Source organism: Chloroflexota bacterium (assembly GCA_016197225.1).
Classification (GTDB): Bacteria; Chloroflexota; Anaerolineae; order Anaerolineales; family VGOW01; genus VGOW01.
This window is the reverse complement of the sequence record JACPWC010000056.1, coordinates 57,672-115,342: the sequence shown is the minus strand read 5'-3', so window position 1 is coordinate 115,342 and position 57,671 is coordinate 57,672. Positions and strand designations below refer to the sequence as shown.

Below are 57,671 nucleotides of genomic sequence, written 5' to 3'. Positions count from 1 at the left end.
AGGGTGCAAAGGCCGTCAGTGTTGATTTTGTCGAGAGGGCTGTTGACGACGATGGTAGTGGCGCCGCTGGCCCTGGAAGTCATATAGACGGAAAACTGAAGCGACAGGACGGCGACCAGAAGGGCCGTTGCGCCCGCCAGACGCATGGCTAGCTTTGTAAAGTTTTTCATGTCTCTCTCCTCAATCCTATTTTCGAACTGCTCACCCCCCGCAGGATGAGACCCCGGTGTTCGCTTCTTAGGAAGAAGCGATACTGAATTGAACTGGCATATACTCAAAAAAGGGTAAAGGAAACATCAAGGGAAACTGATAGTAGATAAACTTTATCGGAAATTGGCTCCCGGCCCGCGTCCTCGCGGGCGGCCCAACCACGAGGACGCGGTTGGAGCGCGCAAAAGGTTATTTCCAATAACGTCTATAGTTTCTCCCTGATTGCGGCCTCAACTGCTTCACATCCGTTCTATACCGTTCAAACCCGGTTCAGGATATGGGCGGTTGGACAGGAGATTAGGGTGATACGCCCTTACTCTGGCAGTTTCACAATATCATGTTTGAGCTTCGCCGTCTGTATTTCAGGACACAGTTTGCGCCCCGGTTGAGGAAGGTTGAGGGTGGGGAATGAGAAACCGGCGTTGGGATGCGCCGGTTTCTCTGAACGTGGCTAGTTTTGCAGGGCGTATTGAACTGCCTCTGGCAGGGTCAAGGCCCGGCCTTTGTCTATGAGGCTGTTCCAGGCTGTTTCATCGAGCGCCTGCCGGGCGTTGGCGAGCAGGGCTTCGAGCTTGTTCTTTTCGGCGGGGGAGAGGGGGGAGCCAATGGCTTCCCGTAAGCCGGCGGCGGCGCCCACCAGCCGAAAGGCGCGTTCGGGCTGGCCTTCGAGCGAAGCCAGGCCGCCCATGTCTTCCAACAAGTAGGCTGTTGCCCAGCGGTCGCCCAGTTGGTTGTTGATGGTCAAACTTTCCTGATACATCGAGCGCGCCGCCGCATAATCGCCTTGAGCGCGGGCGACATTGCCGAGGTTGTTGAGAGAATTCGCCTCGGCCCAGCGGTCGCCGATCTGGCGGCGAAGAGTCGCCGCCTCTTCGTGGCGGGCGCGGGCCTCGGCGTAGTTGCCCTGATCCAGGGCCACGTTGGCCAGGTTGTTCAGCGAGTGAGCGATGGCCGAGCGGTCTCCGACTTCGCGCCGGATGGCCAGGCCTTCTTCGTGGTAGGCGCGAGCCTGTTCGTAATTGCCTCCCAGGCGGGCGATGATGCCCAGGTTGCTGAGCAGGCCGCCGATGCGCGTTTTATCATCCAACTCCTGCCGGAGGACAAGGCTGGCTTCGTAGCGGGCCTGAGCCAGGTTGTAATTGCCCTGTTGCGCGGCCAGCGACCCGGCGTAGTGAAGCACCTGGGCTACCCCGGCCCGGTCGCCCAGGTCTTCAAAGATGGCTTGCGCTTTCGCCAGCCAGTCCGAGGCTTCGGTGTACTGGCTTCGTTTGCGAGTGAATTCGCCGATCACAGTCTGGCACTGGGCCTGGGCGCGCCGGTCGCCCAACTGCTCGGTGAGGGCCAGCGCTTTTAGATACGAGTCGCCCGTCTCTGCCCAGCGGCCAACCAATTCCAGCACGCCGCCCAGTTTGAGCATGACAGGCACCTGTTCTTCGGCGGTCAACAGAGGCAGAACCTGTTGGTAGTAATCAATCGCCCACTTGTTGTCGTAGTTAGCCTGGGCGGCCTCGACGGCCTTCAGCCAATACTCGCGCTTCTTGGCCGTGTTCTCGCTTCGCCCATAATGAAAGGCCAGGGGGGCTACCCACTGCTCCAGCACTTTGCTGAAAGTCCGCTCGATGTATTGGGCGATCTGATCGTGCAGAGTGGCTCGCAAGGCATAGGGCAGACTCTCGTAGGCGACTTCGTGAGTAATGATATGTTTAAAGAGATATTCAAGCTCAGGGTCGGGTGTGTCGAGCGGCGTTAAATCCAGGCGGCCCAGGGCTTCAAGGTTGGCTCGCACTTGTGGCTCGTCGCCCACCAACTGGGAATAAGCGCCCCAGAGCATGGCCGCCTTAAACTGCCGCCCGATGATACTGGCCACTTTGATCGTGCTCTTCTGATCTTCGGTAAGCTGGTCCATGCGGCTAAGGATCAGGCTGTGGAGGTTGGCCGGGAAATCGAGTTGTTCCAACGCCTGACTGTTGCGCGGGTCAATCTTTCGATCTTGGAGGTAGTTGAGCAGTTCTTCAATATAAAACGGGTTGCCTTGCGCCTTGTCAGTGATTTTGCCGATGAAATCCTGCGGGATCGCCGTCTGTGCGCCGAAGAACTGTTCCAGCTTCAAGCTGATCAGCCGTTCAGCTTCCTGAGGCGTGAAGTCGTTGAGTTTGGTTTCGCTGAAATGAGGCAGTTGGCTCACCCGCAGAGTCTGGCCGCTCTGCGAGTCCATCGGGCGATAACTCATCACCAGCAAGATAGGCAAATCGGCGATGGCCCGTCCGATCACTTCCAGTAGATCGTTCGACAGAGGATCGATCCAGTGGCAATCTTCCAGAACCAGGAAGAGAGGGCCGAACCTGGCCCGCCCCCGCAAACAATCGGCCAGCAGAGCCTCGCGTGAGGTCTTGCGTAATTTGGCGTCGAAGTCGCGAGTGAAATCGTCGTCAGGGATGGGCAGATTGAGGGCCGCGTCGAGCAGGGGCAGGCGGGGCGTGAGAGCCGGGTCAATCATTTGCAACTGCCGCCTCAAGGCTTTCACTTGTTGCGCCAGGTCCCACTCCGGGTCAACGCCAAAGAAGCTTCGCCAGATCGAGTGCCAGACCAGGTAACTGGTGTTGGTTCCATACGACAGACATTCGCCGCCGTAGCCGGTAAGCTGATATTCATTGGCCAGGCGAATAACCTCAGCCATCAGCCGCGACTTGCCCATGCCGGCCTCAGCGGTGATGCCGGCAATCTGACCGTGCCCACGCATGACCTGCGCCATCTTCTGCTCGATGGCGGCCAGTTCTTCGGCGCGGCCCACCATAGGAATGGTGTAGTTGATTTCCTGAAGCCGGACGGCCTGGCGCGCCCTCTGGCCGCGCAAATTGTAAACGTCCACCGGCTCGGTCTTGCCCTTGACTTTGATGGCCGCCAGACCCTCCCAGTTGAAATCATGGCTCGCGCTTTGTTGCGCCCCCCGGCTGGCCAGAATTTGCCCCGGCGCCGCCGCCTGCATTAATCGGGCGGCCAGGTTCACGTCATCGCCCAGCACACCGTAAGTGCGGCATTCGCCACTGCCATAAGCGCCGGTACGCATTCGGCCCTGGCTGATTCCAATTTGCACCGCGCGAATGTAATTCAATGACGGGAGTCGCAGTTCCAGCGCCGCCGAAGCCGCGCGGGCGGCGTCATCCTCGTGGGCCAGCGGCGCGCCAAATGCGGCGTAGAGCGCACTGCCTTTGTCGCCGATGTTCACATTCATCAGCGCGCCCTCGTAGCGGGCAAAGACGCTCTGCACTTGCCGGATGTAAGCATTGAGCTTGTCTCCGGCTTCGTCGTCGGCATCGTAATCAATGCCGCTAAAACGCAAAAAAAGGGCCACCGCCGGGCGCAGTTCGGCCAGGAACTCGCCTTGCCCGCCCATCAAGCGGGTGTAGACGGGAGGCAACAGCCACGGGCGGATCTGAGATTCATTGAGGGCGTCGGTGGAAAGCGCCGGCCACGGGGAAGCCGCCACGTCGTTGGTGAGGCCGGACACGACTGCCGGGCGCTGGCCCGGCGACTCGTCATAGCTCCGGGAGGCAATGCGAACCAGGTTTCCCAACGCCTCGGCGGCGGAAGAGTGAAGCACCACTTCACCCTTCCCGGCCTGCTTCTCGGTGGCAGACAGGTTGTCGAGCGTCGTCCCGGCCAGCACGTCCATCACCTGGATAACGGGGTCGCCCACGACAAAGCGCCGGGCCGGGCCGGTGGCCACGGCCACCTTCACCGCCAGCGACACTGTTCGCCCGGACGGGATCGTCACTTCGACGAACGCGCCCATGGCTTTCTGCATGGCCAGCCCGCAGGCTACGGCTCGCTGGGTCGCCAATTGAGTCGTCGTTTCAGCGCCATCGAACCAGCAGGTGATGGCGTCGCCGGTGAAGCTGATGGCGCTTCCACCGTAGCGATGCAGTTCGGCGATCAGGGCGTCGTACACCAGATTGAGGTGGCGGCTCAACTCCTCAGCCCCGCGTTGCGGGCCAAGCTCGTTGGCCAAGGCTTCGGTCAGGGCGGTGAAACCGGAGACATCGGCGAAGAGGGCGGCGCCATACGCGCGATCAGGCAGGGCAACGCCTTTGGCTAAGGCTTGCCGTCGGTCCATCGGAATATAGACGCTCAACGTGTCAATCATGGCCTGATTTTGATTGTCAATTGTATCTCAAATGGCAAAGAGTGCTACTGTGAAATTAGTGGGTTGTCGTCTCACAAAAAACAGAGCGAAGAGTGTTGCGCAGGCTCTCCGCTCTGTTCACTAAAGTTGCTGAGGGGCGGCCGGCTACGGAATGTTGCCGCCGCCGAAGTCGTCGAAGACGGCGTCGCCGGCTTTGATGAACCACAGACCGGTGCGCCCACCCTTGTTGTTGAAAAAGGTCTGGTCGGCAGTGTTGAGCGTCACCGTGCCCACAAGCATGCCGTTCTTGAAGATTTTCACCTGGCCGTTGCTCAAGGCTTGCGCGCCGAACTGATCGCCGTCGTTCAGGGTAAGCGGGATATTGGCGTAGATCGTCCAGTGCTTGTTGCCTGGCCTGAAAGTCTCCACGCGTACTGCGTTGTGCCGGGCGTCGTAGAGCACCTCAATCGCGCCCTTGCGCCAGTCGGGCGAGTTGCCCTGCACCTTGAGCAGAAGGTCTTGCTCGATGCCGTCGCCGTCTACCTTCTTGAAGGTGATGTAGGCTTCCTGGTTCGCGCCGAACTTCGGGTTGTTTCGCCAGTAGATCGGCCCGCCGCCAACCACGTCCACCTGTTTGTTGATGATCTGGTAGCCGCCCAGGCCCTCGGAGCCATGCCAGGGTTTGTGCGGCGCGCGCAGGCGGCCATTGCGGCGGTTGAAGTTGTCGAGCACGCCGTTGGCCGGGAAGGGCGAGAGGTGGGTGAGCGCGCCGGTTGCCGACGACGAGTTGTAGCGCGGGTCGTCGAGGGTGATCGGGTTGCCCGGCACCGGAATCGTGCCGCCAAAGAAGGCGCGAACGGTGTAACTGCCGGGAGGCAGTGGCACAGAGCCGAGAGGCGCTCGCCCGGCGAAGTCGGTGATGACCGAGGTGGCGTAATTACCGCCGAGGCCGGTGACGACAAAGAAGATGGTCTTCTGGCCGAGCGGCAGGCCGGCGGCGTCTTTCAACGTCGCTACAATACCGCTGTTGTTGCCGGCCACGACCGTGACTGATGGCGGGTCGAGCGTGATGGCTGTGTTCTGCTTGACGACGGCGAACGCAACCATGTCGGACGATGGCGCGTGAACATCCGAGCCTCGGAATGCCGCCCGCAACTCGTAGTTGCCCGGCAGGCCGAGGAGCAGAAGCTCAAGGGCGGCCCGACCGTTGGCGTCGGTCGTGGCGCGGCGAGTCTGGCCGCCGAGGGCGAAGACGATGGTTTCGCTTGCCAGCGGCGAGCCGCCACTGGTGAGCGTGGCCGTGAACATGGCGGTGGTGCTGTATGCGCCAGTCGCGCTTGACGCCTGAAGGTCGAGAACAGTCGGGGTCAGGTCGGGCGAGGGCGCGCCGGGATCAACGTCGGGCTGGTAGTAAGCGCCGAGGTTGGTGCTGGCGGCAACCAGGCCCACGCCGTTCACAGCTTGCGCCAGGTAACGAATGTCTTGCGGAGCGGTTCCGTTGAGCGGGAGCGAGCCTTTCCACAGCCGCGAGTCATTTGTGTCTTGCGCCAGGTCGAGCGATTGCCATTGCCCGGCGTACGGCCCGCTGAGGGCGGTGTAAGTCACCCACACTTCCTGGACGCCCGCCGAAGGATCGCCGACGACGGTGACTTCAAAGTTGATGTCGGTGGCGGTAGAGGCCGCCAGCACTTTGGCGATGTAAGGGGCCGCCGCCAGGGCCGGGGTGTTGCCGCCGTAAGTTTGGGTGTTGTTGCTGTAGAAGAGCCGGAAGTCCATGTCGTTGAACTGCCGGAGTGTGCCGGTGAACGAACTGCCGTTGGCCGACTGATACTGGGCCGGCATCACCGCCAGGCGGGTGACGCCATTGCCTCGGCTGAGGGCCTCGAAGTAGTTCACGTGCCAGGGCTTGATCGGATAGAACACTTCGGAGAAGAACGGCGGGTGGACGCCGCGAAGCTCGGTGGTGGCCGCGCCGGTGAGCGGCAGGATGCCCGGTGTGTCGGTGTAGCCGCCACCCCGGAAGCCCACGCCGCGCAAAACTGTTCCGTTGGCTGTCACGTTTTCTATTTCCAGCGGCAGGACAGGTTCTGCCGGGGCCGTCACTTGCCCGTCACTGCCCGAAAGATAAGTGGCGTCGAAGGTCTGGGCAAAGTTGGTGGGGTTGTGGAGGGTGACGGTGTGGGTGGTCAGAGTCGGCGTCACCGTGATGTCGGTGAATTGCAAGCCGAGCGTGTTTCCAGGATCAGCAACATAGCCGTTCAGTGCGCCAACAATCGAAGAGTCGCTTACCGGAGTCAGGCGTTCGCCCGGCATGTTGACGCTGATCATCGGCAGGCCGTAGATTGTGGCTTCGAGCAGAGCCTTCTCGTGGATGCCTTTGAGTTGAGGCGTGTCGGCCAGGTAGGCGAGTTTGGCCGCCACCAGCGCATTCCCGACTGACACCGGGCCGGTGCCGGTTCGCAGTTGGCGGGTGAACTCAAGATAGATGCTCTCGCTGTATTCGATGAAATCGGTGTCGCCATATTGATAGCCGGTTCCGGCGATAAGGGTCGCCTGTTTCTGGGCAAAGGCGCGCGCCCAATCCGGTTCCTGCGTGACATTGGCGATGCCGTGATCGTTAACGATGTTGTAGCCGGAGTGGCACCCGGCGCTGTAGACGATGCTGTTCACCAGATTCACCGATGAGGCCGTCAGTTCGTTGGCCAGCATGCGGGTGGTGTAGTCGGCGGCCAGGGCGCTGGAGGCGCTGAAGTGCCCGGCCAGGTAGATCAGGTCGTGGCGGTTGGTCAGCAGTGCGGCTCGCAGTTGATCCGCCGTCCAGGCTTGCGGGTCAAGCGGTGAGGCGTCGCGCGGGGCGATGAGAGTGTCGGTGGCAGTGGCGGTTGAACCGAGGCCGGCCACCAGTTCGGTTTGAACGGCGTTGGCGGCGTCTTCGAGGAAGTCGTAGCCGGTGACCAACGACGAGGCCGGGGTGTCCACCACGCCGTCGCCTGTGGTCAGGAAGGCGTTGATCATGCCAATCACTTCGGTCGGCGTTTCCACCAAACGGCCAACTGGCAGATCGGGGATCGGGAAGACATTGACTTTGTACGAGATGCTGATGCTTGAGCCGTAGGCGTCCTGGCCGAGCACGTAGCCGAACTTGAGGCTGGCCTGCGAGGCGGTGTTGTCGCGCACTGGCGGCACGTAATTCTGCTCGTTCGCCAGCAAGGCGTTATCGGGGTGGCGGAAGAACGGGATGACGTTGTCGTTGCCGACGATGACCACGTACTGGATCGGGTTCACGTCTCGATAGGCGTCCACGATGCTCTTGATGGAAGCGGCGACGAGGTTCTTGGCGAACGGACATTCAAAGTTGGTGTCGGCCTGGGTGTTGGCGGCGGCCACCCGGGCGTCCGCGCCCACGTTCACGACCACACCGTTGACCGCTGTGGCTAGTGTGTTGAGTTGCGCCAGCAGAGCGGCCTTGTCGCCTGCCGTGCCTTCCATGCGGGCCAGGTCGGCGAGGATGACAGTGTTGAAACCACCGGCGGTGGCAGTTGTGTTGCTGGCCGGGAGGGCCAAGCTCACATCACCGCACGTTCCGGTGAGCATGGTGATTTCGAGATGGAAAGCGCCGGCCAGGCTGAACGCGCCGTTGCGCCCGCGCACGCGAATATAGAAGTCGCCGGCGTTGTCCCAGGTGTTGAGCAGGATGCCTTCGCTGGCCGTGCCGTCGAAGGCCGAGATGCCGATCAGGCTCCGGGTCTGGGCGCTGGCGTAGGCTTCGGGGATTTCGCTAAAGCTGTCGGGGCTGAAGCTGTCGGGACTAAAGCTGTCGGGACTAAAGCTGTCGGGACTAAAGCTGTCCGGGCTAAAGCTATCGGGGCTGAAGCTGTCGGGGCTAAAACTATCCGGGCTAAAGCTATCCGGGCTGAAACTGTCCGGGCTGAAGCTGTCAGGACTGAAGCTGTCGGGGCTGAAGCTATCCGGGCTGAAACTGTCGGGACTAAAGCTGTCGGGACTGAAGCTGTCCGGGCTGAAGCTGTCGGGCGCGAACTCGGCGCTCAACTTCACCAGGTCTTGCGGGCTGGTCAGATCGTTGAAGGCTTGGGCGATGTCCTTGTAAACCGTCAGGTCATAGTTGGCTGGCAGGTTCGTCAGCGTGACGATGAGCTTGCTTCCCGGCTGGACGGTGAACTTGTACCAGCGCGACTGACCCGCTTCGGTGAGGAATTGATCCGATGACCCTTCCAGAATCGAGGGGTCGCCGCCGCTGACCAGGGGCGTCTGGAGCGCCTGCGGCCAGGAGACGTTGTTCGGGTCAGCCGGGGCGCACGGCGAGAACTCAGACGTGTTGCCGGAACTGTCAGTCGCAGTGGCGGTGATGAAGTCGCTTGACGTGACCGGTTGGGCGGTGATCAGGTCGGCGGTGAAGGAGGCAAACCCGCCCTCATCTGTGCCAACACTTGTGGCGCCGAGATGCCGCTGGCCCTCGCCAAAGTTCGAAAGATCACACGAGGCGCTGGCGTAGAAATCAAGGGTGAATGACCCGCCACTGCTGCTGAGTTCGCCGCTAATGGTGATGCCGCCACTCGTTGGGATGGCCAGGCCGAGCACCGGGAAGTTTTGCAGGTTGTTCGGGCCAGTATCGTCGTCAAACTCATCGTTGGCCGTCACCCCGTCGCCCAGCAGGTCAATGCCCAAACCGTCATTGTCAAAGATGCTATTGGCGCGCACAACGTTGCCGGTCGTGCTCGCGCCGCTGATTTCGACGCCGGAACCGGCATTCTGAATAATGGTATTGCCCTCAATTGTGCTTGCGCCGTCAAGAATTTCGATTCCATCCGAGACGTTGCCGGCGATCAGATTGCCTGCGCCAGCGATTGACCCGCCGATGGTATGGCCTGTGCTGAAGTTCCCGATGAAGATTCCCCAACCCTCCCCGGCCCCGCCTGGGACGCTGGCCACGAAGTTTGGCAGGAAGGTGACGGCATCAGCGCCGACGCCAATCAGATTGCCTTGCGCGCTATTGCCGGAGCTAAACTGGAAGGCGATGCCGGTCGAGCCGTTAGAAGAGATGACGTTACGCGCCGCCGAGGTTGGGCCGCCGATGAGGTTGTCGTTGGTGAATACGTTGACGCCGACAAAGCCGTTGCTGGCCGGAAGCAGGCCGGTGACATCCGTGCCGATGAAGTTGCCTTCAATCGTGTTGCCTCCACCGCCTTCACCCTGAATGGCAATTCCTTCGCGCGGGAAGCGATTAATAACCAGGCCGCGCACGACACTGCTGGAAGTTTGCAGGTCAAGGCCGACCTCGTCGCCCTCAAGCAAACTGCCGGACAACTCGATATGGAGCACGGCATTGGAAGCAAAACCCTCAATGTTAGTGTTGGGGCTTGCGCCAGGTTGAGTGTAGCCGTCAATGATTACCGGGTCGAAAATGGAAGGCAGGGCCGAACTTGGGGCGATGGTTTGCACGCTCCCTTCGCTGATAATGTTGAACCGAATCTCGTCCGGCGTAGCGCCATTGGCGTGAGCGTTGGCCGCATTGATCGCCTCACGCAAAGTGCAGTCGTCCACGCTGCACAAACCGTCGTGGTCATCGGATGTGTTGACGGTGAACACCGGGCCGGTTTGAACCGAAGACTCTAATTCAAACGCGCCAATATCGCAGTTCGCCGGCGGGTCATTGTCTCCATCCTGAGGCCGGGAAACGCCGCGCTGGTCGGTCTCCAGAGTCGCGCCGAACCGATCCTTACAGCCTGCCGGGTCGCCGGCGTCAATTGCCGGACTGCCAGTCAGCAGGGCGTGAGTGAAGGTGGGGCCGCCGTTGTCCGCCAGCGGCCCTAAGTTGGCGCTGAGGTCTGTGATGTTGCCAGTCGTATCGCCAAAAATCACGCAACCGGCGGTATTTGCAATCAGGTTATATCCTTGCGAAGTCAGAATGCCCGAACAGTCTGGAGTGATAGAAGGCTCTATGCCAGCCGAGAGATCAAGATTGGCGGCGATGATTGTGTTGTTTGCATTAATAGTGCCGCCGTCGTTGAATACGCCGCCGCCGCCGCCATTGTCATCTGCATCAGAGTCGGCAGTGTTCCCGGTGATGGTCACATTATTCAAATGGGTAGTGAAACCACCGACGAAGGCAAATTCGTAAATGCCGCCGCCATTGACAGAGGCGGTGTTGCCGCTGACAGTGCTGTTGACGATGGTCAGAGTGCCGGCATCATTGTAAAAACCGCCGCCGTCTGAAGTTGAGGTATTGTTGTTGATCAAACTGCGGGTGACGGTCGTCACGCCGTTGTTGTTGCGAACACCGCCGCCGCTGCTGCCACTGTTGCCGGTGATGGCGCTGTCTTCGATGACGACATTCTCCACGCCGCCGCCGCCAAAATTGAAGATGCCGCCGCCCGACCCGGTCGCCATGTTGCCGACGAGCGCGCTATTGCGAACTGTGAGCAGGGCTGTGGAAGCGAGATCGATGTTGTCCGCGAAGTTGAGAAGCGCGCCGCCTGCGCCGCCGGCTGTATTCCCGCTCAAGGTCGAGTCAATAATCGTCGCCGTGGCCGTGCCGCCGCCGAAAGCGGCGTTGTCGAGCGCGCCGCCATTGTTGGCGGCGCTGTTGCCGTCGAACGAACTCTGGCTGATCGTCACGGTGGCAAAGTTGGCAATCGCGCCGCCTTGATTAACAGCCGCCGTGTTGCCGGTGAACGTTGAGGTGTTGATGGTCAGAATGCCACTGTTGCTGATGGCGCCGCCGATGCCGGCCAGGTTACTTGTAAAATGACTGCCGTTGATAATCGTAGTTCCGGCATTGCTGAGCGCGCCGCCGAAGGTGGTGGTGAGAGTGCTGGGTAAATTCCCGTTGCTCACCGTTACGTCATTCAGCGTCAGGTGACCATCCGGGTCAACATAGAAAAAGCGGAAGTCGGGAACCTCTGCGCCTCGAGTAATCGTCGCATTGGGGCCGCTGATAATAATGTCGGTAGTGATGGCCGGCAGGCCGGTGGGGAGCCCGTCAGCGGTATTGTCAACCGCCGTCAACGTGTAGGCGCAATCGGCGGCCAGGTTGATAGTGTCGGCCTCCCCGTTGGCATTGGCAGTGGTGATCGCCGCAATCAGTCCGGCAACATCACCCACGCCGCCGGAACAACCGATATCAAAGGTCGCCGCCTGAGCGAGGTTCCTCGGCGCAAGGATGCCTGCCAGCAAGATAAGCATCGTTACGAAGGAGGCGACCGCAGAAAAACGGAGCGAAGATGTGAAGAGAGACCAGAAACGTGCGCGAGACGTAATCAGGTTTGGCATAAATTGACTCCTCTAAGACATTACCCGGAAATCTCCACTTGGGAGATTCATCGCTACAGATGGTTGACCGAGAAGGTGCGGCCTGCTTTTCGAGAATCTTTTGGAGTTTTGCTTTACAGCAGGCGGATATTCTTTTTTGCTGACAACAGAAATAGGATGAGAAGGCCTTGACCCCATTGCATACGCTTCCTAAGTTGGCCTTGCTTACGAAACGATGCTTCATTGTAACTGCTTGAGTGTCAAGAAACGGTCAAGGGAATCGAAAAAACAGCTTACAACGTGCTTTCGGTTGTTGTTCTATTAGCGCGTGATGTGCAAGAGAGTTTGACTTGCCCGGCAGCGGATCGCACTCTCCAATTGCCGAGATGGCGCCAGAGATGATTTCTCGCCGACTTTGGATATAATGGCGGTACATCCAATTTGTAATCTGCTTCACGATTGAGTTGCTTACCAAAACAGGAGCTTTCATTTCATGGTGACTAAAGTCCTGATTGCCAATCGCGGCGAAATCGCCGTCCGCATCATCCGCGCCTGCAGGGAGCTGGGCATCCAAACGGTGGCCGTCTATTCGGAAGCCGACCGCAACGCTCTCCACGTCCGCTACGCCGACGAGGCCTATTTGATCGGCCCGGCCCCCTCTCGCGAGTCGTACTTGCGTATGGACAAGATTCTGGACGTGGCCCGGCGCGCCGAGGCTGACGCCATTCATCCAGGCTACGGTTTCCTGGCCGAGCGGGAGGATTTCGCGGAAGCGTGCGCCGAAGCCGAGATTACGTTCATTGGCCCCAAGCCCTCTTCAATTGCGGCGATGGGCGACAAGGCGGTGGCCCGGGCCACAGTGACCAGGGCCGGCGTCCCTGTGGTTCCGGGAACTGAGGCTGAGGGCAGCCTGCGCGACGAAGAGATCGTCGCCGTCGCGCCGCAGATCGGTTTCCCGCTTTTGATTAAGGCCACGGCAGGCGGCGGCGGCAAGGGTATGCGCGAAGTTCATTCCGCAGACGAAATGCTCCATGCACTGGCCTCGGCCCGGCGCGAAGCCGAGTCGGCGTTTGGCGATGGCAACGTTTATCTTGAAAAGCTGGTGACCGGGGCGCGGCACATTGAGATTCAGATCATGGCCGACACGCAGGGCAACGTGATTCATCTGGGCGAGCGCGAGTGTTCGATCCAGCGTCGCCACCAGAAAGTGCTGGAAGAGTCGCCCTCGCCGTTTGTGAACGAGGATGAGTCGCTGAGGCAGAAGATGGGCGAGGTGGCCTGCCGGGCGGCGGCGGCAGTGGGCTACATCAACGCCGGGACGATTGAGTTTTTGGTGGACAAAGAAAAGAACTTTTATTTTCTGGAGATGAACACCCGCCTGCAAGTGGAGCACCCGGTGACGGAACTGGTGACCGGCCTCGACATCGTCAAGGAACAGATCCGGGTGGCCCGTGGGCGCAAGCTCAGCCGCGAACAGCACGAGATCAAATTGAACGGCTGGGCCATCGAGTGCCGCATCAACGCCGAAGACCCCTACAACAACTTCATGCCCTCCACCGGCACTATCTCGGCCTCTATTTTGCCCACCGGCCCCGGCGTGCGCGTGGACACCTGCGCTTACTCCGGCTATGTTATCCCGCGCTTTTACGACTCGCTGATTTCAAAATTGATCTGCTGGGGTGAGACTCGCGGCGAGGCTTTGTTGAGAATGCGCCGCGCCCTCGAAGAGTACAAGATCGTCGGCGTCAAGACCAACATCCCTTTGCATCAGAATTTGCTCGACTCGTACCGCTTCATGACCGGGCAGTTCGATACCCGTTTTCTGGAAGAACGTTTCCAAATGGAAGAGGAAGGCGCGCCGCATCCTGAGATCGCGGCCATTGTGGCCACGCTGGTGGCGCACCGGCGCGGCCAGCACGCGGCCCAGATCGTCCAGCGCGGCGAGCGCGACACCAGCAACTGGAAGTGGGTGGGCCGTTACGAGAGGATGCACCGATGAAATACGCCACGACCATCAACGACAAGACGTACATCATCGAGATCAACGATGATCATCAGGTGATAGTGGATGGCAAGACTTATACCATTGACCTGGCCGAGGGAAGCAGCCAGGCCCTGTATTCGTTGTTGATTGACAATCATTCCTTTGAGGCTTTTGTGGATAATGACGCCGAAGACAGCCTGCGGGTGTTGATGCGCGGCAATCTCTACGACGTCAACGTGGTGGACGAACGGGCGGCGCGGCTGGCCAAGTCGGCCGGGGGAGGCGTCGCCGAGACGGGCGACTTTCACCTCAAGGCTCCGATGCCGGGCCTGGTGGTGTCGGTTCCGGTGGCCGAAGGCCAGGCGGTGAACAAGGGCGATATTCTGGTAATTCTCGAATCGATGAAGATGCAAAACGAACTCAAGTCGCCGCGCGCCGGGACGGTGATGCGAGTGAAAACAAAAGGCGGCGACAGCGTGGAACAGAATCAGGTTTTGCTGACGGTGAGCGGATGACGGGCCTGCCTTATTTTGGCCTGATTGTTTTGGTAGCGGCGGCGGGGCTGGTGTTGATGTTCGCCTCCCTGCGCAAGATCCCGCTGGAACATCGGGGCGTTTTGTTCCGGTTTGGCCGCCTGGTGAAAGAGTTGCCGCCGGGCAACGCCTGGGTTCTGCCATTTTTGGATCAGGTGATGCTGGTGGATTTGCGCGAGCGAACTTTTGCCCTGCCGCCCGACCTTGTGTTAGACGCCGACAAGCACTATGCCGTGAAAGGCCAGTTCACTTGCAAGGTGGTGGCCGCCATTCCAGCGGTCATGGCCGCCCGTCAGGCGCAGGAGGATATTGTGGTCGTGGTCGCCGACAAGTTGCTGGCCGAGATCAAAAACATGGGCGTGGCCGCCGTGCGGGATCGCCCGGCCCAGGCCCAGCAGTGGGCGCTCGAAGCCCTCAACGAGCAAATGTCGCGGGCGTGGCAGTTGAAGTTTACGAAGATTGAGTTTACGTTGACGCCACAATAATAGGACGCGGATGAACGCGGATACACACGGATAAAACAAAAACTCCGTGTTTGTCTGTGCGCTTCGCGTCCGTGCCACCAAAATCATGACAACAGAACGCGAACGCTGGGAACGAGAAACGCTAAACCCCACTCTCAAAAAGAACCCCGAACGCAAGCCGCAATTTGAAACGTCATCGGGAATTCCGCTGGCGCGAGTCTACGGCCCGACCGGCGATCAAACTGTCCCGGCAAACGTCGGCTGGCCCGGCGACTATCCGTTCACGCGCGGCGTCCAGCCGACGATGTATCGTGGCCGCTTGTGGACAATGCGTCAATATGCCGGTTTCGCCACCGCCGAAGAATCGAATCGCCGCTATAAGTTTTTGCTGGGGCAGGGGCAGACCGGACTCTCGGTGGCGTTTGATCTGCCAACACAGATCGGCTACGACCCCGACGACGTGATGGCGCTCGGTGAGGTAGGCAAAGTGGGCGTGTCCATTCCTACGCTCGACGACATGGCGCGATTGTTTGAAGGCATCCCACTCGACAAAGCGAGCACCAGCATGACCATCAACGCGCCCGCCTCAATTTTGCTGGCGATGTACATCGCCGTCGGCAAGCGGCAGGGCGTTGAGCCGAAGCAACTGCGCGGCACGATTCAGAACGACATCCTCAAAGAGTACATCGCGCGCGGCACCTATATCTTCCCGCCCGCGCCTTCGATGCGCCTCATCACCGACATCTTTCGTTACTGCCAGACTGAAGCGCCGAACTGGAATACGATCAGCATTTCAGGTTATCACGTTCGTGAGGCCGGTTCGACCGCCGTGCAGGAAGTGGCCTTCACTCTGGCAAACGGCATTGCTTATGTGCAAGCCGCCATCAACGCCGGGTTGAACGTAGACGACTTCGCGCCGCAGTTGGCGTTCTTCTTCAACGCTCACAATCAATTTCTGGAAGAAGTCGCCAAGTTCCGCGCCGCCCGCCGTTTGTGGGCCAGAATTATGCGCGAACGATTCGGGGCCAAGAATCCGAAATCGTGGATGTTGCGCTTTCATACTCAGACCGGCGGTAGCACCCTCACCGCCCAACAACCGGAAGTGAACGTGGCCCGCGTCACCATCCAAGCCCTGGCGGCGGTGCTGGGCGGCACACAAAGTTTGCACACCAATGGCATGGATGAAGCCTTGCAATTGCCGACTGAAAACGCCGCCCGCGTGGCTCTGCGAACCCAGCAAGTCATCGCCCACGAATCAGGTATGGCCGACACCGTTGACCCGCTGGCCGGAAGTTACGCCGTCGAGTCGCTCACCGACGAGATCGAGAAACGGGCCGAGGCTTACCTCAAACAGATTGACGAGATGGGCGGGGCGCTGGCGGCGATTGAACGCGGTTTCATCCAGAACGAAATACAAGAGGCGGCTTATCGCTATCAACAGGCAGTCGAGTCCAAAGAGCAAATTGTCGTCGGCGTTAACGAGTTTGCCGTCGAAGAACAGATCAACCTCGAACGGCTGAAGATTGACCCGGCGATTGAGCAGATGCAACGCGACCAGGTGGCCGCCGTCCGCGCCCGGCGTGACGCTGGGCGAGTGACTGAATTGCGGTCGCGGCTGGAGTCGGCGGCGCGGGGCAGTGACAACCTGATGCCGTTGCTCATCGCCTGCGTGGAAAATGACCTGACGCTGGGCGAGATTTGCAGTACACTTCGCGGGGTGTGGGGTGAATATCGGCCAACACAGTAATTGAACCGCGAAGGCACGAAGGACGTGAAGAAATTGGGAGCTGAAGAAACTGCCGTATCAATTGAACCGCGAAGGCGCAAAGGACGCGAAGAAGATGATGGATATTGAAGAGGTTGCTACTCAAATTGTGGACGCGGCGATCAAGGTTCATCGGGCGCTTGGCCCGGGATTGCTGGAGTCGGCTTATCAGCAATGCCATGTTTACGAGTTGCGAAAACGCGGTGTGAAGGTGGAGACTGAAGTGGTCTTGCCGATTGTGTATGACGGCCAGACAATAGATGCCGGCTACCGACTTGATGAATTTGTCGAAGACAGTATCGTTGTTGAGAACAAGTCGGTTGATCAGCTACTCCCTGTTCATGAAGCCCAATTGCTTACTTATTTGAAAATGCGAAAATGCAAGATTGGCTTCCTGCTGAATTGGAACGTTACATTGATGAAACACGGCATCAAGCGAATGGTCAATAACCTATAAAATCTTCGCGCTCTTTGCGTCTTCGCGGTGAATCTTTTGACTCGGACAGACATAATCTATGATCAAGAAGATCAACCACATCGCCATCATCGTTCCTGATCTCGATACCTCACTTACATTCTGGCGCGACACGCTGGGCCTGCCGCTGACGCATGTGGAAGAGGTGGCTTCACAGGAATCCATTGTGGCTTTTTTGCCGACGGGCGACAGCGAAGTGGAATTAGTGAAACCGACGACTGAGGCCAGCGGCGCGGCCAGGTTCCTGGCCAAGCGCGGCCCCGGCTTGCATCATATTGCCCTTGAGGTGGATAATCTTGAAGAGATGTTGGGACGATTGAAGGAGAAAGGCGTGCGGTTGATCAACGAAACGCCGATCACGGCGGCAGGCGGCAACCGGGCCGCCTTTATTCATCCCGAAAGCGCGAACGGTGTATTGGTGGAGTTATATGAAGTGAGGGAAACGTGAACCGACAAATTACGATGAGCAACGGAATGGAAGTGGCAAAGCAGGCGGCGGCTGAAATTGAATCGTGGCTGAAGAAATACCGGGGCACGATCGGGGTGGCCAATGTCGAGAGAGACCCCGACTTTCAAAAGGCGGACATTGACTTGATCTGGGTCTCGAAACGTGGGACGGACACGATTGAGATCAAGGCCGACCGCTGGCATGAGACCGGCAACTTTTTCTTTGAGACCGACAGCAACAAGGAGAAGGGTACGCCGGGCTGTTTTTTGTACACCGAAGCCAATTACGTTTTCTATTATTTTGTTGGCTCGCGCTTGCTGTATATTTTGCCAATGCCGCAAACGCGCGAGTGGTTCCTGGCGAACAAGGAACGTTTTGAAGAGCGCGAAACCACCACCCCGGCTGGAGACGGGCATTACACCACGGCCGGGCGGCTGGTTCCGATTGAAACGGTGGTGAGTGAAGTGCAGGAAGTGAAGCAGAAAAAACTGTAAAACAATGTCCCGAAGGTTTACGCCTCCGGGACATTTGAGTCATCATCTTCTTCGTCCGGTTGCTCTTGTTCCATCGCCGCCAGAAGTTCTTTCGCTTCGGCGGCGTCTTCTTCTCTCACCAAAATCCGGGCTTCGCCCATGAGGCCAACCGTTAAGCCGAAGGCCGCGCCTGCGCCCTCCTGAGTGCTCATTGCCGGAATCCCGGCGGCCTCCAGCACGCTCTTGATGAGGTTGGCCTCGGCTTGTCCGGCGGCAGTGTAAATGACGACCAGATTCTCAGGCATTGTTTACTCTTCAAAGAGGTTGACAACCGGCGCACTGAATCCTGGAAGAACATCTTCACAGGTAAGCACATCGGCTTCGGCGAACTCTTGAATGTCAGTGAGCGAGCGGTAAGCGTACACCGTTTTTGTGGTCGGTTCAGCCACCCAGACCAGCTTGACCCCAATTCCAAAATACTCACGTAGTTTTTGCGTGACCTCTTGCCAGCGGTCGTCGGGTGACATCACTTCAACCACTAGTTCAGGCGCAACTTCCAGAAATCCTTTTTGCCGTTTCTGTTGAGCCAGGCGCTCGTGGGAAATAAAGGCGACATCTGCGGCGCGAATTGTGTCCGGGTCGCGTTGAGTATAAATGCCAACTTCGCCGACGGCGACTTTACCCAACTTCTTTTGTTTGACGAACCTTCTCAAATGTTCACCAAAGGTAAGTTCATAATTTCCATGAGCAAAGCCAGTAGGACTCATCAGGATTATTCTCCCTTCCACGAGTTCGCTGGGGCCGATGTCGCCCATCGCCAGCAATTCGTCGCCGGTCACGAGCGTTTCAGTTTCAAGTTGAGCAGGCGCAAGTTGGACTGACATAGCAACACACCTCTTTGCCGGATACTATAGCACAAAGTCAAACGTCAAACGACATTTTTAACTTTGACGTTTGTCGTTTCACGTTTCTCCTGGCCAGCGCAATTGACCCTGTCACCAAAACCGTTGCGAACGAGAACCACTGAACCGCATAACTCAAGTGCGGGCCGTCGTTCAATTCAACTTCCCAGCCGGGGGCGGGCAGGGTGGTCGGGTCTGGCCCGGCGTCCTGCTCGATGAAGAATGGCAAAAGCGGATAAGGCACTTGCTGTTGAATACGCGGGATGTCAATCCAGAACCAGGCGTCGAGCCGGGGCAGGTCGGGGCCGAGGGGTGGGTCGTAGGGGGCCAGCGTCGAGGGGCGGCTCTGGCTGAGGCGGACGACACCGGTGAGGGCGACGAGGCCGGTCGGCCCGGCGTAGGCGGTTCGGGTTTGTGGATCAGAGGCCGTGTAAGCAATCCAGCCGCGATCTACTAACACGGCTTTGTCACTGCCTTCGATCTTGAGCGGCGTGAGGAGATGAACGCCGGTGATTTCGCTCTTGGAACGATTGCGAAGCAAAATCTCTTGCGGGAAGTCGAACGCGCCGGTGACGGTGGCCCGGCGATATTCAAGCGCGGAAGTGTCCAGTGCTTCGCCGGTGATCGTGAGCGGCGGCTGGTCTAGGTGGCTTTTGATCTCGGCGTTGAGGGCGCGTCGTTCGCCGAGGCGGCTCAATTGCCAGAAGCCCAGCGCGATCATCACCGCCGCGCCGACGATGACGAAGAGAGTCCAGAAGATGGGGAGAAGTTTTTTCATAAACGATAGACGACCGACGAAAGATGAAGGAATGTCGTCCGTCGTCTTTTGTCCTTCGTCGTTAACTATATCACTTCGTTTGCGATTAACTGCTCGTAAGTCTGCCGGCGGCGGATGAGGTGATGGGTGTTGCCTTCAACCAGCACTTCGGCAGGGAGCGGGTGCGAGTTGTAATTGGAGGCCATGGCAAAGCCATACGCGCCCACGTCGAGCAGGGCGAGAAGGTCGCCAGAGTTGAGCGGCGGCAGAGGACAATTGCGAGCCAAGAAGTCGGCGGACTCGCAGATGGGGCCGGCCACGTCGGCAGGGGTGTAGGGCGAACCCACACCTGCGGTGGGGCAGGTGTTGTCAATTCGCTCTACAGGCAGAACGCGATGATAGGCGTCGTACAGGGCCGGGCGGAGCAAAGTATTCATCCCGGCGTCCACGATGACGATGCGATGTGCTGGCGCAGAATCGTTTTTCTCGTATTGAACGGTGACGATCAGGGCGGCAGAGTCGGCCACCAGATAACGGCCTGGTTCCAGGGTGAGGCCGCCTTTCCAGTGGGCGAGTTGGTTCAAAATGGGAGCGGCGAAGGATTCGATGTCGGGCATTTCGTCGTCGCCGCGATACGACACGGGGAAGCCGCCGCCGATGTCGAGCGTGTCAATGGTTGCGCCGAGCGCGTTTGCCTTCGCCACAAATTCCAACACAGCCTCGATCGCCTGCAACGTGGCTTGAGGGTTGGCGAGTTGCGAGCCGATGTGAATGTGCGCGCCGCGAACGTGGAGGTTAGGGAGTTGGGCGCGGACGAGTTCGAGCGCCTGAGTGACCGGCACGCCGAACTTGCTGGCCGCCGAGCCGGTGCTGATGTGACGATGGGTGTCGGCGTCCACGTCGGGGCGGAGACGGATGGCGACGTTGGGATGGCGGCCCAACCGTCCGGCCAGGTCATTCACCCGGCGCAGTTCACCGTCAGACTCGACGTTGATCCAGCCGACGTTCGCCCGGAGCGCCATTTCAATTTCGGCCTCGGTCTTGCCGACTCCGGCAAACACAACGTGCGCCATGTTGGCGCCGAGTTGTTGGACTCGAAAGAGTTCGCCGCCGGAGACGATGTCGAAACTTGCGCCTTCATCCCTGAGCAAGCGCAGAATAGAAAGGTTAGAGTTGGCTTTGACCGAGTAGCAGATCGTGGGATGGAGCGGGGCGAAAGCGGCGGCCAGGCGGCGGTAGTTTTCGCGCAGGCGGTCGGCCGAGTAAACGTAAAGCGGCGTGCCGAATTTAGCGGCAAGAGTAGAGAGTGGAACTAAGTCGCAGTGAAGCAAGCCGTTGAGGTAATTGAAGGCCGACACGAGGGATGGTCAGTTCACCATTTCCTTGCCGGAGCCATGACAGTGCTTGAACTTTTTGCCGGAGCCGCACGGGCAAGGGTCGTTGCGGCCCACGTTTTTGAAGCGCGGGTCAACTGGCGGGAGCGGGTTGAAAGCAGGAAGCGCCGGGCGCGAGGCGCGGGCGGCTGACAGAGGCGGCTCCGGTTCGACGTGTTGCCATTGTCCAAAGGCGCCCTTCTCCATCAGCGAGCCGCATTCGCGACAGAAAGCCTGCCCGTATTTGTCAAAACGCACCAGATGGCTATCGTATCGCTGGCGGGCTTTGGCTTCGAGGCGTTTGAGTTCTTCGGGGTTGTGGCTGGGGTCGAGCGTTTCGATGGCGGCGACAGTCTCGTTGATGCCCATCGGAGTAATCTCGCGGTCGTTGAGAGCTTTCTGGAGGATGGGCAGGCCGCGAGGATCGCCCAGCACTCCCAGGTCGGCGACAGCCATCACCCGGTCATCATCCCAGGTGGTTTCGTGGTAATAAGCTTCGAGGGCGCGGAAGGCGCGCTCGTCGCCTTGGCCAATATTGCTTAATACGCCGGCCACTAAAAGTTTGAAGTCGAGGTCGTTGCTGTATTGCATCGTGTCCAGCACTGCCGGCAGGGCCAGCGGGCCGAGCGCTTCGAGGGCGAAGCAGGCCTCAGAGTTTAGGATGTCGTCAGGATCGCTCTTATACAAAGCGAAGAGCAGAGCGTCCACAGCTTCGGGCGAACCGGACTTGCCGAGCAGTTTGGCGGCGTGGATGGGCGCGTAGCCTTTGCCTTCCGAATCTTCGTAAGCGTATTCTTCGCTCTGCACTATCAGCTTGAGGCGGCTGATGATTTCGGGTGTGAAGGAAACTTCGGCAATCTGCTTGTCGCTGAGTTTCTCTTTGCCGCAGAGCAAAATCTTCATCAAGTGTTGCTCGTCGGGGGAGAGTTTTTCCTCAAACTCTTCGAACAGCTCTTCCGGCCCGGTCTCGTCAGGTGCGGTCTCATCCTTTTCTTGATACTTTGGCCGTTGTTCGGCAAGGGGCGCCAGCGGATACTGCTCGTTGATCTTGACAAAGGTGAGCAGGCCAAACAGCCCGCGTATCCAACCGTGCGCCGGGGGCGTATCCACTTCGTGGTGCCACAGCGGCCAGTATTTTGCGCCGCTTATGATGGCCGCGCCCGCCTGCCCGAAAAGCTGGCGGGCCTTGTGATGGTTGGAAGAAATACGCAACAAGGCTTGTTGGATGAGGGCGTTGGCGTCAGTCTCAGGCGAGGCCTGGCCGGCGGCGTAGGCTTCAAAAATTGCCAGCAAGCCATCGGCTTCGTCGCGCAGGATTTCAAGCTCGTCCACCCAATACTCGTCTTCCTCTTCGTCATCTTCGGTTGGCAATGTTGATGCATCCCGGTCTTCAATGACGGTTTGCCAGAGGCGCTCCAGGCCGCCAGCGATGGACGAGAGGTTGGCGTCGGGCAAGGTCATTGCTTCGTGATACATGCCGGCCGTGAGCAATAAAAGCGGTGAGGTGTGGTAGAACGGGGCCAGGCCGCCCTCGTCAAAACCTTCGCCGACGGTCTCGGCAAACTTCTGATACGCATCTGGGCTGCACAATTTGATCAACTCGTCTATTAACGTGTTCCAGTCTGATTGTTCCATGATGATCTCCTTAGTCGGCGATTGCCAGTTTGGCAATCGTTACGCCCTCGCCGCCTTCGCCATCCTGGCCGGGTTCCTGCGAGATGACGAGGTCGCTGGCACGCAGGGCGTCGCGCACGGCCTGGCGCAGTTTGCCGGTGCCTTTGCCGTGAATGATTCGCACCCAGGGCAGGCTGGCGAGATAGGCCGAGTCGAGGTAGCGCTCAAGCATAAGCAGGCCTTCTTCAACCGTCTGGCCGCGAATGTCAATTTCCATGCCAGTGGTTGGGTGGTCGGATGGTCGGGTAGTCGAGTGGTCGTCGGAGGGTTGGGGTTTTGGCGCTTGGGATTTGGGATTTGTTTTATCGGCCATCGCTTGCAGTTCGTCGAGTTTGGCCCGGACGCGCAGGCGGCCAATTTGCACTTCGGCTTCTGAAGAAGTGAGTGAGAGGATGGCGCCTTCAGTTTTGAGGTTCTTGACCCAGACTGAGTCGCCGAGGCGGAGGGGGCGTTTGGGGTCAACGGATTGAACGGATTTACCGGATGAGGGAAAGATAGGGATGTCCGTCTCATCGGCCAATTTTTCAGTGGCGGCGGCCACTTCCTTGATCACGGTGAGAGGCAGGGCGGCGTTTTGCAGTTTGCGGCGCAGTCCCATCAGTTCCTCTTGTAGCTTTTCAATCTCGGCTTTGGCCTCGGCCCGGGCGTCCTCCAGAATCTTTTGCCGCTCTTCTTCGATTCGGTCGAGGCGGCGGCTGAGGGTCGTTTCGAGCTTGAGGGCGTCGGCGCGCACGGCTTCGGCCAGGGTGCGCTCGCGGCGGGCGAGGTCGCGCTGGCGGTGAATTTCGTCCAGCAGTTTTTCGGCTTCGAGGTCGGTGTTGGGCATCATGTCTTTGGCTTCGGCGATGATGGTTCCGTCGAGGCCGAGGCGCTGGGCGATGGCGAAGGCGTTGGAGCGGCCCGGCAGGCCGATGGTGAGATGATAAGTCGGCGCGAGCGTTTCGAGATCGAACTCGACGCTGGCGTTGGCGACGCCGGGCGTGGTGTGGGCGTAGATTTTGAGTTCGGGATAGTGAGTGGTAGCGAGGGCGGTCACGCCCAGGTCGAGCAGGTAGGAGAGGATGGCGCGGGCGATGGCCGAGCCTTCGGTGGGATCGGTGCCGGCGCCAAGCTCGTCGAGGATCACCAGCGACCGGGTGTTGATGTGCTTGAGGATGCCGACGATGTTGGTGACGTGCGACGAAAAGGTGGACAGGCTTTGCTCGATGGATTGCTCGTCGCCGATGTCGGCGTAGATGCCTTCAAAGATCGAGAGCGCCGAGCCAGATTGGGCCGGGATGTGCAAGCCGCACTGAGCCATGAGGGCCAGCAGGCCGACGGTTTTGAGGCTGACGGTTTTGCCGCCGGTGTTGGGGCCGGTGATGACGACGACGTAGGTTTGATCGTCCAACACAAAATCTACCGGTACAACCGTCGTTTGATCGAGGAGCGGGTGGCGCGCTTCACGCAGTTGGATGACGGAGCCGGGGTGGGCGCGGGTGGTTCGCGCCAGCGGGTTGGGTGGTTGGGTGTTTGGGCGAAAATCCGTAAGGGCAGGTTCGCTGGCGCGGAGGGCGTCGGCGTATTTGGCTTTGGCGAAAGCAAGGTCAAGTTCGGCCAGGGCCTCGACGGTGTGTTTGATGCCTTCGGCCTGCCCGCCGATGACGGCGCACAGTTCGGCCAGGATGCGGCGAATCTCCTCTTGCTCTTGCAGTTGCAGTCCCCGCCAGGTGTTATTGAGTTCCACCGTCGCCAGCGGCTCGACGAATAGTGTTGCGCCGGAGGCCGATTGATCGTGGACGATGCCGCGCAACTTGCCCTTGTGCTCCGACTTGAGCGGAACGACGTAACGGCCTTCGCGTTGCGTGATCAAATTCTCTTGCAGGTAAGTGGAATAGCGCGCACTGCTGAGGATGGATTGCAGTTTTTGCAGGAGGCGGTCGTAGGCGATCTTGAGTTCGCGGCGGATGCTGGCAAGTTTTTCAGAGGCGGAATCCAGAACCTCGCCGCGTTCGTCAATCGTCCGGCCAATGGCTTCCACCAGACCGGGGCACTCGTTAATCGTGGAAGCGATGAAGGCCAGGCGGGGGAACTGGTCGCCCAGCCGGCTCAAGGCGCGTTTGAGAGTCCGCCCGGCGATGAGGGTGTTCTTGATGTCGAGAATTTCAATCGGCCACAGCACTGCGCCGATGGCGGCGTTGGCGGCGAACTGCCGCACGTCGCGCGCGCCGCCGATGGAGGCGTCGGTTTTGACCGAGAGCAGTTTGCGAGCTTCGGAGGTTTCCTGCAACCAGCGTTTGGCTTCGGCGAGATCGGTCGTGGGCGCAAGGCGATGCGCAAGATCAACGCCGCCAGAGAATGAGCAGTAGGTGGCGAGGCGGTCGAGTATTTTGGGGAGCTCGAGGGTGTGGAGAGATTTGGAGTCCATGTGTCGGGCTTACATGGACGATTCTACACGATTAGTGAGCAAGCATACAGGGAGAGAGTGAAAACCCTTAACGCAAAGCCGCCAGGAATAAACTGGTTTTTCTTTGCGCTCTGGCAACTTTGCGGCTTTGCGTTAAAAAATTCCGTCTCACGCCCTCCGCACCACAACAAACACTACCGTAAACAATGGGCCGAGATGTCTGGCCTGTCGAGAGAGGTTATAATCGCCACTGTTTATGAAGCTGTTTGTGAAATGCCTTTGCCTTGTTGCTACTTGCGGGGCCGCCGCTTGTAACGGGCAACCAACGACGTTCCCCACCGCCGGAGTCACCGTGCAAGCCTTTCCGCATGTGGAAGTTATTTTACCGTCGGACACGCCGTTGCCCACCGATACGGCTCTGCCGATTCCGACTGACACGGCTACTCTTCTGCCTGCCGACACGCCGCCACCAACGGCGACCGAGACGGCCATCATTCGCCTCATCCTGCCCACCACTGTTCCCGCCCCTGTTTTCACCAACACCCCGCGCCCGCCGGCCAGGACGGCGACCCCGACCTCGCCTCCCAGCGCCGGGCCGATTGCGTTTCGCGGCGTGCAGTTAGCCGCCGTGGCGCGCGACCCGGCGCGCCCGCCGGATGGCTCGCTGGTGACGCTCTCGGTAGAGTTCGCCGGGAGCAGGCCGCCGTTTTCGGTGAAGCACGACGGCCAAACGATGATCGTCAATGCCAACGGCGACGGCAAGTTTGAGAACGCCGGAGTGAATTACACCTTCATCTTTTTCACCATCGCCAAGACCTGCGGCGGCGTCATCACCGGCACGGTGAGCGTGACCGGCGGCGACGGGCAAACCTTCACCCACGACTACTATGTCCCTGATGCGCCTTGTAACTGACAACAGACGACGGACGATAGACGACAGTTTTGTCCGTCGTCTGTCGTCCATCGTCCATCGTCGCTCATGCAAATAGATCGCCGCCTCAACAGCCGCCCCGGCCCGGTGCGCCCGCGCCGACGGTTCAAACTCAGCCTCAGCAGTTTTCGCTTCTGGCTCACGCTTTCGGCCATCGGTATTCTCGGCTCGCTGGTGATTCTGCTGATTCAGATTTTGCTCTTCGCCCGAAGCCTGGATCGGATTCCGGCGGGGCAGGTGGTGGCCGGAGTTCCGGTGGGAGGCCTCACCCGGCCCGAGGCCGAGAGCCGGCTGAACAAAGTTTATGGCTCGCCGCTCACGCTCGATTATCGTGTCAGTTCCTTTCAACTTGATCCGACGACAATCAACTTCAAACTCGACACGGAAGCGATGCTGGGGCAGGTGTCGGCGGCGCAAAGCTCCGGCTCAGTGTGGGCCGACTTCTGGGCGTACTTGTGGAGCGAGCCGCCGCCGCCGCCCCCGCCCGTGCCTCTGCAAGCCAGTTTTGATCAGAATGCGTTGAATAAATTTTTGACTGAGGTGGCGGCTCATTACGATGACAACGGCACACCCGCGAAGGCCGACCCGGCTACGCTGGGCTTCACCCCCGGTTCAGCCGGCTACGCGTTGGACATGAACACTGCCTTCGCCCTGATCAACACTGCGTTGCGCTCGCCCACCGACCGAGCCGTGACTCTGCCCGTCAACGACTTCTCGGCCTCGCCGCCCACGTTCGACACCCTGGCCGATTTGCTCTACACCGACGTTCGCTTGCACCAGTTCAGCGGCACCGTGAGCATTTATCTGGCCGACCTCGACACGGGCCAGACGCTCGACATGGCGATGAATGATCAAAAGCCGTTTCCGGTTGGCGATGGCATTGCGTATTCGGGCATGAGCACGATCAAGGTTCCGGTAGCGATGACGTTCTTCCGCTACAAAGACGGGCCGCCGACTCCCGATGAGCAACTTTTGCTCGACGGCATCTTCAGCGACTCGGCCAACGAATACACCGACATCATTCTCGGTATTCTCGGCGACGGCGGCGGACTGATTGGAGCAAACAGAGTGAGCGATACGATGGAGACGCTTGGCTTGCGTAACACTTACCTGGCCGGACTGCTCAACACGCTCGGCGCGATCACCACGCCACGAGACACGCCGGCTAACATCCGCACCGACATTGATCTCTCGCCCGACCGTTACAACCAGACGACGGCTTCGGACATGGGGCGGTTGATGGTGATGATCTATCAATGTTCAAAAGGCGGCGGCCCGCTCATGGAAACGTTCCCCGGCCAGTTCACCGCCGAAGAGTGCCAGCGCATCATTGACCTGCTGGCCGAGAATAAACTGATCCCCCGCTTTATTGCCGGCGGCTCGCCCGGCGCGACGGTCGTTCACAAGCACGGCTGGGATAGCTCGCCGTTGAACAACGTGGGCGACGCCGCACTTGTCTTTTCGCCCGGCGGCAATTACGCGATGACGGTTTACGTCCACCGCGACGAGCCGGTTCCGTTCGACACGGCTGACCGGTTGGTGATCTCGCTGGCGACGGCGGTGTTTAATTACTACAATCGGCGGTGAGCTTGTTGTTTGATGATACAATCCAATTCATGAAGACGCTCCCTGAAGGCTTGCTTGGTGAGATTACTCGACGGCTGGTTATTGAATTACAGCCAGAACAAGTTGTTCTGTTTGGCTCACATGCCTGGGGTTCGCCAAATGAAGATAGCGATCTGGATCTGCTGATCATTGTGTCGCACAGTGGTCTTAAACCAACCGAGCGGGCAACCCAAGCTTATCGTGCTTTGCGCGGCTTATTTGTGCCGATTGACATTTTGGTGAAGACCCGGGCTGAAGTTGAACGCTTCCGCCGCGTCCCTGCGTCACTAGAATGTGAGATTCTTGAAAAGGGGAAAGTGCTGTATGGAAGAAGCGAAACAGCAATTAGTGCAGAATTGGTTGATCAAAGCACAACATGACTTGGCAACCGCGCGAAAATTGTCTGTCGGCCCTGACCCTTATTTGGATACGGCTATCTACCACTGCCAACAGGCGGCTGAAAAGGCAGTCAAAGCCTTCCTTGTTTTCCGCGATCAACGATTTGAAAAAGTCCATGATGTTCGCTTGCTTATCGAGATAGCGGCAATGCTTGAATCGTCGTTGTTGCCCTGGTTGGATACTGGCGAACGTTTGACGCCCTACGCAACTGCTTTTCGTTACCCTGGCGAAATTCTGGACCGGATCAGGATGAGTTTGATGAGGCGCTTACAGACGCGGAAAAGCTCTACATATTCATTCTTTCGTTACTGCCTGCTGAAGTTCACCCCTGATTACTTTTATAAAAAAACTTCCCGAAGGTTCTCAAACCTTCGGGAAGTTTTTTGTTACGCCTCGGTGAATTCTCCTTCAACTACATCGCCCTCTTCACGGCGGCCAGGGCCTGGGCCGGTTGAGCCGCCGTTTGTGCCGGTCTGACCGGCGTACATCTGCTGGCTCAAGGCATAGGTGGCCTGCTGCAACTGCTCACTCAAACTGTGAATGCGATTCACGTCATCGCCCTTGAGCGCCTCGCGCAGGTCGGCGATTTGCTTCTCGATCTTCTGCCTGTCACTGCCCGGCACTTTGTCGCCCAGGTCATGCAGAGCCTTCTCGGCCTGGTAGGCCAGTGAGTCGCCGTTGTTGCGGGCCTCCACCAGTTCTTTGCGCTTGCGGTCTTCAGACTCGTTGCGCTTGGCTTCGTTTACCATCCGCTCGATGTCGCTCTTGTTCAGGTTGGTGCTGGCGGTGATCGCAATCTTCTGCTCGCGGCCAGTGGCTTTGTCTTTGGCGCTCACTTTCAGGATGCCGTTGGCGTCAATGTCGTAAGTGACTTCGATCTGCGGCAGGCCGCGCGGCGCGGGCGGGAGGCCGTCCAGCCGGAACTGGCCGAGGGTCATGTTGTCGGTTGCCATCGGGCGCTCGCCCTGCATGATGTGAACGTCTACGGCGGTTTGGCCGTCTTCGGCGGTGGAGAAGACCTGGCTCTTCTTCACCGGGATCGTCGTGTTGCGTTCGATGATGGGCGTCGCCACGCCGCCCATCGTTTCGATGCTCAGGGTGAGCGGAGTCACGTCAAGCAGGAGCAAATCTTTCACGTCGCCCGACAACACCCCGGCCTGAATGGCCGCGCCCACAGCCACCACTTCGTCGGGGTTCACGCCCTTGTGCGGCTCTTTGCCATTCGTCAAACTTCTCACTAAATCTTGCGCCATCGGCATGCGAGTCGAGCCGCCCACCAGAACCACGTTGTTTAATTGGGCGGCGGTTACCCCGGCGTCCTTCAACGCCTGCTCAAAAGGCCGGCGGCAACGGTCGAGCAAGTCTTTCGTCAACTGCTCAAACTTGGATCGAGTCAGCCGGATCACCAAATGCCTGGGGCCGCTGGCATCGGCGGTGACGAAGGGCAGGTTGATCTCGGTTTCCATCACCGACGAGAGTTCGATCTTGGCCTTCTCGCCGGCCTCGCGCAATCGTTGTAGCGCCTGCCGATCCTTGCGCAGGTCAATACCCTCTTGCTTCTGAAATTCTTCGGCCAGCCAGTTGACGACTTTCTGATCCCAGTCGTCGCCGCCGAGGTGGGTGTCGCCGTTGGTGGCCTTCACTTCCACAACGCCGTCGCCCACTTCCAGCACGCTCACGTCAAACGTGCCGCCGCCGAGGTCGAAGACCAGGATCGTCTCGTTCTTCTTCTTGTCGAGGCCGTAAGCCAGCGCCGCTGCCGTCGGTTCGTTGATGATGCGCAGGACTTCGAGGCCGGCGATCTTGCCCGCGTCTTTGGTGGCCTGACGCTGTGAGTCGTTGAAGTAAGCAGGCACAGTGATGACGGCCTGCGTAACTTGTTCGCCAAGATACGCTTCGGCTTCCTGCTTGAGCTTGCCCAGGATCATGGCCGAGATTTCCTGCGGGGTGTAGGCCTTGCCGTTTTGCGGAATGCGAACGCGGGCGTCGCCGGCCGGGCCTTTGGTGACGTCGTAGCTCACCATCTTGCGCTCGCCTTCCACTTCGTCGAAGTGGCGGCCCATGAATCGCTTGATGGAGTAAACGGTGTTCTCCGAATTGACGACGGCCTGGCGCTTGGCGGTGAAGCCGGTGAGGCGCTCGCCGTTTTTGTTGAAGGCCACGACCGAGGGCAGAATCCGTTGCCCTTCGCTGGTGGCGATCACGGTTGGATCGCCGCCTTCCATCACGGCCACGATGGAGTTCGTCGTGCCGAGGTCAATGCCAATAATTTTGCTCATATTGTTCTCCTAACTGCTTCGCCTCTACGCCGGGTAACCGGCTTGCATTTGTACTGAATGCCTTCGTGACAATGTACTGATTTTTGGCCTTATACTTGCCATCGAGGGCCAATCTGTGATAAGAATATGCGGGGCGCGTCGGAGGAACGTAAGCAGAAAATCAGAGGAACATAAGCACAAGTGTCACTTTCGGCCCGCTCCGGTTTCTGGTTAGAATGGCTCTGCAACGCTGGGAGGGGAACCCATGTTTGACTTTATCGCTAAATCCGTTCGTTTTGCTCTTGCCGCCAGCCTGCTGGCCGGGCTGACTTTTACCGTTGCACCTGCGCAGCGAGTTTTAGCGGAGTCAATCTGGGTTCTTCATTGGAGCGATGAGTTCAATGGGTCTGGCGGTGTTAGTAATGCCGACTGGATATACGACACAGGCACAAGTTATCCTGGTGGGCCAGCGAACTGGGGTACTGGCGAGATCGAGGTGATGAGTAGTAGTACAGCTAACGTTTTCCAGAGTGGCGGTTTCCTCAACATCCGGGCGCTTCATACAGGTTCAGATCCTCTAACAGGGTGGACTTCAGGCCGCATTGAGACGAAGCGTAAGGACTTCCAACCGCCCACTGGTCAAAAAATGGCTATCGAGGCATCGATCCAATTGCCAAACGTTACAGGATCTGCTGCTCAGGGCTACTGGCCAGCATTCTGGATGCTTGGCGCGCCGTATCGCGGCAACTACTGGAACTGGCCGAGTGTCGGCGAGATCGACATTATGGAGAACATCAATGGCACCAACACGTGGGTCGGCACGTTTCATTGTGGCGTGAACCCGGGCGGTCCATGTAACGAGACAACGGGGATTTCTGCGAGCGACTCTGGCTTCTCGCCGCCCCTCCAAGCTGGTTTCCACACGTATCGGTTCGAGTGGGACAAGAGCATCTCACCCAACCAGTTCCGCTGGTACGTTGATGGTGTCCAGCGTCATACGGTGAATGCCAACCAAGTAGACGCGACGACGTGGAACAACGCGGCGAACCACGGATTCTTCGTAATCCTGAACGTTGCGATGGGTGGCGGCTGGCCAGGTAACCCGACGGCCTCCACCGCTTCCGGTGGGACCATGCTCGTTGACTACGTCCGGATTTATTATTCCTCGCTTGCGCCGCCTGTGCTGAACTTCCCCGTCGGCGGCGATACGCCTCCTACCACTCGCCCACTGTTCGATTGGGCCAGCGTGGCAACCGCCACTTCCTACACCCTCCAAATCTCCACCAACCAGAACTTCACTTCATTCGTCCTGAACGTCCCTCTCACGCCATCGGCCTATGTGCCGACGGCGGACTTGCCCCGCAACACCCTGCTCTTCTGGCGGGTGCGGGCGAACGGGCCTGGCGGCCCCAGCGCCTGGTCGCGGGTGCGGCACTTCTTCAGCGCTAACCCGCCGGGCGTGCCTGCTCTGCTTGCGCCTCCCAACGGCGCCAATGTAAGCAACCAGCCATTGCTGGACTGGAACGACGTGACCCCGGCGGCGACTTACTACGAAGTACAGATTTCGACCGACCAGAATTTCACGACGGTGCTTGGGCGAGGGCAGGGCGGGAAGGTGAACCTGTCGCAGTACACGCCGGAAGCGGCTTTGGGTTCAGGGACGTTTTACTGGCAGGTGCGGGCGGTGAGCGGCGGCGCGGACGGGGGGATGCAGTTCAGCCAGTGGTCGGCGGTTAGACGTTTCAATGTGACGCCGTGATAGATTAGCGTAACTCATACTGTGGAGCCAAACATGTCTGTATCAAATGCCAAAGCCATTCGAATTATTACGAGTGTTGCCCTGTTAGTCGGGCTTACCTTTACCGCGCCAACACCGCGAGCCTACGCGGCGGCCATCAACGTAACCACGACCAACCCAAACGTGAATATTGGCGACGGACAGTGCTCGCTGATTGAGGCCATCAACGAAGCGAACACGACCGGCGGGAGTGGCGGCGACTGCACTGCCGGGAGCGCGGGGGCAGATACGATTGAGTTGGGGGCAGGGGCGACTTATACGCTGACAGGAGTAGACAACTCCTATGCTGATAAAGGCGACAATGGTCTGCCTGTGATTGTCAGCACCATTACTATCAATGGTCATGGGGCGACTATCAATCGGCCTCTATCCGGCGCTCCTGCTTTCCGGTTTTTCTTCGTGGAAGTTAGCGCGGCTCTGGCGTTGAATCAATTGACGCTTGTTCGAGGCGTTGATAGCGGCGCAAATAACAACTTTTTTGGCGGGGGTGGCATTCATAATCTTGGGACGTTGTCGCTCAACGATAGCTCTGTAACTGGAAGCTACTCGTATTATGGAGGCGGCATTTGGAGCAGCGGCGTAGTAACTGTTACGAATAGCTTTTTTTCAAACTCAGCCTACAGTGAAGTCAGTAGCTGTGGCGGCTCCATCTTGAATGAGGCCGGTACTTTGACAATTTCGGGAAGCACCTTCTCTAATAACCTTGCTGGCTCTGCCGGCGGCGGCATCTGTAATAGAGCAGGAGGTATCGTAACCATCGCTAATAGCACATTCTCTGATAATGGCACCCCTTACAGAGTGCTTAACGGCGCCGCGATCAGTAATGCTGGCACTCTTATAATCACTAACAGCACTATTTCTGGCAACAATGCGTACACTGGCGGCGGTATCTTTAACGGTGACGGTAGCATCCTGACAATTACAAATAGCAACATATCCGATAACACTGCTTTAGGCGATGGCGGCGGCATTTACAACTTCGGTATCAATGAAGCCAGTACGTTGTCTGTGAGTGACAGCACATTCTCGAATAATGTAGCTGGAGTTTCGAACGGTAGCGGCGGCGGAATTTACAACATGAGTATGGGGCCCCTCACAATCACTCGCACTAATTTCTCTGGCAATAGTGCTGAACTAGGCGCGGGTATTTACCAGCGCGGCGTGAGCAACGTTCCCACCCACATCACCGCCAGCACTTTCTCCAATAATGACCGTGGAGGCCTCTACAACTTTTTTGGCCCCCTCGTTGTTGATAGTAGCACCTTCTCTAACAATATGGGTGTCGCTGCTATCGAGAGCAGACATTTTGCTTTCCCTCCGACTGTCATGAACGGCCTGACCATCACGAATAGCACTTTCTCTAACAACCCCGAAGGCGGGGTCGAAAGCTTGAATCCTGGAGTTGGCTTATCAGCGATTGAGGTAAAGAATAGTACGTTCTTCAATAATGGCGATTCTGGCATCTCCAATATTGCTTATAGTGGGGGCTCAGCTACTACAACGCTTTACAACACCATTATTGCTAATAATATTTCTGCTAGAAATTGCTCTGCCACGATCATTGATGGCGGCAACAATCTACAATTTGGTGGCGACCCTTTTTGGGGTGATTCAACTTGTGGTGCAACAATCCCGGTCGCCGACCCTCTCCTCGGCTCCCTGCAAAACAACGGCGGCCTCACCAAAACCCATGCCCTTTTGCCTGGCAGCCCCGCGATTGATGCTGGCAATGACTCTGTCTGCGCCGCCGACCCGGTTAATAGCCTTGACCAGCGCGGTGTTGCCCGACCTCAAGGCGCGGCCTGTGACATCGGCGCCTATGAATTCATCCAGCCCGCTCTGAATTTTCCGCAAAGCGGGAACGCTCCTTCTACCACCCGCCCGCTGTTCGATTGGGACAACGTCGGCATCGCGACTTCCTACACCCTCCAAACCTCCACCAACCAGAACTTCACTTCGCTCGTCCTCAATACCAACCTCACGCCTTCAGCCTACGTGATGCCCACCGACTTGCCGCGCAACACCCTGCTCTTCTGGCGGGTGCGGGCCAACGGCCCCGGCGGCCCCAGCGCCTGGTCGCGCGTTCGTCACTTCTACAGCGCCAACCCGCCGGGCGTGCCGAGCCTGCTCGCGCCTGCCAACGGAGCAACGGTGGCAAACGGCCAGCCCACGTTGGATTGGAGCGATGTGACTCCGGTGACGAGTTACTACGAAGTGCAGATTTCGACTGACCCGAACTTTGCCACGATACTTGGCCGGGGGCAGGGCGGGCGAGTCAATGTCTCGACCTACACGCCGGAAGTTGCGTTGAGTTCGGGGACGCCATATTTCTGGCGGGTGCGGGCGGTGAGCGGCGGCGCGGATGGTGGGATGCAGTTCAGCCAGTGGTCGGCGGTGAGGAGTTTCAACACGCCGCCGTAAATTCGGCCTGTTTGCAATGTTTCTCAGAGCGCCAAGACCAACTCTCGGCGCTCTTTAATTTGATAAACCAGACCGCCATGATAAAATCACATTACGCCGACTACTTGACTATTCGACCACCAGACCGCCATGACTCTTTTCGACACCCTCAACCGCCCCCTGCGCGACCTCCGCATCTCCGTCACCGACCGGTGCAACTTTCGGTGCGTCTACTGCATGCCGAAGGAAATCTTCGGACCTGACTATCAATTCCTCAACCGCGCTGAAGTCTTGACCTTCGAGGAGATCACCCGGTTGGCCCGTCTCTTCGTGGGGCACGGCGTGCAAAAAATCCGCCTCACCGGCGGCGAGCCGCTGGTGCGCCGCGACCTGCACAAGCTCGTCGCCATGCTGGCCGAGATTCCGGGCCTCGATCTCACGTTGACTACCAACGGCGCACTTTTAGCCAAACAAGCGCAAGCCCTCAAAGACGCCGGACTCAAGCGTGTCACGGTTAGCCTGGACTCGCTCGACGACGACGTGTTCAAGGCGATGAACGACGTGGACTTTCCGGTGGAAGCGGTGCTGGAAGGAATGGATGCCGCCGCCGCCGCCGGCCTGTTGCCCCTCAAAGTCAACATGGTCGTCAAGCGCGGCCTGAACGAAACCAGCATCCTGCCCATGGCCCGCTTCTTCAAGCACAAGGGCTACATCCTGCGCTTCATCGAGTACATGGACGTAGGTAGCACCAACGGCTGGCGGATGGACGACGTCATCCCGGCGGCAGAGATTATCAAAATGATCTCTGCCGAGATGCCGCTGGAGCCGGCTGATCCGAATTACGTTGGCGAAGTGGCCGAGCGCTGGCGCTACAAAGACGGGAGCGGTGAGGTCGGGGTAGTGGCCTCTGTGACCCAGGCCTTTTGCCGCGATTGCAACCGCGCCCGCCTCTCTGCCGAAGGCAAGCTCTACACCTGCCTCTTCGCCGCCTCGGGCTTCGACTTCCGCCAATTAATCAGAGGCGGCGCAACCGACGAAGAGCTGTCGCAAGCCATCGTTAAAGTCTGGCGCGTCCGTGACGATCGCTATTCAGAACTCCGATCCGAGAACATTATCCCACTGGCCAAGGTGGAGATGAGTCACATCGGTGGCTAATGATGAGCGCCTGACCCAATCGTGTGCTCGTAAGCCAGCATCAGCCAGTAACGCCAGTCAGTTGAGCCGACGACTTGAGCCGGAGAAACCTGGCGGCGGTTTGAACCCGTCTCGTCTTGCAAAGTTTCCTTCAAGAAGACCAGAACCTCATCCCAGGCTTGCCCCTGCGGGCCGCCCTGCTGAATCTCCTCAATGCTTTTGACGAAGGCGTGTGGCTGATTCTCGTAAATCGTGATCTGGTTCGGCACACCCGCTTCGTTCAACCCGGCCTCGAAGGCGTTCACCTGAGAGACGGAAATGGATTGATCGGCCCCGCCGAAGATGCCCAATACCGGCCCCGGCAGGGATTTGAGTTGCGAAGCGTCCGTGATCGGCGAGCCATAAAGAAGCACCGTGCCTGCCAGCCCGTTGTTCGTCAAACTGTAACGAAGAGACGCCCCTCCGCCAAAACAAAACCCCATCACGGCGATCCGGTCAGCCTTCACGTCGGCCTGCGACTCCAGCCAGGCAAACACCGCGTCCAGGTCGCCGATGATCTGTTCCTGAGGCGTCGAAACGACTTGATAGATCGCGCGCGGCACCCAGCCGGTCGTGCTTCCGCGAAACAAGTCAGGCGCGACGACGATGTAGCCCTCCTGGGCCAGCGCCTCGGCCTTGCCCACAATGTCCGGCCTCAGCCCCCAGAACTCGTGGATCATGATGACCGCCGGATGCGGGCCGGGCGTGGCTGGCCGGGCCACGTAGGCGCGAATATCCGGGCCGTTCGCGTTGGAAATATCAGTGTTTGTCAGGGCGTCCAGCCGCCCGCCGCCGAGCAGAGCGTCCAGGACCACCGAGCCGACGAGAAACACGACCAGGGCCACAACGACAATGACGATGCCTAATCCGATTCGTTTGATGATCTTCATTTTGGTTGTCTCCTCCAAAGCCAATTCTAAACCACCCTCTGCGGCCTGAGTCAAGTTACAATTAGCCCCGATGAAAAACGGAAACTCTCTTCACGCGATCCTCTTCGACCTCGACGGCACGCTCCGTCATAATCACCCCAACGGCTTCGACACCTTCGTCGGCTACCTGGCCGAACTCGGTCACCCGCTCAGCCAAAGCCAGCAACACCACGCCGAGCGCTGGACTCACTACTACTGGGCCGAATCGCCGGAGCAGACCATTGACCGCAAGGAGTTTAGCGGCGAGACCGGCGACTTCTGGGTGCGTTACACAACCCGGCTCCTGCAGGCCTTCGGGATTGACGGCGATTTGCCGGCGCTGGGTCAACAGGTCAACAAACGGTTTGACGAAGACTACAAGCCGGTCCACCATGTTCCCGACGACGTGATCCCGACCTTGACTCAACTTCGCGCCGACGGCTACACCCTGGGCTTGGTCTCCAACCGCCCTGAACCGCTGGACGGGCTGGCCGCCGATTTGGGCCTCAGCGGCTTCTTCCACTTCACCCTCTCCGCCGGGCAAGCGCAGAGTTGGAAACCCGCGCCCGGAATCTTTTTGCAAGCGGCAACGCTGGCCGGTTGCGCTCCCGAACAGGCCGCCTACGTTGGCGATAATTTCTACGCCGACATCGTCGGCGCTCGCCGCGCCGGCCTGACCCCCGTCCTCATTGACCCCAAAGGTCTCTTCCCCGACGCTGATTGCCGTGTCATACGGGAAATTGGGGAACTCAAAAAACTGAGGTAATATTTCACCACTGAACCACAGAGAAAAACCTCAGTAATGAAAATCTCCAATCTCCAATCTCTAATCCTCTAACCTATGACTACTGAAAACCCTCAAACTATCGAATTCCGCGCCGAAGTGCGCCAACTGCTCAACATCCTGGCCCACTCGCTCTACACCGACCGCGAAATCTTTCTCCGCGAACTGGTCTCCAACGCCTCCGACGCCCTCAACCGTTTGCAGTTCGAGACGCTCACCAACCGCGACGTGCTCGACTCGGACGCTGAACTTAAGATCACGGTCACAGGGTCAGAAGACGGCAAAACCTTGACCATTGCCGACACCGGCATCGGCATGAATCACGACGAGTTGATCGCCAATCTGGGCACAATTGCTCACTCCGGCGCGGCGGCGTTTCTCGAGTCGCTCAAAGAGGGCGCTAAAGCCAGCGACATCATTGGCCGCTTCGGCGTGGGCTTCTACTCGGCCCTGATGGTGGCCGACGAGATCACCGTCACTTCGCGTTCGTACCGCCCCGGCGACACGGCCTGGGCGTGGACGACTCAGGGCGGCGACTCTTACACTATCACCCCGGCGGATAAAACTGACCGGGGCACGGCCATCACCCTTAAACTCAAAGAAGACGCGAGCGACTTCGCCAAAGACTGGCGGCTGGAGCAAGCCATCCACAAGCACTCCGACTTTGTCGCCTTCCCGATCTATCTCAAGGATAAAGCGATCAACCGGCAGACGGCCATCTGGCGGCAAACAGCCGCCTCGGTGACCGACGAGCAGGCCAACGATTTTTATCGCCAGTTGACTCTGGAGTTTGAGCCGCCACTGCTTCGGGCGCACCTCAACACCGACGCCCCGGTGCAAATCTACGCCATGCTCTTCATCCCGGCCAAGTCCGAGCGCGGCATCCTTGCGGCGCGAAAAGAGGAAGGGCTGAAACTATATTCGCGCAAAGTATTGATTCAGGACTACTGCAAAGACCTTTTGCCAAATCACTTCCGTTTTGTGCAGGGCGTTGCCGACTCGGAAGACCTGCCGCTCAACGTCTCGCGCGAAACGGTGCAATCGAACAAAGTGATGGAGCGCATCAAGACGGCGCTGACCCACAAGCTGATTGACGAACTGAAAAAGCTGGCCGCCGACGACAAAGACAAGTACGCCGCGTTCTGGAACGAGTTCGGCGTTTACGTCAAAGAAGGTCTGGCCACCGACTACGCTGGACGAGAAAAGCTCTTGCCGCTCCTGCGTTTTCATTCCTCGAAAGCCGATGAGCTGGTTTCACTCTCAGACTATGTGGGACGCGCCCAGCCGTCGCAGAAATCCATTTACTACCTGTTGGCCGACAGCGCCGGTTCAGCCGCCATTAGCCCTCACCTGGATTATTTCCGCCGCCACAGCCTTGAAGCCCTCTACCTGACCGATCCGATTGACAACTTCATGCTGGCCGGCCTGCAAGAGTATGAAGGCTTCAAAGTTCAAAGCGTGGACGACCCGACGCTCGACCTTCCTCAAGACCAATCGAAGCCTGAAGAGGCCGAAACACCGACGGGCGAGTTTGAAGGGCTGGTCGCCAAATTCAAAGAACGGTTGGGCGATAAGGTTGTGGACGTGCGGGCCTCGGAGCGGCTGGTGGACAGCCCGGCCCGGCTGGTTGCGCCGGGCGCGAACGCGGCGCAGGAGATGGTTCGTATCCAGCGCCTGCTCAACAAAGACTTCGAGATGCCAAAGCGGGTGCTGGAGATCAACCGCCGCCACGGCCTCATCCGCCGACTGGCCGAGATGGCGGCTCAACCGGAGTCCGAGCCGCTGTTGACGGCCTGCATTGACCAGTTGTTCGAAAGTTCCCTGCTCATCGAGGGCCTGCATCCCAACCCGGCAGAGATGTTGCCGCGAATTCAGCAACTCATGGAAGCGGCGGTGAGAAATAGAGATTAGAGATTGGAGATTAGAAAAAGAGCCTGCGGCACAAAACCGTCAGGCTCTTTTGGTTCTTGGGATTTTGGGCGTTGGGGTTTTCTACGCTTCCATCCTCTCCAACTCGTCAATCATCCGGCCAATCGCGTCAAAGCCGCCCTGCCAGAACTTGGCCGAGGCGATGTTGATGCCCGCTTCTTTGAGAATCCTGGCTGGCGCTTCGGATCCGCCATAGGTCAGAATCTTGAGATACTTGGGCTTGAAGGCTTCGCCTTCGCGCTTGTACATTTCATAAAGCGCCAGCACCAGCAGTTGGCCGAACGAGTAGGCGTACACGTAAAACGGCACAGAATAGAAGTGTGGAATGGACACCCACTCCCACTTGAACTCGTCGCTGACTTCGACCGCGTCGCCGAATTGCTCCTTGAGCGTTTCGAGGTAGCGCTCGGCCATCTCGTCAGCAGTCTTGCCGTTTTTCACCAGCTCATGCGCTTCCTTCTCCCACATGGCAAAGAAGCCCTGTCGCCCGACGGTGGCGTAAGCGTCGTCAATTGATTTAGCCAGCAGGTCGCGCTTCACCGCCGGGTCGGTTCCCTGGGCTAACAGTTTTTCGGTGAGCAGAATTTCGGAGAACACTGAAGCAGTCTCGGCCATCGGCAGGGCCGAGTGGAAGGTGAGGGGGGAGTGGTCGGCGGCCAGCAGGGCGTGAATGGCGTGGCCCATTTCGTGAGCGGTGGTCGCCACGTCTTGCGCCTTATTGTTGTAGTTGAGCAGAACCCAGGGCGACATGCCTGGAAGCACACCGGCGCAGAATGCGCCGCCGCGTTTGCCGGGCCGCACTTCCGAGTCCACGTGGCCGTCGTCAAACACCTTCTTCGCCAACTGGCCCACCCGCGGCGAGAACTCGCTAAAGGTGTCCAGAACCATGTTCACGCCCAAATCGTAGGGATACTCTTTCTCCGAGCCCGCAAGCGGGGCATAAATGTCGTAGCGGCGCAGTTTTCCCGAAGGGGCCCCGATCCACTTGGCTTTGAGTTTGAAGTAGCGTTGAAAGACTCCGGCGTTATCTTTGATGACCTTCAGCAGGGTTTCCACGACACTGTCCGGCATGTCGTTCGCCAGGTTACGCGGGGCAATCGGGCTTTTGAATTTGCGCAGGCTCACATTCTCACTGCGCCAATCGCGCATCAAATTGGCGTAAATCTGCGAGAGCAAAAGGCCCTGTTCACCGTAGACTCGATACAACTCTTTGTAGGCCGCCTCGCGCAGACCGGCGTCTGCGCCCCGGGCATAGACCATCAGCGAGTCACGGGTGAGTGTCTTCTTTTCACCATTGACTTCGATGGTAAAAGTGAATTTGTTGGTGATCATTTCATACAACGTCTGAATGGCGTTCGGGCCGTTGACGTTTTTGATGTTGACCACTTTCTCTTCAGCTTCGGAAAGAGTGTGCGGCTTGAAGTGCCGCATCTCTTCCAGCCAGTAGCGCAAATCGCCCGAAGCCTTCATCAGCCGGGCCGCGTTCTTGTCGTCCAGAGCCTTCCACCACAACGAAAAGAACAGCAGGCGGTTCTGCGCCTCAGCCGTCAACTGCTCCACCCGGCCCAGCACGGCCAGGGCGGCCTGATTCTGGGTGTCGGCAGAGAACTGCAAGCCGGCAAAGGCGTTGAGCCGCAACCCGGACTCTTGCATGGCTTCATAATCCTTGAGCAGGGACAGGAACTCTTTGACAGATATAGATGCCTTGAGCTTTTTGCGCCAGCCTTCGTTCTTCTTTACATGTTTGTCGAATGCCTTGATGGCTTTCTCAATTTCCGGCCCCTCCGCCGAAGACGGAATCAGGGCCTCGAGTTTCCAACGGGATTGGGTGTAAGTCATGAGGAATTCCTTTCAGTGGTCAGTGGACAGTGGTCAGTGAACACTGTCCACTGATTACTTTTTCGCTGGTGGGCTAAATCGGATATTCAAAATATCGCCGTCTTTCACAATATATTCTTTGCCTTCGAGCCGGAATTTGCCTTTGGCCTTCACTTCGGCCAGGCCGCCGGCGCTCATCAAGTCACCGTAGCTGAACGTCTCGGCGCGGATGAAGCCCTCGCGCAAGTCGGAGTGAATCTCGCCGGCCGCCTCCGGGGCGGTCGCTCCGCGCTTCACCGTCCAGGCTCGCACTTCATCTTCGCCTACGGTGAAGAACGATTGCAGGCCCAGCAGATCGTACGACAACCTGATCATTCTGCGAAGGCTTGGCTCGGCAATGTTGTACTCGGCCAGAAACGTCGCCGCATCTTCGGGGGAAAGCTGGGCGATGTCCATCTCCAGCCGCCCCCGTAAGGCGAGTTGGAAACTCGCCCCACCTGACTCCGGTTCTTTGTCGTCATCTCCGATATTGATGACGGTGAGCAAAGGCTTGCGAGTGAGGAATGCATGCGACGACAAAACCTTTTCGTCTTCTGCCATCAATTCAAGTTCGCGCAGAGGCTTCTCGGCAGACAGAGCTTCGTGCAGATGGGTAAACAACGTCTGCTCGCGCTGGATCAACGTCTTATCCTTCACACCGCCCTTGCGCAAATCGTCGGCCAGCCGCTCCAGCTTGCGCTCCACGGCCACCAGGTCGTTCAACAGCAAGTCGGCTTCCACGTTGGTCTTGTCGCGGGCCGGGTTCACACTACCGCTAGGGTGGGGCAGGGACGGATTCTCAAAGGCCCGAACCACGTGGATCAGGCCATCCATCGTCGCCAGTTGATTTAACAGCGGGCCGCTAAACCCGGCCTTGCCGGCGCCTTCTTCGAGTCCGGCAATATCCGCATAAGCCACCTGGGCGTGGATCGTCTTCTTCGGCTTGAACATCGCCGAGAGTTTGTCTACGCGCTCGTCGGGCACAGATACGACGGCTTGAGTGACTTCAAACCGCCCGCCGCCTGCAAGCTGGCCTACCGGTTTGTGGCCGCCAGTGAGAGCGTTGAAAATTGTCGTTTTGCCTGATTGGGGGAGACCGATGATGCCTAGTTTCATGAAGATTGATGGCGCGAGGGATGACACTCTTCCGGTAGCTGTGTCAGCACAAAACTCCAGATCGCCGTCGTGGCGGCCAGAGCTTCATCTGATTCTTCAGCTGAGGGCATGACAGCGTCACCGGGATAGCGCACCTCGACGGCGAATGGGTTTAGAAATTCTGCTTGTTCTTGCACAGAGGTGAAATTTGTGTCCTGTATCAAGCACATGCCAAGCAAATAGCTCATGCTATGTGTTTTCTCAAAAACGACGCCCTTGAAGACTAAATAGGCCTTGAGCGATTTTTCTGCCACTTGTTGGCAGTGAAAACAAGCAGTATCCAAAATCGGAGGCTGATTAGCCACTAATACCCGCGCCGACAGTAAATCGCTCCAGGCTTTTCGAGCCATGCCCGAGCGTTATCAGCGTTTTCGCTCATACACCACCTTGCCCTTGAGCGATGCCGCTTTTTCTACGGAGACAACCCACTTCAAGCGCCGCTGAAACTCTTCTTGAGTCACAACCTTTATTTCGATTGGGATTAATAAGCCACGTAGAGCCTTGTAAATTGGCAATGTTCGCTTGTAATATGATGCGTCGCTATCCTTGACCAGCACCAACAAATCCACATCGCTGTTTTCATGCGGCGTGCCATAAGCATGAGACCCATAGAGGTAAATTTTTTCCGGGGCCACAGCTTCGGAAATGCGCCGGACCACTTCGGCTAGCAAATTCGGCTCCAACGTCTTCACGGCGTTCCTAATCCTTGACCGATCTGTCGCATTCGCCTATACTTTGCCACGTTGGCCGAAGTGGCGGAACTGGCAGACGCGCACGACTCAAAATCGTGTACCTTCGGGTATGTGGGTTCGACTCCCACCTTCGGCACACTGCAAACACGATTATAACATGTGGCATCAGGAGAGCGCGGGGCGGCGGCGGTGAATACCGCGAACGCCCCGTTTGCGTTAATGACTCGGACTGCATTTTTCAATTTGCTTGGCGGCCTCCTCCTCGGATTTGCGGCGGGCGTGCTTTACACCTGGGTTCTCAATCCGGTGAAATACGTGGATGTCTCGCCCGACACGCTCCGCGCCGACCACAAAGCCGATTTTGTGCTGATGATTGCCCAGGCCTACGCCCTCGACTCCAACCTTGATCTCGCCCGCGCCCGCCTCGCCACCCTCAACCTTGCCAACCCCGGCCAGTTTGTGGCCGACACTGCCGCTCAACAGGCCGCCGGCGCTTCCCTCGACGACCTGCGCGCCCTTAACGCGCTGGCAACTGCCCTCGGCGCTGTTCCGCCGCCACTCCCAGTTAAGTCGCCGTGATCCGACCTTCGCTGATTCTTCTGGGCCTCATCATTGGCGTTGCTCTGGGCGTGTTTTATGGCGGGGTGATCAGCCCGGTGAGCTATACCGACACTGCCCCTGCGGCCCTCCGCGGCGATTATAAAGATCAATACCTGCTTCTGATCGCAACATCATATACCGCTGACGGTGATCTGGATCGCGCCCGCCAGCGAATGGCTCAACTCGGTGTAGCCGACCCTGCCGGGGCAGTGACCGCTTTGGCCCAACGCCTGGCCGCCGAAGGCAAAGATACGTCTGCGCCCTCGGCCCTGGCCGCCGCGCTTGGCGTGGGCGTGGCTCCGGTGACGCTGGTTCCCACCGCCACGACGGCCGCCACTGAGATTCCAACTCTGCCGCCAACTGTCACCTCGTTTCCATCCTCCACAACATTTCCTACGCTCACGCCCACAGCCACGCCGATCTACGATTACGTTTTGGTTTCGCAAGAGGCCTATTGCAACGAGGCCGAGCGCCTGCCGCTCATCATCGTTGATGTGATTGACGCCGACGGCCGGCCCTTGCCAGGCGTGAGGGTGTCAGTGACGTGGGCGGATGGCGAAGATGGTTTCGTCACCGGTCTCAAGCCGGAGATCAGCGCCAGCTATGGCGACTTTTTGATGCAGGCCGGTATTGTTTATGGCATTCAGGTCGGCAGTCGCACGCCGCCCGTCACCGGGTTGACGGCCTCGCTTTGCCAAACCGCAGAAGGCGATTCGTATCGAGGCGCAGTGCGATTGGTGGGTAAGGGCGATTCATGGGTAAGGGCGATTCATGGGTAAGGGCGATTCATGGGTAAGGGCGATTCATGGGTAAGGGCGATTCATGAGTAGGGGCGATTCATGGGTAAGGGCGATTCATGGGTAAGGGCGATTCATGGGTAAGGGCGATTCATGAATCGCCCCTACTTGACAGGCGCCTGGCAATCGGTGACAATCGCGCCGTTCAAAAATCAACCACGAAGCCACAAGGGCGCAAAGCCACAAAGAAAAATTTGGTGACTTGGCGCCTTCGTGTCTTGGTGGTCAATCTTTTTAGGAGCCTCATGAGTCGGGTTATCAACACAGATGGGTCGGGGAAGCAGAGAACGCAGTTGAGCAAGGCGGTGCTGATTGCGATTCGAGAGCTGGCGGCGAAGAAGCAGATTGACGACGAGGCCCGCGACATGGCCGCGTTCTTGTCGCTGGCCCTCAGCCAGATTGACGCGACGGTGGACACGTCGGTGAAAGCCTGGGAGAAACGCGATTACTGGCTCAAGGCCGATCAGTTTCGGATGCAGTGGGCGTGGGCGCAGGTGAGCGCCAAAAAGGTGCGCGAGGCCGTGTTGCTGAACGATTGGGGCGAGTTGGCCGTGTTGATGCCGGAGATTGCCGCCAGGCTCAACACGATCAAACTGCCCAAGAGCAATACGGTTGGCAAGCCGTGGACGGGGGCGCTGGCGGAGTTGAAGCGGCGGGGCGCTGGTGACAAGATGACAAGGTGAAGCCGCACTTTGGATCACCTTGTCACCCCTTCATCTTGTCATCCTGTCAGGCTCTCGCCAGCCGTTCCTTCAACACCTCAATCGGCCCAATTGGCGTCGGGTCGGTCTCGTAAGCCATTGCCAGGTAATAGCTGACGTAGTCGCCGTAGTGCAAAGCCGTGAGGAGTTGGGCCAGCGGCGTCGGGCCAAGGCCGCGAATCACGTCGGTGTTGTAGCCGGCGGTCATGAACAGAGTCCGCGTGGTCTCGGAGCGAAGCTTGTTGCGCGGGTGGTCGAAGTCACTTTCGAGAAACAGCGCCATGTATTTAGTAATTAGTAATTGGGGATTGGTTATTCCGACCACGCTATTGTGATTCATCTCCGGCAGTTCCTCAAACTGCCCCCAGGCTTTGGCGTTCTCCGAAATTTGCCCCTTCCAGCGGCGGGCGACCGGGGCCATGAGGCCTGACCCAAAAATCAGCGCAAACCGATCCATCAATTGCCCTGCCATGCGTTTGGCCGGGTTATTCACCACCGGCGACTCGGCACGCAGGCTTTTTTGCTGTTCACGCATGGCGGCCACCGCCCCGGCCACGTCCGCTGATTTGTCGGCGATGAGGCCTGAGCGCGAGAAGAAGGCCAGAGGCAACATCAACGAGTAACCGACGGCGGCGCGGGGCTGGCTCTTGTAATCGAACTTCCAGATCGTGCCGCCCGCCTCGCGGCACATTTCCGCAATCTTTCCTCCACCCGTAATCGCCATCAACTTTGTTTTGCGCTCAATTGCCTGCTTGAAGCAGGAGAGCGTCTCTTCGGTGTTGCCGGAGTGTGATGAGCCGATGACAAGCGTGTGCGGGCCGGTCGCCCAGGCGGGGAGATCGTAATCTCGGCAAACGACGAACGACGAACGACATTCGTTGGCGACGAGGGCGGCAACAAGCGAGCCGCCGATGGCCGAGCCGCCCATGCCGCACAGCACGATTTGGGTCACGCCGGAGAGGTCGGGCAGGGGCAGGGTTTGGGCGTGCGCCCAGGCGGCCTCGAGCTGGTCGGGCAGGCCTTCGATGTGGGCGAGCATGCCGCCTGGATCAAGTTGTTTGAAGTGATGAAGGTTATCGAGGTTCATAGAAGCATTTTACCAGCCTCAGGGTCTTCTTGTTTTGGCTGTGGTGTCAACAGATGATTCGCAAAACGGATTGCAGGCCTGAAATCCGTTCATCCGCTGGCTATCCGTTGACGCCGAGTTTCTCTCATCAAGAGCCGCCAAAATAAACGATGAAGCTGCCTGAGTATTGGCAACCATAACCGGCGGTGTCACCGCCGGAATATGTGCCAATGAGGACGTCCTCTGGGGGAATATTAGGATCAGGATTGTATCCCCAGGTTCCAGAAAAAGCTGTGATATTTGGCTGGTAGTTGTTACTCAAATTGATGATTTGGAATGATACGGTATCTCCGCTGACACTCCCAGTCAGACCAGTGCTAAGTGCCTGGCCCAAATAGACACTTGGTGAGGCGGATATTGACGCGCCGGAGTGTACAACATTGTAGATCAATTGGAAATTACTTGGGCCGTTGTTGTTTGAACCAGTTTGGTTGGGCATGGGCGGCGGCGCGGCGTCAGTGCAGCCGGTGGTTGTGCCTCGGCCATATATTTTCCAGATTCCAGTCAGGTTGGCTCGTAGCGTCGGCGTCGGCGCAACCGTCGGTGTTGCGGTGACCAGAGGCGTGGCGGTTGGCGTCAGGGCGATGATGGTCTCCAGCGCCGATTGAGAAGCAGTAGCTCGTGCTTGCACGGCGGCCAGCGTGGCTTGCTCAATGGCTTGTTGAGTCTGGGTCTGAACCGTTTGTGTCTTTGCAATAGCGTCAAGGTCGAGCGTTGCTGTTGGGACGGGCGTCTCGGTTGGCAAGCCGGCAATTCTCGTGGCTTCGGCCATGAGTTGGGCAACGGCTTTTTCAGTCGCGGCGGCCTGCGTCTGTCGAATGTTGCCCTGTTGCATTGAATAGAAAAGACCCGAGGCCAACGCAAATAATACGACCGCGCCAACAGCAAGCGGCGCCCGTCTCATGAGGCGTTTGATCCGTTCGGTTGCTTCCTGTCGCCGTATCTGCGACCGCACCGCCCCGGTGATATGTTCCTCACCTTTTCCTTGCGCTGCACTTTCAGCTAGTTCAGTCAGTCCCGTTTCTGTCGTTGTAGTCGCTGTCGCCTGCACAGCGTTGGAAAAGGCGCGGGCCAAGTCGCCCGCCGATTGGTAACGGTCAGCCGGGTCTTTCGCCAGCGCCTTTAGAATCACCAACTCCACTTCGTCAGGCAGGTCGGGTTTGAGGTGGCGCGGCGGCGGCAGTGAGTCGTGCACGTGCTTCAGGGCAACGGCCATGGGCGTTTCGGCTTCAAACGGTTGCCTGCCGGTCACCATCTCGTAAAGCATCACGCCCAGCGAGTACACGTCCGTTTGCGCCGTCACCGGGCGGTTGAGGGTTTGCTCCGGGGCCATGTAGGCCGGCGTGCCAAGCATGGCCGAACCAGTAAGGTTAGCCGTGCCTTCCAATACTTTGGCGATGCCGAAGTCCATCAGATAGGCATTGCCATCTTTGTCCACCAGAATGTTGCTCGGCTTCACGTCGCGGTGAATGATGCCTTGCTCGTGGGCATAGCCTAGCGCAGCGGCCACGTCGCCGATAATTTTCGCGGCGTCGGCCAGGGAGAGTGCGCCGCGCTCTAAAATGTCCTTCACGGTTCCGGCTTGCAAGTAGCGCATGACAAGGTAGGTCGTTCCGTCTTGCGTCCCGAAGTCGAAAACGGGGACGATGTTGCGGTGTTCGAGTTTGGCGATGATGCGGGCTTCCTGCTCGAAGCGCTGGACGAAGTGCGGGTTGTGAGCGTAGTGATCAGGCATGACCTTCAAGGCCACCAGCCGCTCGGTGCCGGGCTGGTAGGCTTTATAAACCGTGGCCATGCCGCCGAGTCCGATTTGTTCAAGGATGCGATAGGGGCCGAGGGTAGAGCCGATGAGGTTGGGCATAGTGTGTTTGTCTGTATGTTTTCTATGGCGCGATCACCGTCAAGGTGCAACCACGGCGTTCAATTTGATCATTGCGCACCCATATACCAACGACAGTATAAGTTCCCAGCTCGAGAAGAGTCTGGGTGTAAGTAGCATGATGCCATTGTCTCTGATCCCCTTGAATCTCAATAGTTCGGCCTCGACTATCCAGCGAATTTCCAAAAGGGTCTACTGACAATGGCGTGGTGGGCTGATCGTTGACGGTGATCACGGCGGCGGTGTCACCGATATCGGCGATCACCGACTCCTTCTCTTGTCCGGGAGAGCCTCCTGCCCCAAAGCCAAAAATGATTCGTCCGGCCAGCACCGTTGTTTGGGTGCATCCCGGGGGATCCAATTGCACGTAGGTCGTGATTGGCGTTGGCGTAAACGTCGGCGCGGGCGTGACCGGCTTTGAGGGAGTTGAAGCTGTGCGGATGGTGGTTGGGGTGGTTGGCGATTTTGAGTCAGGCAAGCCGCAAATAATCACATCGTCCAATCTGCCGCCATCAAGCGACAGAATCCCCGACCATAGGGGTGATCTGTCTCGGTAATCAAATTGGAAAATGTTATCCAAATAAAGTTTGATGTAGCCGTCTGTGTCCATCATATCCACTATATGCCAGTTTACATTCACTGGGGAGAAAGGTATCGGGGGAATAGAAGCGGCATTTGTGCCAACAATGATTTTCCTAAACCCGCCGCCAAGTCCATGGAAGTTAAGTTGATAGCCTCTTGTAGGCAGCTCGAACTCTTTTGGTGGCCCATCGCCATGTAAATTAATTAACGTTACAGTAACTCCGTCACCGTTCTTGAATCGAAACCTAACATGGACATTGCTAAAACCCTTGCTGACGAATAATGCTTCCTGATGAGCAACGAGGCCATCCTGGTTATCGTTGAAAAGTATGCGGTTGCCATCTGGCGATTCTTGTATCTCCCACGCTGTTTTTTCGCCACTCCACTTCTCCAACCCCTCGCTCTGAAAATCATCCACAAACACCAGCGTCTCGCCTTTGCCGCAGGCCTCGGAGGGCAGGATACCGAACGGGTCGCGTTTGAGGGTGAGGGTCAGCGTGTTCTCGCCCGGCGTCAGACTGGCAATTTCTGAGGTGGTGGGCTGATAGCCTTGTGCTCTGGCGTTCACTGTTGCCGCGCGGCACGAACGCGTGATCTCGCCAAAATTAAAGGTTGCTTCACCCTGTTCGTTCACTTCATTCGTGGCGGTTGCCCCTTCGCCGCAACTCACTGTCACCGACCCCATCACGGTGATTGGTTCGCCGGACTCATCGGCAAGCCGGATGCGGAAGGTGGGGTAGGGCGTGCTGGCGATGAGGGTCTCTTGCGCCGATTGCGTGGTCTGGGCAATAACTTGCTGAGTCTGAGTTTGGGCGGCGAGCAGAGTCGCCCCGGCAGCCAGGTCGAGGGTGCTGGTCGGTGCCGGCGTTCGGGTGGGACGGTTGGCAAGAGCCGTCATGTTCAGCGCCACTTGCGCCCCGGCGGTGGCGGTTTGCCCGGTCCGCGCCTGGGTGGCATTGGTTTGTCGAAAGGAGAAGGCCAGCCCGGCAATCAACGCCACCACCACGACGACACCGGCGGCGATCGGTAACCACTGCATTAGGCGTTGTCGCCGCTCCGTGCTTTCTTGCCGCCGCACTTCGGCGCGGACGGCATGGGTGACGTGTTCTTCACCCTTGCCTTCTGCGGCTTCTTCGGCCAATTTGATCAGATGGGTTGGGGCGGCTTCCGCCTCTGACGCATTTGTGGCTGTGGTGAAGGCTTGCGCCAGTTCACCTGCCGATTGGTAACGATCAGCCGGGTCTTTCGCCAATGCCTTCAGAATCACCAACTCGACAGCTTCGGGCAGTTCGGGGTTGACCTGGCGCGGCAGAGGCAGTGACTCGTTGATGTGCATCAGGGCGACGGCCAGCGGCGTTTCGGCTTCAAACGGCGGTTTCCCCGTTGCCATTTCGTAGAGCATCACGCCGAGCGAGTACACGTCGGTCTGCGGCGTCACCGGCTTGCTGAGAGTCTGCTCAGGAGCCATGTAGGCCGGCGTGCCGAGCATGGCCGAGCCAGTGAGTTCCGACGTGCCCTCCAACACTTTGGCGATGCCGAAATCGGTGAGATAAGCATTGCCCTGCTTGTCTACCAAAATGTTGCTGGGCTTCACGTCGCGATGGATGATGCCCTGCGAGTGAGCGTAATCCAGCGCGGCGGCGATTTCGCTGATAAGTTTGGCCGCATCGGCCAGGGGCAACCGTCCGCGCCCCAGGATGTCTTTAACTGTCCCGGCCTGCAGGTAGCGCATGACGAGGTAGGAGACGCCATCTTGTGCGCCGAAGTCATAGATGGGGATGATGCCGGGATGTTCGAGGCTGGCGATGACACGGGCTTCTCGCTCGAAGCGCTGGACGAAGAGCGGGTCTTGGGCGTAATGCGATGGCAGGATTTTGAGGGCGACGAGCCGATCCACGCCGGGCTGGTAGGCTTTGTAGACTGTTGCCATCCCCCCAAGACCGATTTGTTCAAGAACACGATAGGAGCCGAGAGTAGTGCCGATGAGATCCGCCATGAATTGTCCAGTGATCGGGAAGGATTGAATAACTGAAGCGTAGTCTAAGTTCAGTTATGGCGTGAGTCAATTCCCAAATAAGGGGGATAAGGACTCAGAGGGGATGAATTCGGAGTGAAACGGGAAACTTTGAGGGTTACTGCCGGCAAGCCTGCGTCGTCGTCGTCGTAATCGGGCCGTTGCCGCCGAAGGCCATCACGCGGATTTGATAGCAGTGGCCGGAGATAGTGGGATCGCCGCCGAGCTTCGTGGTGAAATCGAAGAATGGCTGAACCAAATGGTCTTCGGCCAGAGGCGGCTGGAACGGATCGGTGATGTCTTGCACGCCGATATCGTAGTTGGTCGCGCCTTCCACCGCGTTCCACGAGACTATCAAACCGGGGAAGATACTGCCTGCCGCAGGCGTGGTAATGTCGAAGCCGCCGATCCGAACCATGCATAAGATCAAGTTAGCATCCTCCAGCTTGCCGGTGCCGAACGTTCGGGTGAAGCTGGCGCGACCAATGAAGAAATCGCAGCCCGGCCCAATCTGATAGCCGCCATAGAACATGCTGGTCAGGCCGTCGTTGGCGGTGGCGGTGATCACCCAACTGCCGGGCGGCACTTTTTGAAACAAAAACTGCCCGTTGGCATCGGTGATGGCCGTGCCAAATTCAACGCCGGTGGATGTTTGGCGAAGAATGACTCTGGCATTGGCGACAGGCGCACTCTGATAGACAACCTGCCCGCGCACGATCCCGGCCTCGTCCGGCCCGGCGGTGGGAATGGCTCCCAGAGAAAAGGCCAGGGTGGTCGTCGGGCTGGGAACCGGAGTGATTGTGTTCGGCGGGCGGAGGGTGCGGGTGGCCGTCAGAGTGGCGGTGGGGGTGGCGGTGAAGGTGGGAGTGAATGTTGATGAGGGAATAACAGCCACGGCGGCCACACCTTCGAGCGCCGCGCGCGTCTCCAGAGCGTTAGCTGTGCCACGCGCACCGGGGTCGCTGTCACGGGCGGCGGCAGTTTGGGCTACCTTGACTTCGTTGAGCAACTCGGCAATGGCGGCAGTGCTGGTTTGCGCGGCCTGAATCCGCACCTGTTCAGCATCACTCCGAGCCTGGAAGAGATTGGCCCCCAGCACAAGAATCACCAGCACGCCGACGGCCCAGGGCAGGAACTGTACGAACCGTTTTTGTTGCGCCGCCAATTGCTTGCGGCGCACGATCTCACGCACCTGGTTCGTCACTTCTTCGGCATGTTTGTCCGCCGCCGCCTCTGCGGCCAGTTTGATCAGTTGATGCGGCGGTTTGGTGGACGAGGCTGTGTCGCTGGCGGTGCTGACCGCGCCCTCGGTGGCCGCGCTGGCAGTAGCCGCCACCACAGCGTTGAAGGCTTGCGCCAGTTGACCTGCCGTCGCATAGCGGTCGCCAGGCTCCTTGGCCAGCGCCTTTTCGATCATGGCTTCGAGGGCGGGGGGCAGGCCGGGGTTGAAGTGGCGGATGGACGGCGCAGAGGTGTTGACGTGCATCAGAGCCGTGGCCATCGGAGTCTCGGAGTCGAATGGCAAATGCCCGGTCACCATTTCGTAGAGCATCACGCCCAGCGAGTACACATCGGTTTGCGGGGTGATGAGTTGATTGAGCGTTTGCTCGGGAGCCATGTAAGCCGGGGTGCCCATTGAAGAGCCGGTGCTGGTCAGGTCGGCGGTGGCTTCGAGGAGTTTGGCAATGCCAAAATCGGTGAGGTAGGCGTGGCCGGTCTTGTCTACCAGAATGTTGGCCGGTTTCACGTCGCGGTGAATCACGCCCTGAGCGTGCGCGTAATCGAGGGCGCTGGCAATGTCGGTGATGATTTTGGAAACGTCGGCCAGCGAGAGCGGCCCCCGGCTCAAAATCTCTTTGGCAGTTCCGGCCTGCACGTAACGCATGGTCAGGTAAGCCAGGCCGTCGTGCGTGGCAAAATCGAAGATGGGAATAATGTTGGGGTGTTCGAGGCGGGCGATGATCCGGGCTTCCTGGGCAAAGCGCTCCATGAACTTGGCGTTCTGGGCATAAAGCTCTGGCAGGACTTTGATGGCCACCATCCGCTCGAGGCCGGGCTGGTAGGCGATGTAAACGCTGGCCATGCCGCCAAAGCCAATTTGTTCGAGGATGTGGTGCGAGCCTAAGGTGGAACCGACGAGATTCGACATGAGTATTGGGAAAGCGCCGCCTGTCTGTCAAATAGCAGGCGTAGTGTAAAGTTACTTCCCCAATGTGTCAAATTGTCCTTCTACAACTCTGTCGCGATCTTATAAACCTCCCGCCGTTCCCAATTGCTTTGGGCGGCGATTTGTTTGGCCGCCTCTTTACGCTCCAGCCCCAGCGCCAGCAGGTCGCGCAGGGCGGCGCGGATGCGGGCCTCGTCCCAGGTTTCTGCCGGGGCTTCATTCTTTTGCCCTTTGACGACGAGCGTGATCTCGCCGCGAACCTCTTTGGCGTTGAAGTGAGCGAAGGCCTCACTGACCGAGCCGCGAAAAATCTCCTCGTGCAGTTTGGTCAGCTCACGGCACACGGCAATCCGCCGGTCGCCCAACTCGCGCTGAAGGTCGGCCAGCGACTCGAGCAGGCGGTGCGGCGTCTCGAAGAAGATCAGCGTGCGCGGGTCGGCGGTGTTGGCGGCGAGAAGGCGCGCCCGATCGCCGGCCTTGCGCGGCAGAAAGCCGAGATAGACGAACGAATCGGTGGGCAGGCCGGAGGCCACCAGCGCCGAAAGAATCGCCGACGGCCCGGGGATTGGGGTGACGGTGAAGCCACGATCAATCGCTTCGCGGATTAATTCGTAGCCCGGGTCCGAGATTCCGGGGAGGCCGCCATCTGACACCAGGGCCACGTCGCCCCTCCCCAGCTTTTCCAGAATGTGATCGAGCTTGGCGAGTTTGTTGTGTTCGAAATAGCTGGTCGTTGGCGTGTTGATGTCGAAATGGCTCAACAGCTTGGCCGTCTGCCGGGTGTCTTCGGCGGCGATGAGGCTCACTTCGCGCAGCACACGCAGGGCGCGCGCCGAAATATCTTCCAGATTGCCAATCGGCGTAGCGACGATGTAGAGCGTGCCCATGGTAGTGGTTAGTGAACAGTGGCCGGTAAACAGCCGGCCACTGTTCACTGTCCACTGCTCACTGAAGTTAGTGGTTCTGCACGAAGTTCACCAACAGCAGGTTCTTGCTGCAGTCGGCAAAGGTGTTGACGATGACGAAGTCGGAGAGAGGTGTGCCGCTGGTGTCGAGCAATTGCACTTTATACTCGCCCGTCGTCTGCACTACGTGATTGTTGAGGAAGAATTCGTAGCCGGCCGGGCCGTAAGCCGTCTTGCTTCCGGTGAAGGCGTCGGCATTCAAACCGCCGCCCTCGAGGTGGACGATGAGGCCAACTATCGGGTTGCCGCCTGGCGGCAGGCCTAAGGCCTGCCCGGCGATGCCCATCCAGTTACAGCCGGCCGAGTTGGCAAAATTCTGCACGGGTATTGGCGCATTCTCCTGCGCGGTGAAGGGGAAGGCCGAACGAGTCCTGCTGGGTGTGGGTGTTGGTCCGGAAGGTGTATCGGTGGGAGTCGGCGTGGGCGTGAAGGTTTCGGTATTGCCGGGCGCGGCGGTCACTTCCGTAACGTCGCTGGCGGTAATGTCAGGCGCAGGAGTGGTGGCCTCACTGCCGGGGGTGAAGGTAGCCGAAGGGCGCGGCTGGGTGCTGGTGAAGGTGGGTGTGGGTGTAAACAGGGGCGGGAAGGTTGGAACGATTGACGTGGGCGGGGCCGGCGTTACGCTGGGCAGGACAGCAATGGCTGGAAGGGTGGACGGCGGGAACGGGTTGAGAAAGATGGACGGGCTGAGAAGAATAACAAAAAAATAGAGGCCCATCACCACCGTGCCGGCTAAAATTAATACGGTGAATAGATTGACGATGACTGATCCACGATGACCCATAACAGGAACTCCTACGGCACAAACATTTCAACAGCGGCTTTGGCTCGCAAGTCGGCGCGCCAGGCGTCGAGCGCCTGTTGTTGCAAAAACGCTCTGGCCGCCGGCGAAAGCGGATGGAGGCCACGTTCAAGTGTCTGCACGATATGATAGCCCAACTGGCTTTGAACGACGCCGCTGGTCTCGCCGGGTTGCAGGCTGAAGGCGGCGTCGGCAACCTCTTTCACGGTCAGGCCGGTCGGCGGGAACCAGCCCAGGTCGCCGCCGTTGATGCGCGAGCTTTGATCGAGCGAGCGTTCTACCGCTAGGGTTGCAAAATCCGCGCCAGCGCCCAGGTCGGCCAACACCAGATTAGTTTCTTCGATGGTGGCGACGAGAATGTGCCGGGCGTGAACCTGCTCCACGTCGTTCGGCACGGCATCTGCAATTTGCGACTGAACGGCGGCGGTGAGGATGCCATCGCGCAGTTCGGCCCGGAACTGGTCGGCGGTGTACAGGTTGGCGGCCAGCCAGGCATCGAACTGGGCCTGCCCGCCGCGCTCGGCCACCGCCTGGTCGTAGGCGGCCTGAACCTCAACATCGGTTAGCGTGATTCCGGCGGCGGCGGCGGCTTGCAGAATCAGAGTCTTGTCAATCAAGGCGTCCAGCACGCGCTGGCGGTAATCGCCTTCCTGCGAAAGGTCGCGTCCCAGGCTGGCAACCCCGGCTTCAAACCGGGCGACTTCGTTTTGATAATCGTTGAGGTAAATGGGTTGACCGTTGACGGTGGCGGCTTGAGGAATCGGGGTGACGGTCGGCTCTGGAATGGGGGTAGCTATCACCGAAACCGGGGTGGGGCCGCCGTTCGCGGGGGTGGGAGTGTTTTCTGCTTCCCCGCACGCGGCGGCTAAAACTGGAATCAAAAGCAAAATTAGAAGATAGCGCACTGAATTCTCCGAAAGTGTCAGGATTATACACAGAAAAGAAAATGGGGCTTGCCGTCATTCAATCGCGGCGCGAATTTGCGTTGCCAGTTCGCCGAATGCGGGCGAGTAGGTTTGGGCCAGCGCGCGCGGGCGGGGAAGCGGCACGGGCAGGTCGGCGCGAATGGAACCGGGGCGCTGGGTGAAGACCAGAACCCGGTCGGCCAGGAAGACGGCTTCGGAGATCGAGTGGGTGACCATGACGACGGTCTTGCGATAACGATCCCAGATTCGCAGAAGTTCGAGGCCCATGCGTTCGCGAGTGAGGGCGTCGAGCGCGCCGAACGGCTCGTCGAGCAGGAGCACGTTGGGCCGGTGAACGAGGGCGCGGGCGATGGCGACTCTCTGCTCCATGCCGCCGGAGAGGTGGCGCGGGCGTGTATGCTCAAAGCCGCTCAGGCCCACCAGTTCGATCAACTCTTCAGCCCGGGCGCGAGCTTTGCCGGCGTCCATGCCCTCAAGTTCGAGCGGCAGGGTGATGTTTTGCAGGACGGTGCGCCAGGGCATGAGGTTGGCTTTCTGGAACACCAGGCCAATGCCCTCGCGCGGGCCGGTGAGTGGTTGGCCTTCAAACGTCACCTGCCCCGACGTTGGCTGGCGAAGCCCGGCCAGCACCTTGAGCAAACTGCTCTTGCCGCAACCCGACGGCCCGACAATGCACAGGAATTCGCCGAGGGCCACGTCAAATGAAAGGTTGGTCAGCGCCAACAGGTTGTCGTCGCCGTTTGAGTAGGTGAGGGTAAGGTGGTGGATGGAGAGGATAGGGGGCATGGTGAGTATGGGGATTTGGGGAGAATTGTACACCGGGCAACTGGACATCCGCTCAATTCCCCAAATCCGTTGTCACCTCCTCGCCCACACCTTCATCAACGCTTCCATCACCCTCAACTGCGCCGGAACTTTGATAACTCCCGTTTGAGTGACGGGGCCGCCGCCGCTCGCAGGGGAAACGTCAGCCACTGCGATTCCCTCTTCCCCCTCCACTCGCGCCAACGTTCCGCCTTGCGAATCGAAAACCGCGCTCGTGCCGTAGAACGTGGCCCGAAGGGTGGCGAGATGCGCCTGCCCGGCCAACGGCCACAACCTGGGCCGCATGAGCGCTCCCAGCCAAAAGCTCAAACGCGGAAACGGAATCTCGGTGACGAACCGGCCGGCCATGACGGCATGAACGACGGGCGACCCGAGCCACGCGGCGCGGCTTGCTACGTCCTCAAAATACCAGCGGTCAATCGCCTCGCGCTGGCGCAGGAGCGTCGGCATCATCTCGGCCAGATACACCTTCTTGCCCAGCGGGAAGTTGAGCACGGCCCGATGAAAGCGCGGCGGCGACGACGCGATCAGCATCACGTCCACTTTGCCGCGATACTGCTCCCAAACTTTGTCGTGAGCGATGTCCCAGCAGACCATCAGCCCGATTCGGCCTAATGCCGTTTCGGCGATGAGCGGCCCACGCCCGGCCTCAAAGTAGCAGTGCTCCCACAGAAACGGGTATTGCTTGCGGTAGCGATGAATTTTGCCGCCCGGCTCGGCCAGCATGAACACGTTATAGACTTCCGAGTTATAGACTTCCGAAGTCTCCAAGACTTCGGAAGTCTGCTCACGCAACAACAGCGTCCCGGCGATGATGATATTGAGTTCGGCGCTCAGTGAAGTGAGCCAGCGCAGAGTCGGCCCATCGCCACTCTCCGCGGCGGCAGGCAGGCGTTTGTTGTAGACATAGCCGGTGTTGAACAGTTCGGGCAGGACGACGACGTGCGCGCCTTGCGACGCGGCCTGGCGAATCAGGCGCTCGGCGGTTTGCAGATTGCGGTTGAGGTCAAACGGGGTGGCGAAGAATTGAATGGCGGCGGCGCGCATGAGGGCGATTGTACGCCAGATTTGCTGGACAACGAATACACTTTACAAACGAATGCAGGAGGCGGACATTCGTTTACGCGAAGCGGTTGCCCATTCGTTGACCGAGAGCCTCACGGCGTTCTCACAACCTTCTGCGCTTTCTCACTCGGCGAAGCCTGATTCTGGTATGACGACCTCGGCGCAGTATCCATCGAAACCCCCGCCTGGTTCGCCTTCTGTAACGCTCTTTGCAACTGCCACAAAATAAACCGCACTCGTAAAGCCATTGCTGTAGCAATATTCCACAGCACACGCGAGCCGAGAGTCGAATCGTCTTCGCACAAAGCCAGCAACCGCTCACGTTCCAGCAGAAGCATGGTCGCGCCCTGCGGCCCGGCGCGCAAGTCGGCGCTTCTCATGCCGCCGTCCAGCATCGCCAGCTCGCCGGTGATCTGGCCGGGAGTCAGGCTGGCAACGTGTTTCAGGTTCTTCGGCGCTTGCCCCGGATTCTCCGGGTCGCTCCACACTTCCACTGT

Annotated in this window: 43 protein-coding genes, 1 tRNA gene and 1 pseudogene (2 of these 45 cut by a window edge); 20 read left to right on the top strand and 25 right to left on the bottom strand. The window is 58.8% G+C overall.

Annotated features, from left to right (window positions below):
- From HYZ49_09280 to HYZ49_09270, 3 genes are all read right to left on the bottom strand, one after another.
- Positions 1-170, bottom strand: the start of a protein-coding gene (locus HYZ49_09280; GenBank protein ID MBI3242470.1) for a cadherin-like domain-containing protein. 6,190 nt of this gene lie to the left of the window's left edge; the window shows 170 of its 6,360 coding nt (coding positions 1-170); its start codon is at positions 168-170; its stop codon lies off the left edge, out of view.
- Between the two features lie 491 nt (positions 171-661).
- Entirely contained in the window at positions 662-4,354 is a 3,693-nt protein-coding gene (locus tag HYZ49_09275; protein MBI3242469.1) for a tetratricopeptide repeat protein, read from the bottom strand.
- A 144-nt stretch (positions 4,355-4,498) separates the two neighbouring features.
- Positions 4,499-11,623: a CSLREA domain-containing protein gene (locus HYZ49_09270; GenBank protein MBI3242468.1), complete on the bottom strand. Its 7,125-nt coding sequence runs from the start codon at positions 11,621-11,623 to the stop codon at positions 4,499-4,501.
- Between the two features lie 472 nt (positions 11,624-12,095).
- Here HYZ49_09270 and accC point away from each other — a divergent pair, with 472 nt between their 5' ends.
- The 7 genes from accC to HYZ49_09235 all read left to right on the top strand — a co-directional run bounded on the left by accC (position 12,096) and on the right by HYZ49_09235 (position 17,765).
- The gene (gene accC, locus HYZ49_09265; GenBank protein MBI3242467.1) at positions 12,096-13,601 is read left to right on the top strand and encodes an acetyl-CoA carboxylase biotin carboxylase subunit; all 1,506 of its coding nucleotides are present in this window, start codon (positions 12,096-12,098) and stop codon (positions 13,599-13,601) included.
- A gap of 194 nt (positions 13,602-13,795) precedes the next feature.
- Positions 13,796-14,101, top strand: coding sequence for an acetyl-CoA carboxylase biotin carboxyl carrier protein subunit (locus tag HYZ49_09260; protein MBI3242466.1), 306 nt, complete (start codon positions 13,796-13,798; stop codon positions 14,099-14,101).
- On the top strand, positions 14,098-14,604 hold the full coding sequence (locus tag HYZ49_09255; GenBank protein MBI3242465.1) for an SPFH domain-containing protein: 507 nt from the start codon (positions 14,098-14,100) through the stop codon (positions 14,602-14,604). The genes HYZ49_09260 and HYZ49_09255 overlap by 4 nt, the downstream gene beginning before the upstream one ends.
- 85 nt (positions 14,605-14,689) lie before the next feature.
- Entirely contained in the window at positions 14,690-16,330 is a 1,641-nt protein-coding gene (locus HYZ49_09250; protein ID MBI3242464.1) for a methylmalonyl-CoA mutase family protein, read from the top strand.
- 97 nt (positions 16,331-16,427) lie between these two features.
- Positions 16,428-16,805 (top strand): GxxExxY protein, encoded by a 378-nt coding sequence (locus HYZ49_09245; GenBank protein ID MBI3242463.1) that lies wholly within the window; start codon positions 16,428-16,430, stop codon positions 16,803-16,805.
- 58 nt (positions 16,806-16,863) lie between these two features.
- On the top strand, positions 16,864-17,271 hold the full coding sequence (gene mce, locus HYZ49_09240) for a methylmalonyl-CoA epimerase (protein MBI3242462.1): 408 nt from the start codon (positions 16,864-16,866) through the stop codon (positions 17,269-17,271).
- Positions 17,272-17,285: 14 nt separating this feature from the next.
- The gene (locus HYZ49_09235) at positions 17,286-17,765 is read left to right on the top strand and encodes a hypothetical protein (GenBank protein ID MBI3242461.1); all 480 of its coding nucleotides are present in this window, start codon (positions 17,286-17,288) and stop codon (positions 17,763-17,765) included.
- Between the two features lie 17 nt (positions 17,766-17,782).
- On the opposite strand, the gene HYZ49_09230 is transcribed toward HYZ49_09235, so the two are convergent.
- The 6 genes and pseudogenes from HYZ49_09230 to HYZ49_09205 form a co-directional block, all read right to left on the bottom strand.
- Positions 17,783-18,049, bottom strand: coding sequence for a DUF2007 domain-containing protein (locus HYZ49_09230; protein MBI3242460.1), 267 nt, complete (start codon positions 18,047-18,049; stop codon positions 17,783-17,785).
- Positions 18,050-18,052: 3 nt separating this feature from the next.
- A complete protein-coding gene (locus HYZ49_09225; GenBank protein ID MBI3242459.1) occupies positions 18,053-18,583 on the bottom strand; it encodes a Uma2 family endonuclease in 531 nt (176 codons plus the stop codon).
- An 82-nt stretch (positions 18,584-18,665) separates the two neighbouring features.
- The gene (locus tag HYZ49_09220; protein MBI3242458.1) at positions 18,666-19,424 is read right to left on the bottom strand and encodes an SURF1 family protein; all 759 of its coding nucleotides are present in this window, start codon (positions 19,422-19,424) and stop codon (positions 18,666-18,668) included.
- Between the two features lie 65 nt (positions 19,425-19,489).
- Positions 19,490-20,761, bottom strand: a complete 1,272-nt coding sequence (gene lysA / locus HYZ49_09215) for a diaminopimelate decarboxylase (GenBank protein ID MBI3242457.1) — start codon at positions 20,759-20,761, stop codon at positions 19,490-19,492.
- Positions 20,762-20,770: 9 nt separating this feature from the next.
- Positions 20,771-20,863 (bottom strand): annotated as a pseudogene (locus HYZ49_09210) (SEC-C domain-containing protein).
- A gap of 1,558 nt (positions 20,864-22,421) precedes the next feature.
- Positions 22,422-24,857, bottom strand: a complete 2,436-nt coding sequence (locus HYZ49_09205; protein MBI3242456.1) for an endonuclease MutS2 — start codon at positions 24,855-24,857, stop codon at positions 22,422-22,424.
- A 247-nt stretch (positions 24,858-25,104) separates the two neighbouring features.
- Between HYZ49_09205 and HYZ49_09200 the strand changes: the two genes are divergently transcribed.
- From HYZ49_09200 to HYZ49_09185, 4 genes are all read left to right on the top strand, one after another.
- Complete coding sequence (locus tag HYZ49_09200; GenBank protein MBI3242455.1) at positions 25,105-25,749, top strand: hypothetical protein; 645 nt, start codon at positions 25,105-25,107, stop codon at positions 25,747-25,749.
- 66 nt (positions 25,750-25,815) lie between these two features.
- Positions 25,816-27,354 carry a serine hydrolase gene (locus HYZ49_09195; protein ID MBI3242454.1) on the top strand — a complete coding sequence of 513 codons (1,539 nt, stop codon included), beginning with the start codon at positions 25,816-25,818 and terminating at the stop codon, positions 27,352-27,354.
- A gap of 29 nt (positions 27,355-27,383) precedes the next feature.
- Positions 27,384-27,752, top strand: coding sequence for a nucleotidyltransferase domain-containing protein (locus tag HYZ49_09190; GenBank protein MBI3242453.1), 369 nt, complete (start codon positions 27,384-27,386; stop codon positions 27,750-27,752).
- On the top strand, positions 27,697-28,248 hold the full coding sequence (locus tag HYZ49_09185) for a HEPN domain-containing protein (protein MBI3242452.1): 552 nt from the start codon (positions 27,697-27,699) through the stop codon (positions 28,246-28,248). Before HYZ49_09190 ends, HYZ49_09185 begins: the two co-directional genes overlap by 56 nt.
- Here HYZ49_09185 and dnaK read toward each other — a convergent pair.
- Positions 28,158-30,050, bottom strand: a complete 1,893-nt coding sequence (gene dnaK / locus HYZ49_09180) for a molecular chaperone DnaK (protein ID MBI3242451.1) — start codon at positions 30,048-30,050, stop codon at positions 28,158-28,160. The genes HYZ49_09185 and dnaK overlap by 91 nt on opposite strands.
- A 244-nt stretch (positions 30,051-30,294) precedes the next feature.
- Here dnaK and HYZ49_09175 point away from each other — a divergent pair, with 244 nt between their 5' ends.
- The 3 genes from HYZ49_09175 to moaA all read left to right on the top strand — a co-directional run bounded on the left by HYZ49_09175 (position 30,295) and on the right by moaA (position 35,382).
- Positions 30,295-31,788 (top strand): family 16 glycosylhydrolase, encoded by a 1,494-nt coding sequence (locus HYZ49_09175; protein MBI3242450.1) that lies wholly within the window; start codon positions 30,295-30,297, stop codon positions 31,786-31,788.
- Positions 31,789-31,821: 33 nt separating this feature from the next.
- On the top strand, positions 31,822-34,248 hold the full coding sequence (locus tag HYZ49_09170; protein ID MBI3242449.1) for a hypothetical protein: 2,427 nt from the start codon (positions 31,822-31,824) through the stop codon (positions 34,246-34,248).
- Between the two features lie 129 nt (positions 34,249-34,377).
- Positions 34,378-35,382: a GTP 3',8-cyclase MoaA gene (moaA, locus tag HYZ49_09165; protein ID MBI3242448.1), complete on the top strand. Its 1,005-nt coding sequence runs from the start codon at positions 34,378-34,380 to the stop codon at positions 35,380-35,382.
- Here moaA and HYZ49_09160 read toward each other — a convergent pair.
- Entirely contained in the window at positions 35,379-36,290 is a 912-nt protein-coding gene (locus HYZ49_09160) for a dienelactone hydrolase family protein (GenBank protein MBI3242447.1), read from the bottom strand. The two genes, moaA and HYZ49_09160, sit on opposite strands and share 4 nt — an antisense overlap.
- 70 nt (positions 36,291-36,360) lie before the next feature.
- On the opposite strand from HYZ49_09160, the gene HYZ49_09155 reads away from it, so the two are divergent.
- Entirely contained in the window at positions 36,361-37,074 is a 714-nt protein-coding gene (locus HYZ49_09155; GenBank protein ID MBI3242446.1) for an HAD family hydrolase, read from the top strand.
- 75 nt (positions 37,075-37,149) lie between these two features.
- A complete protein-coding gene (htpG, locus tag HYZ49_09150) occupies positions 37,150-39,003 on the top strand; it encodes a molecular chaperone HtpG (protein MBI3242445.1) in 1,854 nt (617 codons plus the stop codon).
- Positions 39,004-39,084: 81 nt separating this feature from the next.
- Here the strand turns inward: htpG and HYZ49_09145 are convergent, their stop codons facing one another.
- From HYZ49_09145 to HYZ49_09130, 4 genes are read right to left on the bottom strand one after another with little or no spacing between them, the layout of a single operon-like run.
- Positions 39,085-40,860 carry a M3 family oligoendopeptidase gene (locus HYZ49_09145; protein MBI3242444.1) on the bottom strand — a complete coding sequence of 592 codons (1,776 nt, stop codon included), beginning with the start codon at positions 40,858-40,860 and terminating at the stop codon, positions 39,085-39,087.
- Positions 40,861-40,914: 54 nt separating this feature from the next.
- Positions 40,915-41,994 (bottom strand): redox-regulated ATPase YchF, encoded by a 1,080-nt coding sequence (ychF, locus tag HYZ49_09140; GenBank protein MBI3242443.1) that lies wholly within the window; start codon positions 41,992-41,994, stop codon positions 40,915-40,917.
- The gene (locus HYZ49_09135) at positions 41,991-42,383 is read right to left on the bottom strand and encodes a HEPN domain-containing protein (protein MBI3242442.1); all 393 of its coding nucleotides are present in this window, start codon (positions 42,381-42,383) and stop codon (positions 41,991-41,993) included. The genes ychF and HYZ49_09135 overlap by 4 nt, the downstream gene beginning before the upstream one ends.
- Positions 42,384-42,395: 12 nt before the next feature.
- Positions 42,396-42,704, bottom strand: a complete 309-nt coding sequence (locus tag HYZ49_09130) for a nucleotidyltransferase domain-containing protein (protein ID MBI3242441.1) — start codon at positions 42,702-42,704, stop codon at positions 42,396-42,398.
- A gap of 75 nt (positions 42,705-42,779) precedes the next feature.
- Here HYZ49_09130 and HYZ49_09125 point away from each other — a divergent pair.
- The 4 genes from HYZ49_09125 (at position 42,780) to HYZ49_09110 (ending at position 44,805) form a co-directional block, all read left to right on the top strand.
- Positions 42,780-42,861, top strand: a tRNA-Leu gene (locus tag HYZ49_09125).
- Between the two features lie 83 nt (positions 42,862-42,944).
- On the top strand, positions 42,945-43,304 hold the full coding sequence (locus HYZ49_09120; GenBank protein MBI3242440.1) for a hypothetical protein: 360 nt from the start codon (positions 42,945-42,947) through the stop codon (positions 43,302-43,304).
- Positions 43,301-44,104, top strand: a complete 804-nt coding sequence (locus HYZ49_09115) for a hypothetical protein (GenBank protein MBI3242439.1) — start codon at positions 43,301-43,303, stop codon at positions 44,102-44,104. The genes HYZ49_09120 and HYZ49_09115 overlap by 4 nt, the downstream gene beginning before the upstream one ends.
- Positions 44,105-44,367: 263 nt before the next feature.
- A complete protein-coding gene (locus HYZ49_09110; protein ID MBI3242438.1) occupies positions 44,368-44,805 on the top strand; it encodes a hypothetical protein in 438 nt (145 codons plus the stop codon).
- Between the two features lie 46 nt (positions 44,806-44,851).
- On the opposite strand, the gene HYZ49_09105 is transcribed toward HYZ49_09110, so the two are convergent.
- The 10 genes from HYZ49_09105 to HYZ49_09060 form a co-directional block, all read right to left on the bottom strand.
- Entirely contained in the window at positions 44,852-45,910 is a 1,059-nt protein-coding gene (locus HYZ49_09105) for a bifunctional phosphoglucose/phosphomannose isomerase (GenBank protein MBI3242437.1), read from the bottom strand.
- Between the two features lie 127 nt (positions 45,911-46,037).
- Positions 46,038-47,810, bottom strand: coding sequence for a protein kinase (locus HYZ49_09100; protein MBI3242436.1), 1,773 nt, complete (start codon positions 47,808-47,810; stop codon positions 46,038-46,040).
- A gap of 22 nt (positions 47,811-47,832) precedes the next feature.
- On the bottom strand, positions 47,833-50,406 hold the full coding sequence (locus tag HYZ49_09095) for a serine/threonine protein kinase (GenBank protein MBI3242435.1): 2,574 nt from the start codon (positions 50,404-50,406) through the stop codon (positions 47,833-47,835).
- Between the two features lie 136 nt (positions 50,407-50,542).
- Entirely contained in the window at positions 50,543-52,573 is a 2,031-nt protein-coding gene (locus HYZ49_09090; GenBank protein MBI3242434.1) for a protein kinase, read from the bottom strand.
- Between the two features lie 80 nt (positions 52,574-52,653).
- Complete coding sequence (gene rsmI, locus HYZ49_09085) at positions 52,654-53,478, bottom strand: 16S rRNA (cytidine(1402)-2'-O)-methyltransferase (protein MBI3242433.1); 825 nt, start codon at positions 53,476-53,478, stop codon at positions 52,654-52,656.
- Positions 53,479-53,545: 67 nt separating this feature from the next.
- Positions 53,546-54,340, bottom strand: a complete 795-nt coding sequence (locus HYZ49_09080; GenBank protein ID MBI3242432.1) for a hypothetical protein — start codon at positions 54,338-54,340, stop codon at positions 53,546-53,548.
- Between the two features lie 11 nt (positions 54,341-54,351).
- Positions 54,352-55,263, bottom strand: coding sequence for a peptidylprolyl isomerase (locus HYZ49_09075; protein MBI3242431.1), 912 nt, complete (start codon positions 55,261-55,263; stop codon positions 54,352-54,354).
- Positions 55,264-55,317: 54 nt separating this feature from the next.
- Positions 55,318-56,070, bottom strand: coding sequence for an ABC transporter ATP-binding protein (locus HYZ49_09070; GenBank protein ID MBI3242430.1), 753 nt, complete (start codon positions 56,068-56,070; stop codon positions 55,318-55,320).
- Positions 56,071-56,142: 72 nt separating this feature from the next.
- Positions 56,143-57,156: a carbon-nitrogen hydrolase family protein gene (locus HYZ49_09065; protein MBI3242429.1), complete on the bottom strand. Its 1,014-nt coding sequence runs from the start codon at positions 57,154-57,156 to the stop codon at positions 56,143-56,145.
- A gap of 110 nt (positions 57,157-57,266) precedes the next feature.
- Positions 57,267-57,671, bottom strand: the 3' portion of a protein-coding gene (locus HYZ49_09060; protein ID MBI3242428.1) for an alpha/beta fold hydrolase. The gene runs 1,050 nt beyond the window's last position; only the last 405 of its 1,455 coding nucleotides appear in the window; its start codon lies beyond the right edge, outside the window; it ends in the stop codon at positions 57,267-57,269.

Excerpts from the sequence above, each read along its gene's own strand:
- HYZ49_09080 (MBI3242432.1), bottom strand. The coding sequence starts at position 54,340 with ATGGGTCATCGTGGATCAGTCATCGTCAATCTATTCACCGTATTAATT.
- HYZ49_09170 (MBI3242449.1), top strand. The coding sequence starts at position 31,822 with ATGTCTGTATCAAATGCCAAAGCCATTCGAATTATTACGAGTGTTGCC.
- HYZ49_09195 (MBI3242454.1), top strand. The coding sequence starts at position 25,816 with ATGCAAATAGATCGCCGCCTCAACAGCCGCCCCGGCCCGGTGCGCCCG.
- rsmI (MBI3242433.1), bottom strand. The coding sequence starts at position 53,478 with ATGGGCACGCTCTACATCGTCGCTACGCCGATTGGCAATCTGGAAGAT.
- HYZ49_09220 (MBI3242458.1), bottom strand. The coding sequence starts at position 19,424 with ATGAAAAAACTTCTCCCCATCTTCTGGACTCTCTTCGTCATCGTCGGC.
- HYZ49_09110 (MBI3242438.1), top strand. The coding sequence starts at position 44,368 with ATGAGTCGGGTTATCAACACAGATGGGTCGGGGAAGCAGAGAACGCAG.
- HYZ49_09230 (MBI3242460.1), bottom strand. The coding sequence starts at position 18,049 with ATGCCTGAGAATCTGGTCGTCATTTACACTGCCGCCGGACAAGCCGAG.
- HYZ49_09155 (MBI3242446.1), top strand. The coding sequence starts at position 36,361 with ATGAAAAACGGAAACTCTCTTCACGCGATCCTCTTCGACCTCGACGGC.
- moaA (MBI3242448.1), top strand. The coding sequence starts at position 34,378 with ATGACTCTTTTCGACACCCTCAACCGCCCCCTGCGCGACCTCCGCATC.
- mce (MBI3242462.1), top strand. The coding sequence starts at position 16,864 with ATGATCAAGAAGATCAACCACATCGCCATCATCGTTCCTGATCTCGAT.
- HYZ49_09100 (MBI3242436.1), bottom strand. The coding sequence starts at position 47,810 with ATGCCCAACCTCATCGGCTCTACCCTCGGCCCCTATCGCATCCTTGAA.
- htpG (MBI3242445.1), top strand. The coding sequence starts at position 37,150 with ATGACTACTGAAAACCCTCAAACTATCGAATTCCGCGCCGAAGTGCGC.
- HYZ49_09250 (MBI3242464.1), top strand. The coding sequence starts at position 14,690 with ATGACAACAGAACGCGAACGCTGGGAACGAGAAACGCTAAACCCCACT.
- HYZ49_09245 (MBI3242463.1), top strand. The coding sequence starts at position 16,428 with ATGGATATTGAAGAGGTTGCTACTCAAATTGTGGACGCGGCGATCAAG.
- HYZ49_09120 (MBI3242440.1), top strand. The coding sequence starts at position 42,945 with ATGACTCGGACTGCATTTTTCAATTTGCTTGGCGGCCTCCTCCTCGGA.
- HYZ49_09270 (MBI3242468.1), bottom strand. The coding sequence starts at position 11,623 with ATGCCAAACCTGATTACGTCTCGCGCACGTTTCTGGTCTCTCTTCACA.
- HYZ49_09145 (MBI3242444.1), bottom strand. The coding sequence starts at position 40,860 with ATGACTTACACCCAATCCCGTTGGAAACTCGAGGCCCTGATTCCGTCT.
- ychF (MBI3242443.1), bottom strand. The coding sequence starts at position 41,994 with ATGAAACTAGGCATCATCGGTCTCCCCCAATCAGGCAAAACGACAATT.
- HYZ49_09065 (MBI3242429.1), bottom strand. The coding sequence starts at position 57,156 with ATGCGCGCCGCCGCCATTCAATTCTTCGCCACCCCGTTTGACCTCAAC.
- dnaK (MBI3242451.1), bottom strand. The coding sequence starts at position 30,050 with ATGAGCAAAATTATTGGCATTGACCTCGGCACGACGAACTCCATCGTG.
- HYZ49_09095 (MBI3242435.1), bottom strand. The coding sequence starts at position 50,406 with ATGGCGGATCTCATCGGCACTACTCTCGGCTCCTATCGTGTTCTTGAA.
- HYZ49_09255 (MBI3242465.1), top strand. The coding sequence starts at position 14,098 with ATGACGGGCCTGCCTTATTTTGGCCTGATTGTTTTGGTAGCGGCGGCG.
- HYZ49_09190 (MBI3242453.1), top strand. The coding sequence starts at position 27,384 with ATGAAGACGCTCCCTGAAGGCTTGCTTGGTGAGATTACTCGACGGCTG.
- HYZ49_09135 (MBI3242442.1), bottom strand. The coding sequence starts at position 42,383 with ATGGCTCGAAAAGCCTGGAGCGATTTACTGTCGGCGCGGGTATTAGTG.
- HYZ49_09105 (MBI3242437.1), bottom strand. The coding sequence starts at position 45,910 with ATGAACCTCGATAACCTTCATCACTTCAAACAACTTGATCCAGGCGGC.
- HYZ49_09205 (MBI3242456.1), bottom strand. The coding sequence starts at position 24,857 with ATGGACTCCAAATCTCTCCACACCCTCGAGCTCCCCAAAATACTCGAC.
- HYZ49_09260 (MBI3242466.1), top strand. The coding sequence starts at position 13,796 with ATGCGCGGCAATCTCTACGACGTCAACGTGGTGGACGAACGGGCGGCG.
- HYZ49_09175 (MBI3242450.1), top strand. The coding sequence starts at position 30,295 with ATGTTTGACTTTATCGCTAAATCCGTTCGTTTTGCTCTTGCCGCCAGC.
- accC (MBI3242467.1), top strand. The coding sequence starts at position 12,096 with ATGGTGACTAAAGTCCTGATTGCCAATCGCGGCGAAATCGCCGTCCGC.
- HYZ49_09275 (MBI3242469.1), bottom strand. The coding sequence starts at position 4,354 with ATGATTGACACGTTGAGCGTCTATATTCCGATGGACCGACGGCAAGCC.
- HYZ49_09235 (MBI3242461.1), top strand. The coding sequence starts at position 17,286 with ATGAGCAACGGAATGGAAGTGGCAAAGCAGGCGGCGGCTGAAATTGAA.
- HYZ49_09160 (MBI3242447.1), bottom strand. The coding sequence starts at position 36,290 with ATGAAGATCATCAAACGAATCGGATTAGGCATCGTCATTGTCGTTGTG.
- HYZ49_09070 (MBI3242430.1), bottom strand. The coding sequence starts at position 56,070 with ATGCCCCCTATCCTCTCCATCCACCACCTTACCCTCACCTACTCAAAC.
- HYZ49_09185 (MBI3242452.1), top strand. The coding sequence starts at position 27,697 with ATGGAAGAAGCGAAACAGCAATTAGTGCAGAATTGGTTGATCAAAGCA.
- HYZ49_09090 (MBI3242434.1), bottom strand. The coding sequence starts at position 52,573 with ATGTCGAATCTCGTCGGTTCCACCTTAGGCTCGCACCACATCCTCGAA.